This is a genomic window from Deinococcus carri (assembly GCF_039545055.1).
GTDB classification, from domain to species: domain Bacteria; phylum Deinococcota; class Deinococci; order Deinococcales; family Deinococcaceae; genus Deinococcus; species Deinococcus carri.
This window is the reverse complement of record NZ_BAABRP010000002.1, coordinates 1-55,901: the sequence shown is the minus strand read 5'-3', so window position 1 is coordinate 55,901 and position 55,901 is coordinate 1. Positions and strand designations below refer to the sequence as shown.

Genomic DNA, 55,901 nt, shown 5'->3' with positions numbered 1-55,901 from the left:
GCGTCAGCCACGCCAGCACCCGCATCGCGGCGGGGCACTACGCCGAGCGGCTGCCGGAGATGGGCGGGGATGAGCTGGGGGAGCTGACCAGCAGCTTCAACCGCATGGCGGAAGCCCTGGAGGCGACCGAGGTGCGCCGCCGGGAACTGATCGGCACGGTCGCGCACGAGCTGCGCACCCCCCTGACCGGCATGCGCGGCCTGACCGAGGGGCTGCTGGACGGTGTGTTCCGCCTCGAGGAGGCCGGGCCGGACCTCATCCGGGAAATCCGGCGGCTGGAGCGGCTGACGCAGGACCTGTCGCTCGTCACGCAGGCGGAAGCGGGCGTGATTCCGGTGGTGCCGCGTCCCGTCATGCTGGCGGAACTCGCCCGCGCCGCCTGCGCGCAGTTCGAGCGGCCGTTCGCGAACAAGGGACTCTCCCTCACCCTCGACGTGCAGCGCGATGTCCAGGTATTCGTGGACCCGGACCGGTTCACCCAGGTGCTGGTGAACCTGCTGTCGAACGCCCTGCGGCACACGCAGCGGGGCGGCGTGACCGTCCGGGTGGACGGGAACGGAAGGGCCGGATGGGTGGACGTGCAGGACACGGGGGAAGGCATTGCCCCGCACGACCTGCCGCACGTCTTCGAGCGCTTCTACCGCTCCGATCAGTCGCGCGCGCGGGACGCGGAGGAGAGCGTCGGGGCGGGGGTCGGTCTCACCGTGTCGCGTCACCTCGTCGAGGCGATGGGAGGAGGCATCCAGGTGACGAGCACCGAGGGCGAGGGGGCCACCTTCACCGTGGAACTGCCGGCCGCCCTCCCCCGGGCAACCGGAGGTGCCAGAGGGGCATAAGCACGTGCCACCCTGGCGAGATCAGGTGATCTGCGTAGGCTGTGGCCCTTCAGGTCACGTTGCTCAAAGGGCGGGGTGACGCCCTGCGGCACCAGCTATGAATATTCATATGAACAGTCCATGAAGAGATGTGGCATGCTTACTCCTGTCCATGCGTACCCAACTCATGCTCCTGCTGCTGGCCGGTGCCAGTGTCGCTGCGGCCACGGAAGAGTCGCTCCCGCTCCCCGTGGCCGTTCCGCTTGAAATGCCTGCCGCCGTGCCTGGAACACCCCCAGGCACGGCGGTGATCTGGAAGGTGCAGCGGGGCGAGACGCTCTACGGCATCGCGCGCCGGTACGGCATCAGCCTGGCCGACCTGCTGGCGCTGAATCCGGCCATGGATGCCAGGCAGCCCCTCATGGTCGGCCGTGCCCTGGTGGTGCCCGCTTCCGGTGCCGTGCAAGCCGCTCTCCCTGGACCGGTCCCACCGCCGCCTGCGCCGCTGGAAACCGGCGGGCCTTCCCTGGCCCCCGTGGCCGATCCGGACGTGCGCGCAGAGTTGAATGTGCGGTGGGTGCTGCCCGTGTCCGGTGCACGGCTGACCAGCGAGTTCTCGCCGCAGCACCCGGGCCTTGACCTGGCCGCCCCCAGCGGCACGCCGGTCCTGGCCGCCGCAGCGGGGGTGGTCACGGAATCCCGGCTGGACACCCGCACCGGATGGGGCTGGACGGTCGTCGTCGACCACGGGAACGGCTGGCGCACCCGTTACAGCCACAACAGCGAGAACATCGCCCAGGTGGGCGATCAGGTCGAGGCCGGTCAGTGGATTGCCCGGGTGGGCAGCACCGGCAACAGCACTGGACCTCACCTCGACTACCGGGTCCTGGTGGCGGGGACGCCGGTGAATCCACTGGAATTGCCTCACGTTCCACCCGAGCAGTTCGCGGCGCGCTGAGGCCCTGCCCGGCCGCGCCCCTGCCCCAAGCTCCGCTGAAGGAGGCGGATGTCTTCCCGCCGAGAGGGGGCCGGGCCGCTCCGGCGTGGGTTGAACACCCACCCGGTTGCCTGTGGGGAACCGGCTGATCAGGGAAGATAGACGGCTGCGTTACTGGGCGCGAGAGACAGCGCGGGCCACGCCTCTTTTCAAGCCCCTTCAGTACAGGCTGAATGGGTTGATGGGCTGCCCCTGCACGGTCACGCGGTAATCCAGGTGGGGGCCGGTGCTGTTGCCGGTACTCCCGACCCGGCCGATCACCTGTCCGGCTTCCACGCGGCTGCCCACCGGGACAAGATTCGCGGAATTGTGGCTGTAGCGGGTCTGCAGGCCGTTCCCATGGTCCACGACCAGCGTCCAACCCCACCCGCTCTGGGCGTCGAAGCGGGACTCGGTCACCACGCCGGGGGCGGCAGCGCGGATGGGCGTGCCGGTCGGCGCGGCCAGGTCCACCCCCTCGTGCCCGTCACGGAAGGGCGTGGTGACGCGGCCGGTCACGGGCATGACCGGCGTGACGCGAATGGACGCTGGCCGGACGACGGGGGTGGCCGAGGACCGCGGAGCGCCGGCCCACCGGGACGGCAAGGTGAGCTTCTGACCGACCTGCAGGGGGCGCTGCGGGTCCAGGCCGGGATTGGCCGACACCAGGGCGGCCAGGGTGGTCCCCTCACGCCGGGCAATCGCCGAGAGGGTATCGCCGGGCCGGACCGTCCACAGGCGGGTGGGTGTGGGTGGCAGCGTGACGCGCGTTCCCGTCTTCAGGACACCCTGCGGCAGGGCCGGGTTGGCACCCGTCAGGACCTGGGGGGTGGTGCCGTACCGGACGGCCAGACGGTTGAGGGTGTCGCCCGGTTGTGAACTCACCGTCGCTGCGGCAGCGACAGGGAGACTGAACAGGACGAGGGCAAGCAGCAGTTGACGACGCATGAATGGGGGTCAGCTTGCCCCACCTGTGTAAAGATTGCGTAAAGATCGCGGTAGGTTCGGCCGCTCGGACCTGCAAACGTCCGTCGTGGCGCGGCAAAAAGCGCGTGCCCCCGGCAGGAGGCACGCGCGTCAGAGGGACGCTTTACGTCCCGCGCTTCATCAGCCACAGGCGGAAGTCGTACGCCTCCGTCGCCTGATCGCGGACGATATCCCGGGCAAGCTTCAGGACGCGGACATCGCTGCTCTTCTGCAACGCCAGGGTGGCCATATCAATGGCGGAAACGTGATGGGGAATCATGCCCTGCACAAAGGCCACATCCGGATTCTTGGCCTTCTTCACCATGTCGGCCATGCCGCTCATGCTGCTCTTCATCATGTTCGCCATGGCCGCGTCACTGCCGCCATAGCTCCTGAGCAGCGTGTTCATCTGCTTGATTTCGCTCTCCTGCGCCTTGATGATCGCGTTCGCCCAGCGCTTCACAGTGGCGTCCTTGCTGACCGGCAGCACCGCACGGGCCATATCCACGGCCATCTGGTGGTGCGGGACCATCATGCTCAGAAAGGCCCGGTCAAACGCCTTCCCCCCCAGCTTCTCCAGGCCGCTCATGTCCATCTGCATGGTCATGCCGCTTTGCCCCGACATGCCGCTCATGGTGCTGTGATCCATTCCGCCCATGCTGCCCTGCGCGAAGCCCACCCCGCTGACGCTGAGGACGGCCATCAAAAGAAGGTTCCGTTTCATGGCCGGAAGATAGTGGGGCCCTGTAAAATTCGTGTAAAGCCGGGCAGCGAGCCTCTGCCGGGACCTTTACAGCAGCTTTACAGAGGCTCCGTAGTGTGGCGGTGGGCTGGCCCCGCTCAGCCCATACGGAGGCGGAATGGACCCGGTATTCCTGAAGATCGGCAATTTCACGATTGCCTGGTACGGCGTGCTGATCACGCTGGGCATCGTGGCGGGCGTGTGGGTGGGCACGAGGATGGCCCGCGAGCGCGGCCTGAACGTGAACCTCTTCAACGACATGATCCTGTGGATGATCATCTGGGGGCTGGTGGGAGCGCGGCTGGTGTTCGTGCTGACCTCCTGGCACCAGTTCGCGGGTATCCCCTTTCCACGGGTCCTCTTCGACATCGTCAACCTCCGGGCGGGCGGGATCAGCATCCACGGCGGGCTGATCGGCGGGATTCTGGTCCTGATCTACTACACCCGGCGCTACCGGCTCAATTTCTACCGGTACGCCGACCTGTGCGTGCCCGGCGTGGCCTTTGGGATCATCGGCGGACGGATCGGCAACATCATGAACGGGACGGACACGGTCGGGCGCGTGACCGGCTGGCCCATCGGGTTCCGCTGGCCCAATTCCGCCCGCGCCTTCCACGAGGGCATGTGCATTCCCAACCCCAACCCCGACCTCGACCTCTCCAAGTACTGCCAGGAGATCGGTGGGCAGATCGTGATGACGGCGCCCGTCCACTTCACCCAGCTCTACGGCGTGATCATCGGCATCATCCTGTCGGTCGCCGCCTTCTTCTGGCTGCGGTCGCGCCGAGCGGGCTGGGCCTTCTGGCAGTTCTGGCTGTGGTACTCCATCCTGCGCGCCGGGTGGGAGGAAACCTTCCGCCTCAACCCCCTGCCGCTCAAGACCTATCTCAACCAGGGCCTCACCGCGCCGGGCATCGGCCTCTTCACCGAGACGCACCTGATCAGCATCCCGCTCATTCTGGTGAGCCTGTGGATGCTGTGGCGGATACGCCATCAACCGAACCCAGGTGACAGAGCGGGCACCACCTCCAAGGTCGGACCTTCTTCCCCTTCGGAGCACCCATGACCGACCTGCCTGTTCCTCAGGATTGCCGAAAATGCCCTGCTCATGGGTCAACCCGAGGAGTGAACCCACGGGCTGGCCTCTCCTCGCAAGCCTCCGTCGTCGCCGGTGATGCTGACCGCCTGGAATACCCATGCGGTGGGCGACCTGGCGGACCCCGGCGTACCGCAGTTCATCGACCGGGACAAGCCGGGACTGGGAACGCCGGAGCGGGGCGCGACGTGTTCCGGTGGGGACGGGGGCACCGGATGAACGTCCGGGGCTGGGGGGAGGGCGGATGGCTGTTGTTCTGATCGTGGACGACGACCCGGCCATCCTGGAGATTCTCACCGCGTACCTGGCGGCAGAGGGACACTCGGTGATGATCGAGGACGACGGCCTGGCGGCCCTGCCGCTGCTGGCCCGGGCCGACGTGGCGATCATCGACTGGATGCTGCCGGGCATGAGCGGGGTGGAACTCACCGCCCACGCCCGCCGCGAACACCCGCAGTTGCCGGTGCTGCTGCTCACCGCCCGGGGTGAGGTGGAAGACCGTCTGGCGGGCCTGAACGCCGGTGCCGACGATTACGTGGTCAAGCCGTTCAGCCCACGGGAGGTGGTGGCCCGGGTGCGGGCGCTGCTGCGCCGGGTGGGCGTGCGGGAGCGTATCGAGGCGGGACCGCTCACCCTGGACCTGGCTGGCCGGTCCGCCACCCTGCACGGCCAGCCGCTCTCGCTCTCGCGCACCGAGTTCGACCTGCTGACGACGCTGGCGCAGCACCCCGGGCTGGTCTGGTCACGGGAGCGGCTGGTGGAGCGCGTGTGGGGGCCGGACTACCCCGGCGTGACGCGGGTCGTGGACATGCACATCACCGCGCTGCGCCGCAAACTCGGGGATGACGCGGACGCGCCGACGTTCATCGAGACGGTGCGGGGGCTGGGGTACCGTTTCCGGGAGGACTGAATGCGCCTGTTCCCCCGCCTGCTGCTGAACCACCTCGTCGTCGTGACCGTCACGGCGTCCATGCTGCTTATCGTTGCGGAGCTGTCCGCTCAGCCCTTTATCCAGCATCACGTGGCGCAGATGATGGAACTGATCGGAACGCAAGGCAACCACATGCGCTCGGATCTGACCAACGGCATGCGTCTTACCCTGACACGCGCCCTGCTCGCGGCGCTGCCGCTGGCGCTGCTCGTCGCGGTCCTGACCGCCTGGGTCGCGGCGCGGCGGGTGACCGCCTCGGTGCGTCACCTTCAGGCGGGAAGCCGGGCGATTGCCAGCGGCCAGTACGACCGCCGCCTGCCGGAAGACGGGGAGGACGAACTCACGGAACTCGCGCGCAGTTTCAACACCATGGCGGGCGCCCTCGCGCGGGTCGAGCAGACGCGCGCGGAACTGATCGGCAATGTCGCCCACGAACTGCGCACCCCCGTCGCTGCCGTGCGCGGGTACGCGGAGGCGGCGCAGGACGGCATTCTCCCCGCCGACAAGGCCCTGGCGGCGATTGCCCGGGAGGTCGCGGGCATGGAACGCCTCACGCACGACCTCAGCCTGGTCAGCCGCGTCGAGGGTGGGCGGGTCGAGCTGCACCTGAGGAGCGTCCCGCTGGGGGACCTGCTCCGTCAGGCCCAGGACCGCTTCCACCTGGCCTTCGAGGACCGCGGCGTCACCCTGGAGGTGGAGCGGCCCGCCGCCGATGTCGTGGTGTGGGTGGACGCCCAGCGCGCGCAGCAGGTGCTTGCCAACCTGCTGAGCAACGCGCTGAAGCACACGCCGGCAGGCGGAACGGTGCGGGTCTGGGCGGGCGTGCACGGTGCCGAGGTCACCGTCGCGGTCGCAGACACCGGCAGCGGCATCGCGCCCGAACACCTGGACCGCGTGTTCGAACGGTTTTACCGGGTGGACGCCGCCCGCACCCCGGGGGAAGGCAGCGGCGTGGGCCTGACCATCGCCCGCGGCCTCGCGCGGGCGATGCAGGGCGACCTGACCGCGACCTCCGTGCCCGGGCAGGGGAGCACCTTCCGCTGGACCGTCCCGCTGAGTCCCGCAGCGGCCTGACGGCCGCACGGGAGGGGGGACATCCGCCTTGTGCCCGGCCTCCTCACGGTTGCTGCTCAACATCGCTTCCCTGCAGGCGGCCTCTGGGCGACAATGTGCTTCACGACTGGAGGCTCCCCGTCATGACGTCACCCCCACCCACGCTCAGCACGCATCCCGCCCTGTTTTTGCACGGTTTGACCCTGGAGGGGGGCTGGCGTGTCACCGGACGGGCGACCACAGTCAAAGGGCAGCCCGCCGGGGGGCACCAATCCGTGGGGTACTTCGTCGAGCGCGAAGACGGGCACCTGGGGTTTCTGAAAGCCATCGACCTATCGGGCATCATTCAGGCCAGAAACGTGATGCGCGCGCTTCAGGAGGTCACCGAGCAGTTCAACTTCGAGGTGAGCCTGCTCGAGCACTGCAGCGACATGCGCCTGAGCCGGGTCGTCCACGCGATTGCTCACGGTGAACACCGCATCCCGGGCGCCCTCATCCCGGTGCCGTACATCGTGTTCGACCGGGCTGACGGGGACGTCCGCGACCATCTGGAAGCGACGGCCGTCGACGACGTCTGGCTGCTGAGGTGCATCCACCATGTGGCGGTGGGCCTGCACCAGCTCCACACCGCCAGGTTCGCGCACAACGACGTCAAGCCGGCCAACGTGCTGGTGTTCGAGGCGCTGGGGTCAAAGATCGGGGACCTGGGGACCGCGGTGGACGCCTCCGGGACTTCCCCGCATGGCAGCAAAGCGTTCGCGGGCAGCTGGGACTGCGCGCCTCCGGAAGTGCCGTACCTCGCCGAGCAGGCGGACGCCTGGCAGCATGGCCGGCGCTGCGACCTGTACATGCTGGGCGGCCTGATCACGTTTCTCTTCACGCATCAGCACTTCAACACCTTCCTGAAGCGGGAGTTGCCGGAGGAACTGCTGCCGCTCTTCTGGGGCGGGGACTTCACCGGGCCTTTCGAGGAAGCCCTGCCGCACCTGCTGGCGGCCTTCGACCGCGCCGCCCGTGAGGTGGAGGGGGCGCTCCGGCCACGCCTGCATCCCAGTGTCGCTGGCGAGGTGACGCGCAGCATCCGGGAACTCTGCCACCCGGACCCCGCGCGCCGGGGGCATCCCCGCAACCTGTCCGGCCTCAACCCACTCGGGCTGGAGCGGTACATCAGCCTGTACGACCGACTGGCGATGAAAGCCAGCCTCGCGCGGAAACGGGGGAGCAGGCCGTGAGTTTGCCCGCGAGGCCCAGGAACCGCCGGGTGCTTCCCCGTTGGCGGGACACGCGCGCCGCCGTCGAAACCGGGGAAATGCGGAGCTTGCAGCGTGCCGGCGCGGACGAGAAAGCCCGCGCGCAGCAGGCGGGCGTGCAGCGGCTGGTGACCCTGCAACGGGAGTTCGGGGCGAAGCCCAGCGTGGGCCGGGCGGCGGAACTAACGGGCACCGCCGTCCTGATGAACCGGCCCGACGTGGCGGAAGAAGCCGCCGTCTACCTGCTGCTGAATGCCGAGCAGACGACGCCCGCCGCCCTGGCGTCGGCACGGACACTGCTGGCGCTGCCCGCGCCCGGTGAGGCGGGCATCCAGGCACCGCAGAGTACCGGTCTGCTGACCGTCCAGGCGGAGGTCCGGCGGCTGCGCCCCCTCCTGCGCGAATTCCCGCACAACCCCCTGATGCACCTGGACCTGGCGCGCGCCTACGCGGCCCTGGGGCAGGCGCAGCGGGCCGAGCGGCATCTTCAGGTGGCGCTCGCGTTGGCGCCGCAGCACCGCTTTGCCCTGCGCACCGCCGTGCGGTTTCACGTGCACACGCACGACCCCCGCGCGGCCGTGACGCTCCTGCGCCGCTCGGTCCGCACGCCGCACGATCCCTGGCTGATCGCCGCGGAAATCAGCGCGTCCATGGTGGCGGGGGTCGCGCCCAGGTTTGTTCGCCGGGCGCGTGACTTGGTGGAGAACTGGGATCTCGACCCCCTCCACATCAGTGAGCTGGCCGCCGCGCTGGGGACGCTGGAACTCAAGGATGGGGGGAAAAGCAAGCGCGTGCGGAAGATGTTCCGGCAGGCCCTCGAGCAGCCCACCGAGAACGCGGTCGCGCAGGTGCAGTGGGTGGCGCCGCAGGTGCAGGTTCCCCTGGACGAGCAACTGCTGAAGAGTGTTCCGCGGAACTTCGAGATGCGCGCCTGGGAGCGGTACAGCCTGTCCCGTTTTGAGGCCGCGCGGGACGCCTTCGAGTGCTGGCTGCAGGACGAGCCGTTCGCCTCTACCCCGGTGATTATGGCGGCATACCTGGCCGGTGCCCTGGATCCCACACCGGCCCGGGCGATTGAACTGACCCGGCTCGGTCTCACGGCCCATCCGGCCGACGAGGTCATGTTGAACAACATGGCCTTCTACCTGGCGATTGCCGATCAACTGGACGACGCGGAAGCGTACCTGCGGCGCGCCCAGGCGGCCACGGCACCCGGGAACGTCTGGAACGGGGCGAACCTGGTGGCCACGCAGGGCCTGCTGCTGTTCCGGCGGGGCCAGCCGGACGCAGGCGTCCAGCTTTACGAGGCGGCGGCGGCCCTGGCCAAGCGCAGCGCGTTCCCGCAGCGCGCCGTGATTGCCCAGCTCAATCTTGCCCGGGAGCTGCTCCGCTGCGGCGATGAGCGGGCACCGGCGGTGCTCCTCCGGGCGCTGGAGGAAGCGCGCGCCTTCACCTCGCCAGACGTGGACCTGGCCGTGGCGCATCTCCGGACCCAGATGCAGCGCCTCGGGGTTCCCCCGGAGGTTCTGCCCCCCACGCTCTTCGGGTGAAGGCGGCAGGGGGCATCCCTGGCGTTCAGGAAGCTTTCTGTCTCAGCTGCTCCACCGCGAACTCGAATTCCTCTTCGGTCACCTGGCGCACCAGCCCGGTGTCGTCACGGCGAATCATGCTGTAGTAGCGGGAGTTGGATTCGAAGCGGCCCAGGTGCACGTTGAAGGCCAGAATGACGGTCTGGCCCTCTTCCTGGCGGACCACCTTCACCGGGACTGCGCCGACCATGTAGTACTTCGTCATTCCTCCACCTGCCCTTCCGTCACCAGGCTGTGCCAGACCCGGGAGAACATCAGTGTACTCGCATCGTCAAGGGTTTCCAGGACAACCGTCTGGACTTTGGACAGTTGCGGCAGCGTTTCCAGCGTTCGCCGCACCTCGTACAGGCGGTGCTCGTAGATGTCCAGCTCATCGAAGGCGGCCAGGACCAACTTCACCTCCGCGTAGTGGCCGTCCAGGTCCACGATGAACTGCATGTCGCGGTACCCGCTGGCGCGCGGCTGCAGGAAGCGGTCACGGAAGCCCGCGACCACAAAGGGTCCGCTGACCAGCGCGGCCGAGGCGTACAGGTCCGCCAGGGAGGTGAACACGATCTTCCCCGCCAGGATATCCAGCGGTGGAAACCCGAACAGGTTCGTTTTTTCCTCCAGCCGCGCCCAGGACTTGATGCCGTCCGGGCGGGGGAACGCCGGGCACTTCATCGCGGTGCCCAGCGCCAGCAGCCGTTCGGCGAACCAGCCCTGCCGTTGGACCGCCTCGTCGTAGGCCGTTCGGGCATCCGCCGCGCGCTGTCTCAGTTGTGAAGGATCCTGAGGGTAGCGGCGCTTCAAGGCGCGGCTCAGCTCAGCGTAGGGTTCTGGCAAGGGGGGAGCGGGGTCGGTCTGGGACATGGCAGGTTCTGCCCGGCAGTGTAGAACCGGGACGCGGGACGGGTCACCTGCCTGCTTGCCTGCGCTCTGAAGGGGCGCAGCCGAACACCGGGCGGCTCGAACGTGAGCCGGAGGGCAGCAGGGGGCCACAGGCGAAGGGACGACTGTCAGAGCGACTTTCCCAGGGGTGCCTTGACCTCGGGGGACCCTTCGTGCCGTTCAATAGCCAAGTGGACGACCCTGGAGAGCCGCCCACCTGTACGGGCCTGGGGTCTCTGGGGGTCAGGTTCCGCCGACGGCGCGGATGCGCTGCCCCACGGTTGGCGTGACCGTGCCCCGCTGCTGGATGTACTCGAGGACCACCTGGGCGTCCAGTTCACGGGTGGTGCCCTGGCCATCGGCGAACATGGTGTACTCGTCCCCACCGCTGTTGGTGAAGTCGCTCAGCGCGAGGGTGTACGTCGTGGCATCTTTCAGGATCGGCGTGCCACCGTCGAGCGTCACGCTGACAATGCGGGAGCCCACCGGTTTGCTGGGGTCATAGGTGAACGAGAAGCCCGAGATCTGCAGGAAGCGTCCGCTGGCGGCGGGCAGCATGGAGACGCTGTTCTCCAGCGCCGCGTACAGCTGCGCCCCCGTGACGGTGCGGGTCACGACGGTGTTGCCAAAGGGCAGGACGCTGTACACGTCCCCCGCCACGATGTCGTAGGGGGGGCCGGGCTGGTAGCCGGGTGCAGGGCGGCGCAGGCTCTTGTCCTGAGGCGCGTAACTGGAGGGGAGCGAACTGCGAATGCTCCCGCCGTTCTGAATGGCCAACTGGGTGCCGTACCGCGCCCGGAAGGCGTCGGCAATCAGGTCCCCCAGCGCGACTTCCCCGAGGCGCTCGATGTTGTTGCCGCGCGGGAACAGGTCGGTGGCCACCCCGATCTTGCGGTCGAGCTGCTGCGCGAGCTGCGTGCGGTAGGGCGCCAGCGCCTGCACAACCGCCGGGTCGGGCGTGACCGCGTCCGCGCGCGGCACCACGAAGGTGTTGGTGCGGTCAGTCACTCGGCGACTCGCCGGATCGTACGTGACGTTCACCTTCGCGTACGTCGCGCCTTTGCTGAGGTTCTCGACGACCAGCGCTTCACCGATCACGCCGCTGAACTGCTCGTTGGTATGGTCGCCGAAGATCACGTCGAAGCCGCGGACGCTCTTCGCGAAGTCGATCAGCGGACCCGAAGGGGCCTGCGTGGCAGGGTCCTTGCTGGTCACGCCCAGATGCGTGATTGCGACGAAGACCTGGGCCCCTTGCGCTTGGGCGGAGGCGCGGGCCTGGGTGGCGGCGGCGACTGGGTCGGTGATCTGCAGCGTGCCGAGCGCGCCCGGTGCGACCAGCGTGGGGGCCTCGGGGTTCACCAACCCGATGACGGCCACCTTGACCCCACCAACAGTGAAGATCTTGTATGGCGCGACATTCTTGAGGTTCGCGTCAAGGTTCTTCAGGTTTGCCGCGACGTACGAGAACTTGGCTTTGTCGATCAGACCCTGGAGGGCCGCCGTGCCCCGATCAAAGTTGTGGTTGCCGAAGGTATCGGCGTCAAAACCCATCGCGTTCATCGCCTCGATGGCGGGCATCTCACCGAAGAAGCTCGACAGGGGCGGGGACGCGCCGTAGGCGTCCCCTGCGGTGACGGTCAGGGTATTCGGATTGTTCGCGCGGTCCTGCTTGAAGTACGCACTCAGGACCGCCGCGCCACCGACCTGGAAGGCGCTCGTGCCGCTGCCGACAGTGAGTGGGTCGAGCTGGGCGTGCCAGTCGGAGATGTCAAGCAACTGGATCGTGGTGGGCGGTCCCGGCGGGGTCAGGCTGGAGGAGCATGCGGCGAGCGCGAGGGTCAGGGCGGCGAGGGGGAGAAGCTTCCTTGGCATAGGTCCTCCTGATCCCAGGGCGGCGGTTCAACCCCGGTGCGAAGGTCAGGCGCCCCTCCTGGGCGTCAGGATGAGCCTCTTCGCGGGTGGACGTGGGTTCAGTGTAGGCCTCAGCGTGCTGGTCTTGGTGAAGCGTGAGAACGGCAGGGCCGCTGCGCCCGATCATTTACGCGCGGGGGAGCGGGGTGCCGTCTGTCACGGCATTTCCTTGGCCTGCCGGAGCAGGGCTTGCAGTTGGGCGCTGCTGAGCGGGCCGAGGTGACGGGCGACGATGCGCCCCTGGGCATTCACGGCGAAGGTGGTGGGGAAGCCGCTGACCCGCAGCCTCCCGGTGACGGCTTCCCCACCCAGCCAGGTGGTATTCGGGGCCGGGTAGGAGCGGAGGAACGCCTGAACCCGGTCGGCCGGTTCACCGACGTTCAGCAGCACCACCGGTTCACCCGCCTGGACGGCCCGCATCAGGAGCGGCATTTCCGCCCGGCAGGGCGGGCACCAGGTGGCCCAGACGTTCACCACGCCCGGGCGGGGCAGCGGGACGGGGCGGGAGATGGTGTTGCCCATGAGGCGCGGGAAGAGCACCGCCGGGAAGGTCTGCACTGCGGGGGTCGGCCTGAGCAGCAGGGGCAGCAAGCCTGCCAGGACCGTGACGAGCAGCGGGAAGGGCAAGCGGGCGGGGAACTGGCGGCGGGGCCACCACAGTGCGACCAGGCCTGCGGCGAGTCCGGGTCCCCACGCCCAGCTTCCTCGCCGCACGTCCAGCAGTTCGAGCACCTGCGCGCCCAGCGGCTGGCTCAGGTCCCCAAAGACGCCAGGGAGGGACGCCCAGAGGCGGGCGGTGACCAGCGCCACGAGCGCCGCCTTGGCCGCTCCCCGGAACCGCGCCAGGGAGGACCAGGCCAGCAGGCCGAGCAGCAGCGTCAACTGCGACCAGCCGATCACCAGCGGGCCGATCGTCAGGGCGTCCGGTGCGATGTTCACCCGGGCTCCCAGGGCTGGCGGTGAGGGACAGGGGGGTCCTCGGCCTCAGGCGTGTTCCCCAGGCTGCCGCTGGTGGGACCGGGCCACCGGCTGTTACCGGTCCTGGCGTGCCCTGCGCCGCTCATGCTCCGGTGGATAGGCCACATGAGCGCCGGCATGCCAGGGGGCTGAGTCTGGTCGGGCGATGCTGTGCCGTCAAGGTGTTCCTCCTGAAAGAGTGGGGCCTTCCGTACGCCCTGGCACCGCTGCACCCTCCGGAGCGGTAAGCCAGCGTCCTGGCGGTGACACGTGGAGCGCAAGGGGTAGGTGTGCCCACCAGAAGCGGGGTCTCTTCCGAAAGAGATTGTCCAGCAGGGGTGTAAAAATCCTGTCAAGGGACGAGCCGTGGAATTCAGGCTGGTGTACAGGAGACGTGACCGCCAGCTCACTCTCCTGCAGGCAGCAACGCAAACGTCACATCGCTGTCCCCATTGGGATGGCGCTCATGGCTGAGAACAAGAATCGGATAGATGGTTCCCTGGAAGGTAACGCTGGTCTCGGAGATGCCTTCGAAGTCTGCGAGGCGCAATCCCACGGCTGAGCCGACAGGGAGGCGTGCGTCGTCGCTACGGGCGATGGTGCCCGCGATCTGCTGCGCTGGAATGTGAGCGGTACACGGCACTCTTCCACCTTAACCTATAATTCTGTATATTCGGAAAGACAAATATAAGTGTTAAAGTGGACAGATGCACGAGCATGCGGTTCCCCCCCAACCCCATCCGGACGACCTGGCCCGCGTGACAGAGGTCTTCAAGGCCCTCTCCGAACCCATCCGCGTGCAGCTCGTGTTGCTGCTGATCGCGGGTGAGCGCAGCGTGACCCAACTCGTCGAGGCCCTCGACCAGCCGCAGAGCACGGTCAGCCGTCACCTGGCCCTGCTGAGAAGTGCCGACCTCGTGAAAACCCGCCGGGAAGGCACCAGCGTCCACTACCGCCTGGCGGACACCCACGTCGCCCGCCTCGTCCGGGAGGCCTTCAGCCATGCTCAGCACGAACGCCTCGGCCTCCCGGACCATCCGGCTGCTGATCCCGTGCCTGGAGGCGTCCATTGAACGCCCCCCCTCTCTTCGGTGCCCTACGCAACTCCCGCTTCGCTCGACTCTACGCCGCGCAGACAGTCAGCCAGGTCGGGGATGCCCTCACCTGGGTCGGCCTGGCCCTCCTGGCCTATCAGCTCACCGGCGGGCAGGACGCGGCCCCGGTGCTGGGCCTCGCGCTCACTCTGCGGGTGGCCGCCTTCGTGCTGTTCTCTCCACTGGCAGGTGTTGTCGCCGACCGCGTGAACCGCAAGTGGCTGCTGGTGGGATGTGACTTCGGACGGATGGCCGTCATTGGCCTGATGCCCTTCGTGCACGCCACCTGGCAGGTGTACGTGCTGATGTTCCTCCTCAACGCCCTCACCGCCTTCTTCACCCCCACCAACCAGGCCACGGTCCCCCTGGTGGTTGGACGCGAGGACAGCGGCCAGGCCTTCGCGCTCTCCAGCGCGACCACGGAACTCATCGGGATCGCCGGTCCCGGCCTTGCCGGTCTGGTCGCCGCCTGGGTCGGCGGCCGGGAGCTGTTCTTCATCGACGCCGCGAGTTTCCTGCTCTCGGGCCTGCTGATTCTGACCCTGCCTGCCCTGCGGGCGCAGCGGGGCAAGGTGCAGGGCGAGACCTGGGCGGACGTGCGGGACGGCACCGCCCGGCTGTGGCGGGACCCACCCATCCGCTTCGCCCTCTTGATGGAACTGGTCGCGGCTATTGCCGGGGCGCTGATCCTAGTGGAGACGGTGACGCGGGTGCGGAGCGGCCTCCAACTCGGGGAAGCGCCCTACGGCTGGGTGATGGCCACCTACGGGCTGGGCGCGACCCTCGCCTCCCTCGTCGTCGGGTTGGTCGGAAAGCGCTGGCCGCGCACTCGCTTCATCCTGCTGGGCGCTCTCGTCACGGCTCTGGCGATCCTGCCAGGCGACCTCGTGACGCTCGCGCCGCTGATGGGCTTCTGGCTGCTCGCCGGTGTGGGCCAGAACTGGGTGAACCTGCCCACCGAGACCCTCCTCGCCGAACGCACCGAGGAGGCCGCGCAGGGCCGGGTGTACGGGGCGCACTTCGCCTGGAGTCACCTCTGGTGGGCCTTCGCGTATCCGCTGGCCGGGTTCCTAGGGTCGCGCTTCACCTCGCACGCCTTCCTGATCGGCGGCCTGATCGCCCTCGCCGTGCTCGCCGCCGTGCAGTTCACCCACATCGCCCAGACCACTCCCCTGCAAAGGCACCGGGAATGACCCACGCCCATCATGGCCACTCACACGGCCCCGCCAACTACGGCCGCGCCTTCGCTGTCGGCATTACGCTGAACGTCGCCTTCGTCCTGCTGGAACTCACCTCCGGGTTCCTGTCCCGTTCCCTGGCCCTGGTCGCGGACGCGGGACACAACGCCTCGGACGTGCTGGGCCTGCTGATCTCCTGGGGTGCCTACGTCCTGGCCAGGCGCAAACCCTCGGCACGCTACACCTACGGTCTGCGGCGCAGCAGTATCCTTGCCTCCCTGGCCAACGCGGTCCTGCTGTTCATGGCGGTTGGCGCCCTCCTGGTGGAAGCCGTCCGCCGCTTCGGCCACCCTGAACCCGTCGCGGCGGGCACCGTCATGTGGGTCGCGGCGGTCGGCATCGTGATCAACGCCGTCACCGCGTACCTGTTCGCTTCCGGCAGCAAGCACGACCTCAATCTCCGCAGCGCCTTTCAGCATATGGCCGCCGATGCCCTGGTGTCGCTGGGCGTGGTGATCGCCGGGGCACTGATCGCCTTCACGGGTTGGCTGTGGCTCGATCCCACGATCAGCCTGCTGGTGGCCGCCGTGATCCTGCTGGGCACCTGGGGCCTGCTGCGCGAGAGCGTCAACCTCTCGCTGGACGCCGTACCGGAAGGAGTGGACCCGGGGGCGATCAAGGCGTACCTCGCCGCTCTCCCCGGCGTGGTCGAGGTCCATGACCTGCACGTCTGGGGCATGAGTACCACCGAGACGGCTCTGACCGTGCATTTGGTCATGCCCCGGGGCATCCCAAACGACACCTTCTACACCCAGGTGCAACACGAACTGCACGATGAGTTCGGCATCGAGCACGCCACGTTGCAGGTGGAGTACGGGGGGGCGGACGCCTGCCGGTACGCGCCGGATCACGTGGTATGAGCGGAACTGCTTCCCCACCCCTGGACGTGCCCCGGGCGCTGGTGATCGCCGCCCACCCAGACGATCTGGAAAGCTGGTGCGGGGGGACCGTGGCCCTGCTGGCCGACGCGGGGGTACACGTCCATCTGCTGCTCGCCACCAGCGGGGAGGCGGGCAGCCGTGACCCGCAAGACACCCGGCAGAGCCTGCGGGAGCGCCGCGAGGCGGAGGCACGGCGGGGCGCCTCCCTGCTCGGCATCGAGAACGTCACCTTCCTGCGGCTCCCCGACGGGGAGGTGGAGAACAACCGTGCCCTCAAAATCATGCTCATCCAGGCCATCCGGGAGCACTGCCCCGACGTGGTGTTCACCTTCGATCCCGAGCATCCCTACCCGCCTTACCTGAGCCACCCGGACCACCGGGCGGTGGGCCGCGCCGCCCTGGATGCCGTCGCGCCGCTGGCCCGCTCCCGCCTCGCCTTCGAGGGTGAGCCGCTCCTGGCTGGCCTCGCGCCCCACCGGGTCCGGGAGGTCTGGCTGTTCGCCAGTTCGGTCGCCGACCGCGCGGTGGACATTCAGACCACGCTGGAACGCAAGGTCGAGGCCCGGCTCGCCCACGCGAGTCAGACCCGGGACGCGCAGGCGCTGCGCAAGAGCTGGACCGCGCGGTCGGCGCGCTGCGGGGCCGGGTATGGGCTGACCGCCGTCGAAGTCTTCAAGGTACTGGAACTGGACCGGCGTGCTTAGCCCCTGGGCGTGTGGTGGTGTGCTGTTCCGGGAAAGGTGGATGCGGCCACTCAAGACCAAATGGTGCCCTCTTCCCTGGAATCCACTGAGCGGAGTGAGTGGCAAACAATACGGGGTGGCGGCGATGGAAGAACATTTGGGAAAGCGCCAGATGTTCTTCCATCAGACGCGACCTGGGCGTCGGTGGTGAATGCGCCGTTCCCGTGTTGTTTCCCGGCCCGGCATGCCCTTCCCCATCCGGGTGTGTTGAAAGGAATCCTATGCCGAACGTCCTGCCGATTCTGGAGTTCACCCTGATCCCGGTGGCCGCCACTCTTCTCGGGGGCGTGTGGGCCACGTTCCGTGTCCCGAGCGCACTGACCCGCAGCGCCTTCCAGCACCTCGCGGCGGGTGTGGTGATGGCCGCCGTCGCCGGGGAACTCCTGCCGGAGATCACGGCCCAGCACCGCCCGAGCGGGTTGATCCTGGGCTTCGCCCTCGGTGTCGTGGTCATGCTGGTGCTGCGGCAGTTCACCGAACGCCTGGAAGAACGTGCCGGGTCAGGGAACCTCGGGCTCATCGCCGCGGTTGGACTGGATACCTTCATCGACGGCCTGTTGATCGGTGTGGGTTTCGCCGCCGGTCCCACGGTCGGCGTGCTGCTGGTGGTGGCCCTCACGCTGGAACTGCTGTTCCTGGGCCTGAGTGTCGCGGCGGAACTCGCCCAGTCCGGCGCCTCCCGGGGACGAACCATCGGGACCGTCGCGGGCCTGACCCTCGCGCTGCTGGTGGGGGCCACCCTCGGCGGGAGCCTGCTGAGCGGCGTGCAAGACTTCACCCTGGAGGTGGTCATGGCCTTTGGGGCCGCGGCGCTGCTGTACCTCGTCACCGAGGAACTCCTGGTCGAGGCGCACGAGGTCAGGGAGACGGCGCTGATCACCGCCATGTTCCCGCTGGGCTTCCTGACCCTGCTCGTTATCGAGCAATTGGTGTGACCGAACCTCGACTGCTCTCCCGCTTCGCTCGCTTTCTCTGAGGTCTTCCTGTGAACCGCACCCTTCGTCTCGCCCTGGGCAGCATCCTGATCGGCCTGCTGGTCCTCGGCCTGAAGTTCGTCGCCTACCTGCTCACCGGCAGCGTGGCCCTGTTTTCGGACGCGCTGGAGAGCATCATCAACGTCGCGGCGGCCGTCGCGGCCTTCATCGCGCTGCAAGTCAGTGCCCGGCCCGCCGACGCCAACCACCCCTACGGCCACACCAAGGCCGAGTATTTCAGCGCCGTCATCGAGGGTGTGCTGATCCTGGGGGCGGCGTTCGCCATCCTGAACGAGGCGTACCACGCCTTCCTGCATCCCAAGCCACTCGACGCGCCGGTGCTGGGCCTGGCCATCAACGGTGCGGCGTCCGTGGTGAACGGCCTCTGGGCCGCCGTGCTGATCCGGAGTGGCCGCGCCTGGCGCTCCCCGGCCCTGCAAGCCGACGGGAAGTACCTGCTGACGGACGTGGTGACGTCCATCGGCGTTCTGGTCGGCGTGGCCTTGGTGGCCCTGACCGGGTACGAGCAACTGGATGCGATTCTGGCGGCCCTGGTCGCGTTGAACGTCCTGTGGTCCGGCTGGGGGCTGGTGCGGGACAGCGTGGGGGGACTGATGGACGCGGGGGCACCCGACGAGGCCGTGCAGCGCGTCCGCGAGATTATTGGCAGTCACGCGCAGGGCGCGTTGGAAGCACATGATCTGCGTACCCGGCAGGCGGGGCACACGACCTTCGTCGAGTTCCATTTGGTCGTGCCTGGGGACATGGGGGTCGCCCAGGCGCACGACATCTGCGACCATATCGAGGAAGCCATCCGGGCCGAGGTTAAGGGTGCAGTGGTCACCATCCACGTCGAACCTGAAGGGAAGGCCAAACATACGGGCGTGCCAGTGCTGTAATGCTCAGAATGCTCTGGAACGAGCTGTGAACCGGTTCTCCGACCCGCGACCTGCTCGCGCTTGCCTGGCCCACCATCGCCGAGAACCTGCTGCAAAGTGCCGTGAGCTTCGCCGACAGCTTCTTCGTTGCCCACCTCGGCATTGCCGCTGTCGCCGCCGTCGGGGTCAGCCACGCCCTCCTGCAAGTGTTCTTTGCGGTGTTCCTCGCGGCCCCGACCAGGCCCGGGTGGGCGCGCAGGCGTTGTGGCTCGCCGCGCTCGCCCTCGGGCTGGTATCGCTCGTGCTGGCGGAACCTCTGCTCACCGTGCTGGGGGCCACGCCTGCGGCGCGCGGTGGGCAGCATCCTGCGCGGTGCCGGGGACACCTGGGCGGTGCTCTCGGCGGGCGTGTGGATGAACGCCGTGCACTTGGTCCTCACGGCGCTGCTCTGGGAGCGGATGGTGAAGCTCGCGGACCCAGCGCTGCCGAACGCCTCGCGGTGCGCCTGGGGCAAATCATGTACTTCGGGTTGATCCTGCGCCTGGGCAGGAGGTGTACGCCGCTCACACCCTCACGGGCAACTTCACCCTGTTCGCGTCCGTGGCGGGCACGCGACCACTTCCGCGCGGGTCGGGTAGCGCCTCGGGGCGGACGACGAGGGGGCAGCGCGAGCGTATGTGGCGGCCTCGCTGCGGCCGTCCTCACTGCTGATGACCGCGCTGGCGCTCCTGGCATAGCTGGTTTCCTTCTGGGGGGCCCAGCTCTTCACAGGCGACCCGCGGGTGGTGGGCCTGATGGTGCTTGTCCTGGGCATCGATGTGCTGACGCAACCCGCGACGGGGGTGGTGACCACCCTCACAGCCGCGTTTCAGGCTGGGGGGCCACCCGCACGCGGATGCTAGTGACACTGGTGGGCATCTGGGGCGTACAGACGGTGAGCGTATACGTGCTGGGTCTGAGGCTTAGGCTGGGATTGCCGGGCGTGTGGCTCGCCATCCTGCTCGACAACGACCTGTGCGCCCTGATGCTGGGGTGGCGCTACTGCGCGGGCCGTCGGGTGAAAGCCGTGTTGGAGGCTCCATCACGGTGAACGTGCTGGTGTTCTTGGGACAGGAAGACTCGGCGCGGCAGCCCCGACCTGCACATCCTGCCCTCAGGTGGGGGTACGCGGTCGTTCAGCGGCGGATATCGCTCCATCTTCACGTTGCGGGCACGCTGGGCCTGCACGATCAGCCTCACGGAAGTCTTGAGGTGAGGACGCCACCAGATGCTGGGCGAGCGCTTTCGCCCGCGGAAGGGCGTCCCGTTCCTGCCCGACCCCGGCCAGCAGCGTGGTGCCCTCCAGAACGAGGTGCAACTCGGCGGCGAGTCCGTCAGGGTCGGGCTGGCTGGCCTGCCGCGCCAGAACGGCCAGGTACGCGCGCACGCGCCGCTGGTGATCCTGAAGCAACTGGACCGCCGGATGGTCAGGTGCGGCCAGTTCGGTGACGATGTTGGTCAGCAGGCAGCCCCGGAACGTGGGGCGCGCGAACCACCCGGCGAGCGCGTCGAACACGGCCAGCAGTTGCCGTTCGGGGCGGGGTTCCAGGCGCGTGACGTTGTCCTCAAGCTCCTGGAGGAAGTCCTGCGCCTCCCGCCGCAGGACGGCGAGGAGCAGGTCGTCCTTGCTGCGGTAGTGCCGGTAGAGGGTGACCTTGGTGCTCCCGCTCTGCCGGACGATGTCGTCCATGGAGACCTTGTGGACGCCGCGGGTGGAGAACAGGGTGCGGGCGGCCTCCAGCAGGCGCTCTCGGGCAGAGGTAGGGGTCATGGGATCTCCTGCGTCCACTGGAGCCTGTTCCAGACGGTTGGCGTCAGGGCGTGCCGATGGGCTGAAGGTCCCGCAGCGCGACCTGCGCACGTGTCACGTCCGCCTGAACGACATTGGCGGGACCTTTCGTCTCCACTGCGCTCATCAGGGCCGCCAGCGCGTTCTGCGCTTCGCGGAACCCACCGGGGTTCACCTGGCTCAACAGTGTTGCCGCCTGGAGTTCTGTCTGTGCCTGCCGGGCGGCGCTGAGGGCCGCGTCATAACTGTCCGCGTTGCCCTGCTGTGCGCGCGTGTACTCCAGAGGAACGATTTCCAGCGCGCCCGAAGCCTTGCGGGCGTGTTCCACACCGGGCGCGACGAGGCTTGCCAGGGTTGGCGCGGGGGCGGTCGCACGCCCGGCGAGGAAGCCCAGCGCCAGCCCCACGAGGACGGCGACGATCACGAGCAGGGGGGACAGGTTACGTTGACGGCGGTACAGCATTCGGTTGGGTCTCCTTTTTGGGGGCATGGCCGTCCCGGGCGCCGCGCTTATCCCTCGACGATGAGGGCGATCTCGCCCTCCAGGCGCAGGTTCTCGGTGAGCTGCCGCAGCAGCAGCGCCGGGTCGTGCAAATGCGCATAATCGCGTAGACGGGATGCGGTCAGGGCTGCGACGTGGGGCGCAACCGCTCGTCCGGCCAGCAGGGCGCGCAATTGCTCCAGGGCCTCGTGCGGGCGACCGGTCAGCACCTTCGCGTCCTCAAAGCGCAGCAGCCGCACGCCCCGCCCGTCCAGAACCAGGGCCGCGTGCTGCTCGACGCGGCGCAACAAGACGCGGCGCACCCGCGGAGCGACGAACAGCGTGTGGTGTTGCCCGCCGAACACCCGCTGTGCCTGATCGCCGAGGACCTGCCGGGCCTGCTGCTGCAACTCGTCTGCATCGAGCGGGCGGGTGCGGGCGCTCAGCGGGTGGGCGCCGGTCGCGACGGCCCGCAGGCGGCCCTCGCGGGCACTGTACTCCGTCTCGACCCGCAGCGAGGCGGGATCCGCGCCGAGCCGCACCGCCTCGTCGCCCACCTCGCGTTCGAGCAGGTCTGCCACCGTCGGATCCTGCCGGGTGACGCTGCGCTCGCGTTCCACACGAATCACGGCGAGGGCCGCCCCGATGGACGAGATCACGTCGCTGTGCGGAATCGGAACGAAGGGCACCTTCAGGCGACGGGCCACCACCGGGCCAAGTACACTCGCGGCGCCTCCTCCGCCGTACAGGGGCGTGCCGCGCAGGCCGTATTCCCGCACCAAGCCCTGCACGGTTTGCGTGAGCTTCTCCGCGCTGGCCTCCAGGACTGCCTGCGCCGCCGCTTCCATGCTCGCCCCCAGGTGTTGCCCCAGCAGAGTGAGCGCGAGCCGGGCACTCTCCGGCTGGGCGTGCGCATATCCGCCCTCGGGAATCGCGCCGAGGGCGTTCGCGGCGCACGTCGGGGTGATCGCGAAGCGCGTGCCGTCCGGCGTTGCAAGCACGGCGTAATCGGCCGGGTCGCCGGGGCTGGGGGCGATCAGCTCGACCCGCGCACCCGCCAGCCGGTCCACCGGCGTGAAGCTGGAATACGCCAGCCCGGCGATGTGAGCACTTCTTGGCCCCACGTCCTCGATCCGGCGCCCACGCAGACGGACCAGACTGCCACCCGCCACACCAGCAATGCGAATGTCCGCCGCTCGCAGCCCGGTAGGCACGTCCATCACCGTCATGTACTTCAGCGCGGGCTGGCCGTCCTTGATGACACCGATGTTCGTGCTGGTGCCGCCCACCTCGAAGAACACGCCGTCCATCACGCCATGCGCGAGAATCGCCCCACCGAGGCTTGCCGCGGGACCGCTCACGACGGTGTGCAGGGGCGTTTCCTCGAAAGCGCGCAAGTCGGCGGCCCCCCCGTCCCCGCGCACGATCAGGAGCGGCACGTCCGGCAGGAGTTCGCGCACCGCCTCCCGCACGTGCCCGGCGGTGCGGACCATCGTGGGGAGGATGCTGGCATTCACCGTGGCGGACAGCGTGCGCATCTCCAGCCCGTAGGCGCCCGACAGGTCGCTCCCAAGGCTCACCGGAAAACCCGCCGCCCGTGCCAGTTCCCCGGCCTGCCGCTCGAACCCCGCATCGTCCACCCCGAAGGCCTGCGACACGGCCACCGCACCGACCTGCTGGTCGCACCAGCCCTCCAGCACCCTCTGTACCCGCGCGTCGAAGTCCGGGGTGTCAGTCGCCACAAACGCCTGGAGGGCGCGCAGGCCCGCCGGAGGACGCGTGACGTTCTGGATACGGCGTTCGTCGCGCGCCTCGCCCAACGCGAGGATGCCGACCAGGGCCGTGTCGCCCTCCAGCAGGGCATTGGTGGCCTGCGTGGTGGAGTGCGCGACCAGAGCGGGTGACGCTTCCTCCGGCAGGTCGCGCAGGAGGGCGCGCAGGGCGAGCAGGACACCGCCAGCCACGCCGTGCTCGTGCCGGTGGGTGGTGGGCACGTGGGACACCGCGAGGAGGCGTCCCGCTGGGTCGAGGGCGACCCCCTTGGTAAAGGTGCCGCCCACATCGATGCCGATACGCACAGGCAGGCTGGACGCTGCGGCCTCAAGCGTCAAGAGGGTGCCTCCGATGCGCACCGCTCACGTGTGTGCCTCCCGCTCCGGGCGGCGCTGCCCCCGCAAGCGGAACAAAACGAACCCCACGACGTACACCAGGACCAGCAGCAGTTGCGCCGCCAGCGTCTCGACGGTGGGGTGCAAGCCGGTGAGTGCCGCGACGTTGGGGTCGAGCGCCGGGACCTTCCCGTACAGGTTGGTGACGGGCAGCCAGCCCGCCTCCTGGAAGGCACGCACCCCGTTCCCCACGAAGGCGATCGCAAAGAGCGCTGTCACCGTCACCAGGACCGGGAAGAGGCGCTGGGTGGGCAAGCGCCTCCCCAGGCGGAAGATCACCGCGAACACGGCTACGAGGGCCAGGGCCGCGAGGGCGATGCCGAGGTACATGTACCCCAGGACCGGGCCGCTGGCGACCGCGAGCGCCTGGTAGAACAGGACCGTCTCGAAGCCTTCCCGGTAGATGGTGGTGAAGGTCACGAGGGCGACGGCCCCCAGGCTGCCGCTCTGCACGGCCTGCGACACGCGCGCCCGCATGAACTCCGCGCTGCGCTTGCGGTCCCCCTGCTGAAGCATCCAGAACGACAGCGAGAACAGGATCACCACCGCGATGACGCTGGTGATCGCGCTGATCAGTTCGCGCGACACGGGCGCGATGGACAGCAGGAACGTCGCAGCGAACCACGTGACGGCGGTGGCGACGAGCGCCGCGCCCGCGCCCCACCACACGCCCCCCCTCAGGCGGTCATTGCGGGTGCTGGCGAGGTAGGCGAGGATCGCCCCCATCAGCAGCGCCGCCTCCAGGCCCTCGCGGAACAGGATGGTGAAGCCGCCCGTGGCCGCGAGGGTGGGTGCCAGGACGCCGGTGCCGTTCACGATGCTCTCGGCCTTGCGCAGGCTGTCGTCGATGTCCCCCGCGACGGCGCGCAGCTCACTCAGGCTCGCATCGCTCTTCATCCCGTTGCGCAGGTCGGCGAAGCGGTACTCCATCTCCAGGATCAGGTCGGGGTTCAGGACGCGCAGGGGCGGCTCGGCATACTCGAAGTGATCGAGGTAGGCCGCGCGGGCCGTCCTGAAGGCGTCCCCACTCTTGCCCGCCGCGTACTCGCGCAGGCTGCGGGCCACGAGGTCGTGCGCCGTGCGGAGTTCTGCGGTCACGTCCACCTGACCGGGCGCAGCCAAGGCCACGCCCAGCAGGGCCAGCAGCAGGACGAGGAAGCGCCTCATACCTTACTCTCCCAGCAACGCGCGGGCCTTCTTCAGGTCCGCCACGGCAGCGTCCACCGCCGCGTTGAACGTTTGCGCGCTGGGCTTGCTCTTCAAGAGAGCGCGCAGATCCTCGCGCAGGGTCTTCTCGAGCTTCGTTTCCAGGGCTTTGTCCTTCTTCGCCAGAGGGCTTTCCAGATACTCGAAGTTCTCGAGGTACGCGTCGATCAGGGCTTCCTCGGCATCGTCACTCATGCCGCCTGCGTAGTGCGCTTTCGCAGCGTTGAGCAGACGGTCGATGTTGGCGAAGTACGCCGCGTTGCTGCTTTTGGGAGCCTGCTGCACGCCGCTGATTTCCGCGAGTTCCTCCTTGGCCTGGTCAATAGCCTTTTCCAGAGCCTTGATGTCACCCTTGCGGGCAATGACGGTGGCGGCGTCATGCAGCGCCGTGGCCGTTCCGTCCCGCTGGTGCTGGGGGAAGTTCTTCGCGTTCTTGTCGAACCATCCCCGCGCACGGGCCACGTAGTAGATGGCGTCCTGGTACTCGGCGAGGTTCGTGACCTTACCGCTCTGCACACCTTCCTCGTACTCTTGCTCGGCGTTTTCCAGAATCTGGGCGATCACCTGCGCCGCAAACTTCGGGTCGTTGCGCGTGGCGCCGAGGGTGGCGAGCGCCGCGTCCACGTCAGCGTAGAAGCCATTCATCACCTTCTGGTACTCCGCGTAGGGTTTCTTCGCGGCCAGGGTCTGGTCGATGCGGGCGTAATCCGCCAGGAACTTATGCCGCAGGGCAGGCGTGAGGTCGTTCTGGACGGCAGCATACAGCTCGTTCGCGGGATGCTTGGCATGCTTGGCCGCCATCATGAGGTCACCGTTGCGATAGTTCAGGAGGCTGGCGTCGTAGTGGCCACGCATCTGCTCCAGGGTCACCGCGAACTTGACGGGATCTTTCGGGACGGCGAGCGCGCCGGTCGTGAGGGTGAGGCCGAGGAGCGCAACAGAGGCACGGCGGATCATGGCCCGCACTCTATGAAGCGATCCCTCCTAAAGTCAACCAATCCACTCGGAATTGTAGGAGTTGGAACCTCAGCAGCACCCCAGCGCAGCGCCCCCGGGGACGTTTCCTGCCTGAGGACACCCGGGTTGGGAGGCAATCGGACGTGCACTGAAAGCTGTCAGCCGGTCACTTGGTTGATGCCTGTCCAGCACGCGGGGCTGGCTGCTCTTTAAGGCAGGTCAAGCGCGTCCCCCTCGACTGCCACTCTCTCCGGCCTTTCTCCACGCCGAGGCAGGCCTGTCAGCACCATCGGCACTGGCAGGCGTTGTTCTGCTGGAGCTCCAACCCGGGAGGTGTGCGTTGTCGCTGCTCCCACCGGTCACGTTGTGCCCCCTGCAGTTTGTCCTTCCCATCTGCACCGTGGCATTAGGCCAGCATGCTGCTTGTGGCGCGCCGTTCACACTCGGCTGTTCAGCCGGACATTTCCCATGCTGGCTTTGTCTTGCTGGAAGCTCACGTCAACCCGAGATAGGCCATCAACTCGCTGGTCGCGGCCGCGCTGGCACGATTTGCCCCAGTGGTGGACGCCGAGGGGCTGGAGCCGACCAGATGTACCCTGGGATCCTTCGTCACCTGTGTGACCAGTCGGCCGGTCATGGTGATCCTGCCACCGGGTCCACGCAGCATCAGTGGTGCCAGATGATCGAGGGAACTGCGAAAGCCGGTGCACCAGAGGCTGACTCCGGCCTGTAGCGCGCTGCAGGCCAGCCAGCGAACGCCATCCTCAGTGATTTCACTAAACATAGGCCGCCGGTTCAGCACGCCCGGGCCTGCATGGCCTCCACCGCCGGTGTGATGGGCAATCCAGTGACGGAAACGACCGACTGAGGTGGCAAGCCGCGGCGCACCCGGTCTTCGACCAGCGCCACCGCCGCCCGGCCCGCGTCCTCTATCAAGGAACCCACGCGGAACTCGGGTTCTCCGCGTGACCCAGGTCGTCGTGATGACGCGCGAAGTCTCGTCGAGCAGCTGGAGCGCGGACATCCCGCCACCCACGATGATCACGTGCTGCCCAGCAAACTCCTGGGCCGTCGGTCATCCCTGGTGTGCAGTTGCCTGCCCTGAAATCGGTCCGCGCCGGGAACGGCCACGGGCTTTCCCATGTTCCTGTGGCGTTGATGCTTCTGCGGGCCGACAGGTCGCCCCGGTCCGTTTCGATCTCAGGTGTTCGCCGCGACCAGACACGACCGTCATCCGGACGGGCCGGTAGACCGGGAGGCCAAAGGCCTTCTCGTAGGCCGCGAAATACTGCGGCACCGCGACCCTGGCCTGCACCTGCGCGGCACCCATATCGACCGCTTCGGAAAAGCGCATCCCAGACAGGTCATGGCCGCAGTTGACGGTACTCAGGGTGAGCGTGGGCCAGCGGAACTGCCAGGCACCACCGGGCTCCGGCGACTGATCGAGCATCACGAAGCCCCGGCCAGGTGCGATCCCGCGCTTCTTGAGGTGGTAGGCCGAAGAGAGGCCCGCCTGCCCGGCCCCGATGACGACGATGTCACTCTTGACGGCGACCCCTGATGCGGGTGCGCCCGCGGGTCGGGGCAAGCCGGGAGCGAAGGTGTTGCACGGTCCCCACCCGTCCGCGAGGTTTGAGGCTCCGTTTCTCACGTCTGTGCTGCCTCCAGGCATCAGTACCGGTCCTCCGCATGGTCGGCTCGCCCCAGGGCATGATCCTCCCCGCCGATCAGCCACGGCCCTGGCACCTCCAGCTTCTTCATTCCCCGAAAGCGTCCGTGGAGGAGGGCCAGCAAAAAGACGACGCTCCCTGCCAGGGTCCAGTCGCCGTACCGCACAAAGGGCGTGAGGGTGGACGCCACGCCGAAGGGGGCGCGGTACGCGGCGCGTTCTCCCCGGGGCGCCCGGAACACGACGCGGCCCCAGGGGTCCACGACGGCGCTCACCCCGTCGTTCCCGGCGCGCAGCAGGTAGCGGCCCGTCTCGATGGCGCGCAGGCGGCCCAGCCGGAAGTGCTGCTCTGCACCCGGCCCGCGCCCGAACCAGGCGTCGTTGGACATCACGACCAGCAGATTCGCGCCTGCCCGAACCGTCTGGCGGCTGAGTGCCGGGAAGACCGACTCGTAACAGATGCTGACGCCTGCCCGCAGGTCCCGCAGAGGCAGCACGTTCAGCGCCCTCCCGGGGGTGGCGCTGATGTACCCGGGCATCCCCAGGCGGCTGAGCAGGGGCGTGTAGAGGAAGCCGAGGGCCTTCGCGAAGGGGAGGCTCTCCCCGAACGGCACCAGGACGCGCTTGTCCTGGCGGCCGGTCACTCGCCCGTCAACGCCGTACGCGCTGTTGCGCGCCTGGCCAGGCACGTCTCCCGGCGCGCCGAGCAGGACCGGGACGCCGAGGTTCCGCAGCGGACCGAGCACCCGTGGGTCAGAAGCCGGAAGGGGGCTGGCCGTTTCCGGCCACACCACCAGGTCCGCCGGACCACGGCCCAGGGCGCGCCGGGTGAGGCCCAGGTAGACGTTCAGTTCCTCCAGAGTGCGGCCCTGGGCCTTCACCCTCGGATCAATGGCGCCCTGCACCAGCACCGCCGTCCGGGTGGGTGGGGGTACGGCGGGTGCGCCGCGCCAGCCCCAGAGAAGGGCGACGCTCCAGACAGCGAGCAGCGCCAGGACGACGCCGGGATGTCTCCGGCTGCCCAGAGCGGCCAGGGCACTCGCCGTGACCGTCACGAGCAGCGTCAGGAGGGACACGCCCCCGAGGGAGGCGAGTGGCGCGAGCGGCGTATCCGTGAGCGCGTACCCGGGCGCGCCCCAGGGAAACGCGAGCGGCCCTTTGGCCCGCAGCGCTTCGAGGATCACCCACATGAACGGCAGGGCCAGCAGCGTGCGGGCACCGAACACCCAGCGGGTGAGGGCCAGTGGGGCCGCCCAGGTGAGGGCCGCCGCCGGCAGGACCAGCACGGTAAGGGCACCCCCGAGGGGACCCAGAATGCCCGCCATGCTGAGGGGCAGCCAGGCGAGGTGCAAGGCGAAGAACGCCAGGGCGAACGTGAACGCGTGTCGGAACGCCATCCGGCTGTTGGGGCTCCGCGCGAGTCGGCGGTGCAGTGCGGCGAGGGGCAGCGGGGCCAGAATGCCCGCGGCGGCGGGCAGAAACAGCAGCAGGGCGAGCGCCGCGCCGCTCAGCACGTCCCCCAGCCACCCGGGCCGCAGCAGGTTGCGAAAGCGGGCCGGCCAGGCCGGGAAGGGCAGGCGGTAAAGCACGCTCTTCACCCTAAGGAAGAGGTGTTCAGGTCCGGTCAAGGCCCTTGACACAACGTAAACAGAGCCTTCTTAAGCTTCACCGGGAGGTTCCCCGAGATGCTGACTCGTTCTCTTTTCCCGCTGCCGCTCCCACGCTCGAGGAGGACATGACCCCCCCTCCACGCCCACGTCGATCGAGGTCCACCTTCTGGCTCGGCGCCCTGCTGGTGCTGGCCGTCATTCTGGGCAGCGCCTGGCTGGCCCGTTCCTTGTCTGACCGTGGCCTCACCGGGAATCCAGCAATGAACCCCGGGATGCCTCCCATGCCGGGAATGACGCAACAGGACATGCCGGGCAGGCAGAACAGCACGCCCCCCTCGTCGCCCTGAATTCAGCGGCGCGCATCTGCCCCTGAGAGAAAGATATCCCCCGCTGTGCGACATCCATTTTTCCGTGCCAGTGATTATCAGCTGGCCCGCCGGGCGAGCATCATCGCGTTTCTTGCCCTGATGGCCTTCGCGTCCCTCGCGGTGGCGCTGGCCAAACTGACCACGCCTCCCCTCCCTGCCCCGTCACGGGCGACCCCCGCCGTTCGGGGGCGGCTCCTGAGCGCCGACGGCCAGATCCTGGCCAGTGGTCCCCTGCAACAGCGCCAGTACCCCCATGGGCCGCTCGCGGCGCAGGTGGTGGGGTTCGTGGGTGCGTCGGGCGGTCTGGAAGGCATCGAGCGCGGCTTCAATGACCGGCTGGAGCGCGGCGAGCGGCTGACCCTCACGCTGGACACCCGCGTGCAGGCGACCGTGGAACAGGTGCTGATGGACGCCATCGTGCGCACCGAGGCCCAGTTTGCGTCGGCCATCGTGATGGAGACCCGGACGGGGAACCTGAAGGCTGTGGCGTCGGTGCCGGGCTTCGACCCCACTACCTGGCAGAAGGCGGCACCGGACCGCTGGCGCAACCGGGCCATGTTGGACGAGTACGAGCCGGGCAGTGTGGTCAAGGCCCTGACCGTCGCGGCGCTGCTGAACGAGGGCCGCACCACGCCGGACACGACGTACGACACGCCGATGTGGCGCCGCTACGCGGGCGCCACCATCAACGACATCGTGCCCCACCCAGGACGGTTAAAGACGCGTCAGATCCTGCGGTACTCCAGCAACGTCGGCATGACGCGGCTGGTGGAGCGGGTGCCGCCGACGGTCCTGCACCGCTACTTCACCGCGTACGGCTTCGGGCAGCCCGTGCGCCTGGGACTACCGGCCGGGGACGGCCTGCTGCGGGACCCGGAAGACTGGGATCCGCTCGCCCAGGCCACCATGTCGTTCGGTCAGGGCCTCACGGTCACGACCCTGCAACTCGTGGCGGCGTTCAACGTCATCGCGAACAGTGGGCGGTACCTGGCGCCCCGCCTGATTGTGGGTGCGCCCGTGGTCAGTCGGACCGTGCTGAGCGAGGCGACCGCCGCCAGCCTGCGGGAGATGCTGCACGGCGTGATCGATGACGGCATCAAGACCAAAGCCGAGTTGCCCGGGTACCACGTGGGCGGGAAAACCGGGACGGCGCAGGTGGCGGTGAACGGGCGGTACAGCAGTGAGGTGTTCTCCAGCACCTTCGGCGGCTTCGTTCCGGCAGACCGGCCCCTGTTCACCGTGGCGGTGATGGTGCGCGGCGCGAAACGCGAGTATCAGGGGTCACAGCTGGCCGCGCCCATCTTCCGGGACGTGACATCCGCCCTGCTGTCGCTCTACGCCATCCGGCCAGAGGTTGAGCCGCGCACCACCCCTTGATGGCGACGGACGTGCAGTGACTGGGCATCAGGCCAGGTCTGCCCCTGCGCTGGCCGTAAACCTGGATTTAAGATTCGGTTCACGGATGCGGCGTTTTTACAGGTTCTTTACAGGGTTCCAGCAGGATGACGCATGGCCATTCGACCGTTTGTGGTGGGCTCGCTGGTTTCCTTGACCCTGGGTGGGGTGGCGGCCGCTGTGCCCGCCAGCGTCACTCTGAAGAATATCCGCCACGAGTACCAGGGCCCGGACAACTGCGCGCCAGTGACGGCCCTGACCATTCTCGGCTATTACGGCACCCGCATCACGCAGGCGCAAGCGGCTGGCACCATGAAGGACTTTCCGGGCGACCCCCAGGTGACCAGCCTCGAACTGGCCGCCTACCTGGGCCGCTTCGGGCTGCGCAGCGTTATCCGGTACGCGGGGGACCCCGAGCTGCTTCGTGAACTGGTCTCAGGCGGCTTTCCCGTGGTCGTGCAGCAGCGCCTGCGCGCCGGAAGCAATGTGGCCCACTTCCGCACCGTGTATGGGTACAGCGCGGGGCGCTTCCTGGTCAGTGATCCGATCCGGGGCCCTTCCCTCAACCTCACCACGGCGGAGTTGCAGGACCTGTGGCGGTACTACAACGGCGAGTACCTGGTGGCGTATCCACCCGGAAAGGAGGGGCAGGTGCGGGAGGCCCTCGGGGAGGACTTCAACGTGACGGCCAACTGGCAGCACGCGAAACGCCACGGCGAGCAGGACGTGAAGGCGCGCCCGAACGATCCCTACGCCTGCTGGGGCCTGGCCAAGGCGAACCTGCGGCTGGGGAACGTCAAGGTGGCGGCGGAGCAGTTTGACCGGGCGGTTCAGCTCGGCGTGCCGACCATCTACTACCTGTACCGTCAGGAGGCCTTTGAAGCGTGGACGCAAGCTGGCGATCACGAGCAGACCCTGGAACTGACGAACCTCGCGCTGAAGGCGTACCCGCAAAGCAAGGAACTCCAGCGGTTCCGGAATCTGGCGCGCCGCGCCTTGGAGGGGTAGCTGCCCTGGAGGGAGGATCGGGCCGGGTCCGAGAACGGGGGCCTGCCCGGTCCTGTCCCCTGCTGGTCGCACCCCTTCCCGTAACCAAGAGAACCGTCGCTGTGAGTGGCACATCCACGCCGAACCGCTCCGCCCCGGAGATGTCCGCAGAGCTGAAGGCCGCCGCCCGCCATGGCGGGCAGCTCTGAAGAACAGGTGAAGGTGCCCTGCACCTGAGCGCGGCTGGACCGGCCCGGTCAAGGCACTCTTGACTCCAGGCCGACGTGATATTCACCTCCAGCACACTCGCTGCGATCCCGAGCGGCGATACTGAGGAGCCAACCTCCTGCACCCACCCCTAGGCTGGTCCGGCAAGTTCTGGCTCCCAGGAGGAACCTATGCTGGTTACCGGATTCCGGCACCCTGTTCTCACGAAGGTGCGTGCGCGCCTGCCCCTGCCCATCGCGGCCCTCAGCCTGCTGGCGCTGCTGGCCCTCACCCAGCCGGCCCTGGTACCGCTCGTCATGCTGGTCCTGTTCGCGATCAGCGTTCCGGTGACCACCGAAGTCCAGGGCGTCGTCGCCGTCTTCGCACTCGGCCTGCTGGCCCTGTTCAGCGGCGCGGCTGTGTCCATGGTGACCGGTCGCCTCTGCGCGGTCACGACCGTCAGCACTCTGGCGTTCCTGGGTGCGGCGGGGCTGGTGATGTGGCGCACGTGCAAGCACTGAAGCCAGCCTCGCATGGCCATTTCGGCATGCCGTAACCACTTCACACCTACAGTCGGGGCCATGCTGCATGGTTCCCTGATCGGCCGGGTGACGTCAGCCCCCCGAGTGCCGCCATCGCCTGGCGGCCTTGTTTTTTCCGTCTCCGTCGGCAATTCCATCCTCGACGTGCTCGTGACCCGTGAGCTGGCGAACAAGGCCAGGCGGCAGATCACCCCACAGTGCGACGTGTTCGTACAGATCGGCCACATGCACCCGGGATTCCTGGTGGCCATCGCCTTCGATCTGGTGACGCCGGGCAGTCTGCCGCTCAACATGTTCAACCTCGCGGGGCGAGTTTCGAGTTGGCCCGAGGAGCGCCAGGGGGAACTGCGCGTCAGGCTGTGCGTCAACGCGGCGGACGCACCCGCCACGATCGCCCTGACGGCACCGCAGCATCTTCACTGGCTCGGCTCCCTTCAGATCGGACACAGCGTACAGGTGATCGGCGAACTCCTCCGCATTGATGAAAGCCTCGTGATGACCGCGACGCGCGTCGAACGCCTCTTCAGGGCCTGAACGGGAATGGAGGCCTGTGGCTCACGGTCGAAGGTGGGACTGACAGAGCGAGGCAGAAACCCGTATACTTCTGGCAACACTGAGACGAGGGAAACACACTCAACCCCAGTGTTTTCTGAACCAGCCCGTCTGGTCTGCTGACTCGCGAGAGTCATTCGGCACCTTCAATCCAAAGCGTCTCACACGCCGTCAGCGTCGTGAGACGCCGAGGCAGAAAGGTGTTGTTCTGTGTTTGGTCGAGCTGGATGTGGAGACGGACCTGTCCAGGAACCGGATTCGGGTCCAGGCAAAGCATCTCCACGTGGTCAGCGATGACGAGCAGGACCGTCATCGCGTCTTGATGGAGGGACTGGATTCGAGGTTGTCGCCCTGCGACCCGTGCTCCGGCCCTTGCGCCCGTGGATGCTGCAGAGCAGTGGCTTCCCCCCGGGAAGACTCGAAGAAGAGCCTGAGCCGGGCATTCAGTTGCCCGCGCCTGACGCTCTTCGGCTCTGTCTGTCCGGGCCCCGTTCCCACGAGTTCCTGAACCGCGCACCATCACTCTAAGTGTGAACGGTGCGGTCAACCGGCGGAGGGTTCAAACGAGGGCGAGGAGTGTCTGGAAAGGCTTTCTGAAGCCCAGACAGCGCGCTACCCCGCCGAGTTTGACGAGTACGGTTTTGACTGACTGTTCCTCAGGCGACTTGTAAACGCAGCCTCTCCGCACGTTGATGTGCCCTCACCGCTCGCGCGGTTGGGGTCACCTCAACTGCGCGGAAAGGACCCACCCATGCCCAGTACCATCACGCTGCTCAGCCCGCTGCTCGTCCTCAAGGCCTTCCATGACTTTCTGGTCGCAGAGCTGAGCATCTCCCTGAGACCTCTGGCCCTGCTGGTCTGGGACCTCGGGGTGAAGGAGCATCATCCCGACCGCGTGTTCACCTGTGCCGTCACCGAGACGGCTCTGGAGAACGCGGGGGTCAAACAGTGGATGGAGGGCCTGATCAGGCGCCAGATGGGAGCGCCGAACACGCGAGGCGCACTGCGTGGCGCTGTCCCCTTCGCGGAGGGCAACCCTTACCTCGAAAAGGTAAGGAACGCCGTGTTTCAGGCCGTTCGCATTCTCGTGGCGGAACGGACCGAGGCGCTGGGGCCGATCGGCACGCCGACCCTGACGGTGTCTTTTAAGACCCGGCAGGTTCGACTGACCGCAGACGACCGCCTCTCTCCGAGAGTGCGCGAACTGCATGTCGAGGACCTCCGGGTCGATCCTCGTTCGGAACGCGCGCTGGAATGGCTGGACTCTCTGGGTTCAGTGCAGTTCGTGGACCACCACGTGGAAGGGGAGCTGGTGACCGGACACGACGAGGCATCGCTCGTGCCCATGAGTCTCTTCACCAGCGCCGTTCGCGAGGTTAAGGCTTTCGGCTTCGCGGACACGTATGACCCCGCCGATCCGGGCGACATCATGGAGCTGGCAGAGAACCTGGAACGTTCCTACAACCGCACGCTCGCCTTCCAGTTACGGGCGGCGTTGCAGGTTCAGGGTGCGGTCCTCCAGGCTCGCGTGTACTTCCTGCCTGACAGTGACCTTCCTGTCGCCCAGGAGATGGCCTGGCATCGCCCCGCGGTGCCCGGCGAGGACGTCGGAACCAGGCATTTGCCGTGGCGTTCCGCGAAGCACTGACGGTGTCAGTGCGTGAAAGCAACGCTGCTGCTTTCACGACCCTTCGAGTTTGAACCAAGAGGTTCGACTTGAAGGGTTTTCTTTTGCCGTGAGCAGAAGTACCCGCGCCGTACCGTACGTCCATGCCCCTTTCGCATGCTGAATTTGGAAGTGTCGTGGACCTGATCGGATGTGTAGCACGGTCGCCCGAACCGCGAGGCGACTGTCTGGCGTTCGTCGTGGCGGGTGAGGAACTGGTGCGCTTCTCCGACGGCAACGTCCGGGAGATGGCGTTCTACCAGCGCTGCCTGATCGACCGGAACTCGCCCGATGTGGGTAGCGTCCTCAAGGGAGCGGCGGTCGCCGCGACGGGGCGGCTGTGGCAGACCAGGAACTCGATGACTCAGAAGTGCAGGGTGGAGGTCAAGGTCTCCCGCGTGCTTCAGATCGAGCGGCCGGCCTCGGACCTCATTCGGGATGGGGGGGGTGGCTATCGGCTGCGCAACGGGTATCAGCAGGTCCTGGTGTCCGGGCGGGCGGGGGGAGCGGCCCAGCATGGCCTGATCGAGAACAACACCGAACTGATGAACGTGAGTCTTGCCGTCCCCGACCCTATCCGCGATGAGGTCCACTGGGTGGACGTGTGCTCCTATGGTTCGCTGGCCTTGACTAATGTCGTCAAGGGGCAGCGCGTAGTCGTACAGGGGCGCCTGTGGAACCGTGTAAAGACGCTGCCTGCTGGTCATCGCCATACCTTCACGGTGGTGGAGGCGAGCCAGGTATACCCCAGCCAAGTCCACCGCCAGACTGCCTAGATTCGTTGGACATCTTACCTGAAGGCAGAGCCAGTCGAGGAGCTGCTCCGGTTTCGAGTTCCCTCACCCCAACGCGCGGCATAGAGGGCACGCCCCGCTGCCCTGCAGTTCTACTCTCAGACTCGGACCTTTTCAAAAAACCCATTCAGATCTCTAAGAATGACCCATACTGACGCCCATGCACGCGAATATTCTTGGTGTCGGCACAGCCGTTCCAGCCCATACCATCGCTCAAACCAGTGTCCGTGACCGCGCCCGTACGCACTTCACGGGGTTGTCCGATGCTTCCCGCGAGCGCCTCCTGCGAATCTACGAGAACACCGGCATCGAACGGCGCTTTTGGGTGAATGACGTGGAGTGGTACACCACCCAGCGTCCCTTCGATGAGCGAAATGCTCAGTGGCACGAGCAGGCCTTGGACATGGCGGAAGAGGCTTCGCGCGCTGCGCTCGCAGCGGCGGGCGTCGAGGCCAGCCAGGTTCAGGCTGTCGTTATGGTGACGACCAGTGGGATCGCTACGCCTAGTCCCGAGGCTTACCTGATTCAGCGCCTCGGCATCCCGCTGTCGGCCACCCGTTTGCCGATCTGGGGACTAGGCTGCGCGGGCGGTGCAGCGGGCCTGGCGCGCGGCGCGGAACTCGCCACCCTGCGACCTAAGGGATGTGTGCTTGTTGTCGCGGTGGAACTGTGCAGCCTCACCTTCAATGCCCTCGATCACAGCACCAGTAACGTGGTGGCTTCCAGCCTGTTTGCCGATGGAGCCGCTGCAGTGGTGCTGGGACACGAGGGTGGCCCCGAGATCGTGGGCAGTTTCACCCGGATGCTCCCGGAGAGCTATGACGTGATGGGCTGGGACGTGGTACCAGAGGGCCTGCGCGTGCGCTTTGCGAGCAGTATTCCCAACCTGCTCCGCGGCGAACTGGGGAATCTGATTCGGGACGGGCTGGCTGAATACGGCCTCAGCCAAGACGATGTGGGACTGTGGGTGCTTCATCCTGGGGGAGCCAAAGTTCTCACCGCCTATGAGGAGGCTCTGGAGGCCGCTGGACCGAGCCTGGAGGCGTCCGCCCACGTCCTGCGCCACTATGGCAATATGTCGAGTCCTACGGTGCTGTTCGTCCTCCAGCATCTGCTCCAGCAGGGGCAGGTGCAGCCGGGCACCAACTCAGTCCTGTTGGCCCTGGGGCCGGGGTTCGCGGCTGAAGGCGTCATCATCCGGTGGTGAGGAGAGGAGTGCTAACCTTCGCTATGCACATCATCCTCGCCTATCAAGGCCCAGAGAGCGACCCGTCCGCGCTGGACGACGCCCATGCCAAGGCCGTTGAAGCAGGGCTACAGCCGTTCCCTATCCAAGAGCAGGCCGGGCGCCGTCAGTTCACGGTCTACTCTGAAGGGGCGTTCCCGGCGGCCTTCAAGCGTTGGCTGACGGACTATTGCCTGGCCGACTGGGTGCATCTGGTCGTTGAGGAGGGTGAGGGCCCAAGGTTTTACGACGACAGCGCGGCCATCACACGGCTGTAAAGCTGCCGGGCCACCGCTAGATAATCTTGTCCAGGGCGCCGTTCGCCTCCACGAGCGGCGCCAGTGGCTTATCAAGGCGCCTCGCCAGCTCGGCAACTTCCGGGTTCTCGGGCACGAGGCTAATCATCCGCCGCACCCAGCGGGCCACGCTGGCGAGCGCCTCCGCATCCTGCGCTGCGTTCGCAGCCGCCAGCAGGGCTTGGTACACCGCGCCCTCAAGTTTGTCGTTGACCTCGCGGGCGAAGGCGGAATCACTTCGAGCGGCGAAAGGCCCCTGATACAGCTCGAACATGCCCTCCAGATCGCCCCGCGCCAGCGCCTCGTAAGCAGCGTCCACATCCAGTTTCAGGTTGAGGTTGTCGGACAGACGGTAGCGGGCCGGGGCGTTTTTACGCTCCTGCGAAGCCAAAAGCTGATCCTTGCCGAACTGCTGGCGCAGCAGCATGATGACCTGCCGCACGTAGACCTTTGCCGCCTCCGTGGACTCCAACCACTTTTCCGACAGGGCCGACTCGGCGATCTGTTCGATGGTTTCGTTTGGCCGCAAGGTGAGATAGGCCAGGATGAGGAGCACCTCCCGCTCATCCAGGCGCCATTTCGTGGCCTGTCCCTTCCCCTTGATTTCCATGCGGCCAAGGGTGCGGAGGTATAGGGCCTGGTCCTGGGGCGGCGCAGGGGCCTTGCCCCGAATCACCCGAATCAGTTCGGCCGTCTCCGGCTGAGACTGCCCGTACAGCAGGACGCTTTTCATACCTTCCAGGTCGTCGTAAACGATGAAGTTCCCTCCCCACCGGATCAGGGCAGAAAGCCCTTCGGCCAAGTGGGGGACAGCGAGTGCGGGGGCACCCGCCTTGTAGAAGGCGTCGGCAAGGTACAGATGACAACGGATGATCTCTAGGCGCTGCCCACCCTCCCGGGCGGCCTCCAGCGTTTGTTCCAGCTTGTTGATCGCGGCGATATAGCCGCCCTTACGCAGCCAAATCACCGCCTCAATGATTCGCACGCTGGTCGGGCGCAGGCTCGGGTCAGGCAACATCCTGTCAATCAGCTTGTGAGCTATGCCGTGCTGCCCCATTTTGCTGATCGAATCGAGGAGCAAGGGGCCGACCCATACTAGGCCCTCAACATGCCGCTGTGACTTGTCGCTCAAGATCATTTGCAGCTTGACGAGGTTCGTCGCAAAGGTCAGACGGTTTCCTGTCAGGCGGCTCATGACGGTCTCGCACAGCTTGAGTGTGAGGCCAAAGTAGGAGCTTGCCCGGTTGCTCACATTGGCGACGTACCGGCGCATCTCATGCAGCGTGCGTCCTGCCTCGGCAACCCGGTCAGTGTAGGCGTACACCATGAAAAGCTTGAGGCTGGTGTCTACCCAAAGAGCCTGTTCTTTACTGGGATCGGACAGGTCAAAACTGTGCTTGATATAATACTCTGCTTTTTGATAGTCACCAGAGAGAAGCAAGGTCGCGCCGAGCATGTTCGCGGCGATTTGCATTCCCCGCTTATTCCCCACGGCCTGAAACTCCCGGTAGGCCCGTGTGAGCAAACCAACGCCGTAAGTGGCATTGCCCATGAAACACTCTAAAATTGCAGTCCACCTCAAGACCATGCCGTGTAAGAAACCGTGGCAACTGGAGCGCAGCAAGTGTAGCGTCTCAAGGGCTTCAGTAAACTCAAAAAGGGCGAATCGGCAACCACACAGCTCGATAGCACACTCTATGTTTCCGTGGTCGGCTGCATATCCTAACGATTGCTTGGCTTCCTGAAAGAGGCCCAGTCGAAATTGGCTGATACCCATAAGTCCCACTTCCTCTACGGTAAGTGGCCCCTTCAATTCCTTTGCCCTAAGCTGGCGAATGACTTTATCATAGTCAAAGTCTAGAAGCTCTAGTTGACGTTCTAAGCTCTGTTCAAAGCGCATACGCTTACCTCTTCGAGGAGCGAGGACAGAGAGACGAAAGCAGAGCGGGATGTCGATAAGCCTAGCAGGAGGCGCACGCGCCGTGTTCGGGGAAAATGCACAATTCCTCAGTTGGTGGACGTGGTCAGAGGCGATACTGCGGTAGATTCTGGCAATCCGGCTGCCCCTGTAGGTTTGGCTAGACGGAAGCCCCAGGCCGCCACAGGGCCGAGCTTAGAAACGTGTCCTGGCGTATGGTAACAGCGGTAACAGCACACTCCCTAAACTCTCGGACATGGCTCTATACACGCTCACGTCAGCGCTGCAGCCGCTGTTTCGCCCCTGGGGCGGCTGGCGTGAGCTGTTAGCTAGTTGGAACACTGCCTCTCGCGCCGCTCGCCTCCCGCTACTCTTAACGATCTTGACGCTTGTCGCTCTGGACTTTACCCGGTACGTCCTGGCGACGCTGCTCGCCCTGTTCGCCGCCGGGCTCGCCGCCCTGATCGGCGTTGGATATGTGGGAATCATGCTCTTCGCTGTGCTGTTCTCCGGGCTGGTCGGTGGCGCGTTCGCCGCACGCGATGTGCCTGCCGGTTGCGCCTGGAATGACTGCGGGCAATCAAGAAACTGGCCATGAAACTCATCCCACGCGAGCGTCTCCTGGGCGCGCTCTGGCAACGAGATCCACCGCGGGTGGTCTTGCTGCTCGGTCCGTCGGGCTACGGCAAGACCATCCTGATGGCCCAAGCTGCGGAGGCTGCTGAATTCTGCCTCTGTCTGGATCTCCGTGAGATCGAGGGGGACGCCCACAGTCTGGTCGAGGAGATTGCCGAAGCGCTTTTGGACGCGCATCCTGACGTCGCACGGGAACTCCGCCAGGGCAACGGCGAGCGGACGCTGCCTGCAAAACGGGCCGCCAAGACGCTCGGCAGGCTGCCCCCCGCCCTGTTCCTGGTCGACCACGCCGAACGGTTGCGTGCTGACAGCGAGGCGTGGCTGGTGGAGTTGATTCGGACCCTCCCATCACAACACCGCATGATCATTGCCGGACGCACACTCGACTCCTTTGAGGTGCCGTACCTGGTGGCCACCCAGGACGTCAGGGTGATTGGCCCGGAGCAACTGGCCTTCGACGACGACGAACTGCGCCTGCTAACGGCGGGCACGCCTCGTGCGCCCGATCCGGCCACACTTCAGCAACTGCACGGCTGGCCGCTTGGCGTCGCGCTGGCCGTCACCGGCGCGTACGGGCAGTCGGCCGCCGAGCTGCTCAGAGGTCTGCTGCGGGCCCTGCCGCATGACCTCCAGCGGACCCTGCCGCACCTGGCCCCATACGACACCTGGACCGACTCCCTCCCACAGTCCCTGGGATTGGACGTGCCGGACAACTGGCTGGGCACCCTGCTCATGGCGCGGTGGCCACTGCTGCAAAACGGTCAGGGTGGGTTCAATCCCCACACGGTAGTGCTGGGTGTACTCGAAGAGCAACTGCGACGGGACGCGAAAGAATGGCAACTGGCCTACCGGCAGGCGGCCGAGCGCGCGCTCGCGCAAGGCCGCCCCCTGCATGCCTTTCAGCTGCTGCTGAACGTCAACCTGACCGATGAGGCGACCCAGCTGGCGGAGAGGGCTGCGCCGACCCTCATGGGTCGGGGCCAGTTCCTGGTGATGCGTCAGGCGCTCGGTCAACTTCCGAAAGAGGTCATCACCCGCTCACCTGTCCTGGCGATGCATTACGGCGTCGCCCTCATCGAGACCGAACAGCTTCAGGCGGGGATGGCGTACCTCCAGATGCTTGCAGAACGTCCGGAAACACGTGTCCAGGTGCTGCCGGCTCTCGCCCACGGCCTGTTTCTCCAGGCTCGCATGCTCGATGCGAAGGGGTTGATCGACGAGGCCAAAGAGCACCTGGAGCACTACAGCGTCGAACAGCGACTGGAGCTGATGTCGGCCGAGGGCAACCTTCTGCGCGAGATGGGGCACTCCGAACAAGGACTCGAGCGCCTGCTCGAAGCGGCACGGCTCGCCGAGAGGAACAATGCAGAAAAAGCGCTGGGCATTGCCATGGTCGGGCTCAACGTCGGGTACCTGCGCCTCTCCAAGGTAGACGAGGCCATGAACGCCGCAAAAAAGGCGCACCTGATCTTCGAGCGTCTGGGCATGGTGGGCCGCCTGCCCATCCCGCTGCTGAACACCGCGATCCTCCATGCCGCCAGGGATGAACTGACGCCGGCCAAAGAGCTGCTGTACCGGGCGCTGAAGATCGCTGAGGAGCAGCAGGCGCGGTCCCTCACGTCCGTGTACTTCGCTCTGGGTGGGGTGTATCTGAAGGAAGGCCAGACCGAGGAGGCCGTGAGTTACTTCATGAAGTCCGTGGAGCGCGCGCGGGTCAGTGGCCGCCCCGACCGGCAGTACCTGGCTGAGATCCTCCTCTCGGAGGCCCTGCGTGCGCAATTCCATCAGGTGGACGCCGACCGCCACCTCGGACTCGCCGAGAGCCTGCTGGAACTGCACCCACAGTTGAAGGAGAATACCACCCTGGGCGGGCTGATCCGGTTTCAACAAGGCCAGCGCGCCTACGCACAAGGTTTCAAGGAGGAGGCCACCTCGCACTTCCGGGCCGTACCCACCCATGCCGGTGAGATTGGCGAGTGGGCCGCCCGAGCCAGCCTGTACTGCGCCCTGATTGCCTATGAGCAGGGCATGCTCACCGAGGAGCACATCCGCACGTTCATGGAACGGCACCGCCAGCAGCAAAGCCGCCGTTACCTCTCCCCCGACCTGGCCGTCACCCGCCCGGTGTTGCGCGAGGCCGTGCGCCGAGGCTGGTTCGTGCCGGAACTCCAGGAGTTCGCGTTCGGCCAGGTGCAGGATCAGCGGCACCGGCTCTCCATCAAGACGCTGGGGACCTTGACGGTCACGCTTGACGACGAGCCGCTGCCACTAATCGGCAGCAACGTGACCCGTGCCCAGGAACTGATGGCCCTGATGGCCCTGGTTCCGCCAGCGACGGCCAGCGAGTTGCAACGCATCCTGATCGGCGAGAAAAAGGGGGACCACCGCAACGCCCTGTCCACCGTGCGTCAGTCGCTGGCCAGGGCCACCTGTCTACGGGACCCGGTCGTACAGGACGCCGCCCGCCGGTACAAGTACAACGACGAACTTGACGTCCGCACCGACATCGACGAGTTGCGGCGGGCCACCCGCATGAGGAATATCCTCGCGCTCCGCAAGCTCCTCGGACAGGGCACGGACTTCCTGCCGGGGATCGACAGTGCCTGGGCGGCCGACCTGCGCGAGACGGAGATTCCGGATGTTCTGTGCGCCGCGTACGAGGTGCTGGGTGCCGAGGCGCTCGAGCGCCACGCCTTTACCGAGGCGCTGCGGTACTACGAGGCCGTGCAGCACCTGAGTCCCACAGAGAAGATCCTGCGGACGATCATCGAGATTCACCGCGCGCTAGGCGACAGCGTCAAGGTGCAGCACACCGAACGCGAACTCCAGATCCTGTTCCCCCACTGACGGCCGGTTAGGGATCACCTCAGGGCTGCCGGGACAGGCACCGCGCGGATCATCAACAGGCGGGCGGCTGGCGCGAACGGCGAGACCTCCAGCATCCGGCCTTCGAGGCCGTGCGCGGCGAGGATATCGAGCAGCGGCGCCGCGTCAGCGTGAGCGGCATACGTCTGACAGACCAGCCAGAACTGCCCGGCAGCGTCACGACAGAACGTCGGCCGGTCGAAGAACGCCAGTCGCTGCGTGAGGCTCAGCACGGCACGGACGCGGCGAAGCGTCCCCAGGACCACGCGCCGGTCAGTGGTGTCCACCGCACGGTCGGGCTCGAACCCCAGGGTTGCGAGCGCCGTGCCTTCCGCCTGCGCCAGTCGGCTGTCCGCCGACAGCACGTCGAGCATGATGAGCAGGGCGTCACGCCAATGCACCGTGGAATGCAGGACCCCCAACGCCTGGCCGAGACGGGCCTGCACCGTCGTCAGCATGCCGGCCTGATGCAGGCCGCGCTCCAGGTCCTCCCAACGCTCCCCCGCCGCAAAGTTGGGACAGTGCGCGGTATAGGTGCCGTCCGGCAGCCTCCACAGCCGCTCCCGGCCCGAACCGACGGACAGGTAACCCGCCACCACGGCCGCCAGGCGTTGGTTCAGGTCAGGAAACATGGTGGCCACGCCTGAAGCATAAGCAATTGAAATCACACGCCTGTCACGTGGCTCCACAAGGTTTCCACAAGAGTTAGCCAAGATTCCACAGGGCGTTTCCTACGGTACGCGGCATGGGAGCCGCCCGAGAGCACCACCGCACCGCACACCGCCAGACGGTCCTGACGGTGCTGAACGACCCCGACCACCCATCCCTCTCCCTCGCCGAGCTGCGGGAGCAGGTCAACAGGGTCAGCCGCGCGGGATACGACACGCTGGCGGCCGTCACCAAGGAGCTGTGTGAGGAAGGGCTGATCCAACGCCACGGCGGCAACGGCGGGCGCTTCATGCTGCCCGGACGTGAAGCGGAAGCGATGCGCGCCCTGGAGGATCGGGTGCGCGCGTACCTGGCCAGCTGCACGGAGCCCGTGGCGTACAACCGGCTGTACGCGGACCTGCTGCTGGACAAGACCACCCTCACGACCATCCTCGGCCGGTTGGTGGAACAGGGCACGCTCACGGTAGTGGAAAGCCCCAGCCTGGGTAAGAAGCTCTACCGCCTGGCTGAAACGTCCACGGGTGAGCCCGAGGACTTCGACGTGGACCTCGCCGGCGCGCTGCTGACGGTGCTCAGGCGCTGGGGCCGCGTGCTCGTCAGCCACCCCGACCTCCAGCGGTTGGGCAGCAGGGCCAGCATCAAGCGCGCCCTGGCACACCTCGCCCGGTATGGCCTGGTGCAGGAAAACGAAGGCGGACGTGACGCGAAGTACAGCGTGTACGTCCACGTGGCCCACAGCGCTCACGTGGTCGCCCAGGTCCTGGGGATCATGGCTCGGGAACTCGGCAGGCCCGCGGCACCCCTCGCACCCGCTCCTCAGCCCGTCGTGGCCGCCGCCGCGACGCCTCTCCACACCCAGGAGAACGCCGTCCATGACGAACTCAGCACCAACCACCGTGCCAACCCCACAGGCTCCTCGTCCGGCGCAGCACCTGTGGCTGCTGGTCCGCAATCTGCCGGGCACACCCGGGGTGGAAGTGACGGAAGTGATCGCGCAGGGCGGCGCGGGACGCTCCTTCCAGTACCAGTTGCCTTCGAATCCGGACCGGCAGGCGCTGCTCGGCGGCGTGCTGCTGCAGGCGGTCAAGCGGTGCACGAACAACGGCGTCATCGCCCTGCACAGTCCACACGCCGAATACGTGCGGATCGCCGACCGCCAGGGAAAGCGCCCGCCGGAACTGGCCAGCGCCCTGAAGCGCCACAACCTGACGCTCACCCTGGCCCGGCGCATCAACGGCGTGGGTCTGTTCGCGGACTACGCCGAGGCGCTGCACGAACACCGCATTCCGGAGCTGCCCCCCATGATCGACTTCCAGCTTCACACCGGGTGCATCACCGACGGTCAGGAGGCCTATGTCGGTGCCGTCCTGGCAGGGCATGGCCGGCTGCACACCTGGCGCAACACCAGCAAGGGCCACGACCTGACGCTCTCGGAGCTGCACGCCGTGCGCTGGGCCTTCACCACCCTGCCCGCCGGGAGCACCGTCGAGATCCACAACCAGACGCCGGATGCCCGCCGGCTGTGGACCGAGCCCGAGGCCGTGCTCGAGGAACACGCGGCTGGCCTCAAGCCGTACATGATCAAACTCGCCCAGATCATCTCCAGTAAGCAGCTCCGGTTCCAGGCACCCAAGAGCGCAGCACACCCAGGGCTGTTCCGGCAGCACGCCCGGCTGATGGCCGGCATGCAGTTCGCGGACGCGGCCAGGGAGCGGCACGCGTGAACTTCGACCTCCAGACGCTCCACGCCCTCGGCTTCCTGCCAGAAGCGCCGCACGCGGCGGCCAGAAGCCTTCTGGAGCGCGATGGTGGAACGCCCCTGGGTGCCGTCGCAGCCGTTCTGGGAGAGCAGGCCGCGCACCTCTGGGGCCAGATGGCGCGGGAACTGGGCTGGCCGTTCTACCCCGACCACAAGGCCCTGAAGAGCCTCGAAGGCCACCTCCTCGATCACAGGGCGGCGCTCAGACTCGGCGTCCTCCCCCATCGCTGGCAGTACACGCACCTGCACGTGCTCACCCACGACCCGGGAGTGCGGGCGGAAGAGTTGCATGAACTGGGCAGCCACGTCGCCCTGGAGCTTGTCCCGCCCGACGTGTACCGCCGCGTCTCCGCGCTGCTGTACCCCCGGCTGCCGTTCGAGCGCTTCGACGAGGCGGAGGCACTGGCCATCGCTACTGGGCGGGGCGCGCGTCTTTTCGCGGGCGGCAGTATCGCCCAGTGGCGCGCCCGCTGGCTGATTACCGAGGCCCAGGCGGCCGAAGCGCAGGCCATCCTGAACGGCTTCGAGTACGTCAACCCTGAAGTCAGCGCCCCTGATCCCAGCACGCTCAGCCTGCTGCCTTTGGACACGATGGTGATGCTGCGTGCCTACCCATATCGCCTGGTAGGCGGCCGCCTCCAAGTGCTGATGAGCGAACCCAATGACCGGGCGGTCCGCACGCTCGAGCTGACAACGCAGCGCAGGGTGGAACCGGTCATGACAGCCCGGGCCTCCCTGGACCTGCTGCTGAACGCAACCCCTGAGACTCAGGCGACCATCACGGCCCTCGCGGAGATGATCGGTGCGTTGGGGCCGGTGCCGACCGAGCTGGAGCCGACCATTGTCGGCGAATAGGCTGCTGGACGACGCGCTCGCCGCCCACGCCGCGGGCTTGGTGGTCATGCCCGTGAACGCGGGCGGGGCGTACGACAAGAGGCCGCACCTCGTGCTGATGGAGACCGGGCACCGGGCACCCAGCCGCAAGTCCCCCGGCCGGTGGGCGCCTTCCTGGCGCCCGCTGATGGTTGAGCCGCCCAGCGAGGACATGGTGGTGGCGTGGTTTCGGCACCCGGCGGGCAAGGGGCTGGCCTTTGTCACCGGGCAGCGGTCCGGGCGGGTCGTGATCGACCTCGACGGCGCGTCCGGGGACGAACTCCGGCAGCGGTGGGGCGTGCGGCCCCATGTCCGCACCGGCAGCGGGGGGTGGCACGTCCACGTCGCCGCGCCCCCCTGGCGCGTCCCCACCCTGAACAGCAAGAGCATGACGGCGCTCGGCGCGGCCTACCCCGGGCTGGACAGCCGGGCGGACGGCGGATACGCGATCCTCCCGCCCACGGTTAGCCGCGCCGGGCCGTACACCTGGCGGCGCCCCCTGGCCGATCTGGAAGGGACAGACTTCCTGCCCGTGCCCGCCCAAGTGCTGCTGGGCCTGCTCAGTCCCCCCGTGCCGCCCTCGGCACCACCGCCAGCCGCCCGGCCTGACCCTCCGCGTGCCCTTGCTGGAACCGGAGGGTCTCCCCCACTGGCCACCACCCAGGACGCCGTGGACGAGGCACTGCGCCTGGTGAACGCCCTGTACGGGCGCGACAACGCGGGGTTCTGGCTCGCGCGGGTCTTGCGTGACCGTGGGCAGGGCCGCGAGGAAGTGAAGGCGTTGGCGTTCCACATGATGGTTCCCGGGCACAACACCAAGGGGGAGATCGAGCCGTACACGAGGGAACAGTGGGAAGCGTCGGTGGACTCGGCGTTTACCCGTGCCGCCCGGGTCAAAGCCAGAAAACCGGAGCCAGTCGCCACGCCTGACCGCCTGGTCGGCGTATGGCCGCACTTGGACGAGGAGGAGCAGCGGCAGGCGTTGCGGTGCGTTGCCGCGAGCTGGACGGCCCAGGGGGAGGCGGCCCGCGTCGAGGCGTTCTTCGCGGCGCTGGCGGTGCCCCAGGAGGTGATTGCCGCGGAACTGAGGGTTGTGCGGCAGCAACGGGCGCAGGGTGTCCTGCTGCCCGGCCTGACGGCGCTCGCTACCCGGTACCTGCCGAGTTGGGAACGCCGGGCTGTGGGTTGACGGCGGAACCTGATCCGCCGCACACTGGCCCTCACCAGAGGGTTTCCCCCACCGGAGCACTTTGGTAAACGCACCCCTCCCGCTCACGCAGGAGGGGAAACTTGTTCTCTGTTACGCTGCCTCTGCGTTTACCAAAAAACTCAGGAGGGAAAGATGTTGGACCTGGTGCGTCGGCCCTTTGGTTTCGCTTCCGCTCTCGCAGCGGAGGCCCACACGTTCACCACCCCCGGGAACGTTTCGCCCACTTCAGATGCGGTCCTGCGGGACCAGCTTCAGCTGATGCGGGAAGAGATTCGGCGGCAGTACGTTCGTCTCTCCAACACCGACCTGGTGTGGCATGCCAACGTGATCAGCACGTACAAGGACCTGCGCACGCTCTGGCTGGACGTCTGGGGAAGCACGCCGCCCTATCTTCTCACCCTGGCGTGTTTCGACTGGTTCAGGCATGTCCAGGGGTGGAGCACCGAGGCGCAGGCCGCAGTGGAGAATCTCTGGCGGTTTGCCGCTCCCATCGCGCTCAAGGTGAGCGTGGAAGCCGCGCCGCAGTTCTCCAGTTGGAGCGAGGCCTTCAGTTTCGTGGCGAGTGGTGCCCTGGAGGTCATTCACCGCTGGAGACCCCGGGCAGGGATCACGTTCCTGAAGTACTTCGAGGAGGCCAGCCGAGCTGAACTTCCGAAGGGGGTCGCGTTCCTGCGAGGTCGCGGTCAGCAGCTTGACCAACGCCTCCGCACGGTCTGGGCCGCTCGCGCCGCGCTCCTGGCGTACGGTGTCGATCCGGCCATGATCACACCCGCCCTGGTGCTGCGCGAGATCGCGAGTCAGTACACCGTGAAGCAGGAACAGCTGCCTCGGCACTGGAACCTGAAGCTGGTTACCGAGCTGCTGGAATCCCAGCAGTACGCGCCGATGTGGTCCCTGGACCACAGCAGCGAAGACGATGACCGGCTGTACGGTGACACCCTGGCGAGCGAGCTGGACGTCGAGAGCCGTTTCGAGACAACCCTGCTGCACCGCGAAGCCAGCATTGCCGCCCGTGCCCTGGCACGCGCCGGACTCTGGGAAACTGCGATGTCCATTTCCCTCAAGGAGCTGCTCGAAGCTGCGGAAAGTGGAACTCCGCCACTGGACGCGTTCTGCCACGAGCACCACTTGAACCGGGACAACGCATTGGAGATCGTCAGCCTGATCGGTCACTTGACCCTCTGGGCCGACTGATCCTGAAGAGGCAACGACGTTGCCTGACCTGGACCAGGTCACCTCAAAGGCCTCAACACGACGTGTTGACTTTTGAGGTTCTTTTTCTGGCGTGAACCTGCCTCCACCTACGGTGAAGGCATGCAAAAGGCGCTGCTCGTGCTGTCCCTCCTATCTGCCACTTCGCTGTCGCTCGCTGCTCCACCCGCCGCGACGCTGGGCGGCAACATAACCACCAGGTTCAACGCCCTGGACCTGCAGGACCACCCGATGGTGCTGAAGATGCACCAGGGAGAAACCTGGCAACTGGAACTTCCGGACAGCGTGGCCAAGATCACGGCTGGCCGTGATGACCAGGTTGACGTTCAGGTGGACTCAAACGTGGTCTTCCTGAAGGCCGTCCAGAACTCCGGCTGGGGCAACCTGACGATCCGCCTCAAAAACGGCGACTCGATCCAGGTGGTCTATAGCCTGGCGAGCACCAACGGCCGGTACATCCGCCGCGTGGTGGTCGAGTACCCAACGGACCCTGACCTCATCGCGCCGCCCGTGGAGGCCGCGCGCCCCGCCGCCAGCCCCCCGGCGGCGACCATGCCCGCCGCAGCCTTGCCCACAGTGCGCCGAATTCCGGCGACGCCAGCAGTGACCGGACCGCAGGCCGCGCCCGCAACGCGGCAGTCCCCCGCGGCAACGGTGGCGGCGAGGCCGCAGGCCGCACCTGCAACGCCCCCGACCTCCATGGCAGCGGCCGGGCCGCAGGTCGCGCCCGAGTGGCTGCGGTTCGGCTTTACCGGTGGCACACGCAACGGGACCAGCCTCACCCTGGGGTACCGCATCACCAATATCGGAACCGAAGCGGTCGTGTTTAGTCCCCTGACCGTGCGGATGCAGGCCGGAAGGCAGCCGCTCAAGGTGGCGGTTCTCGGTGACCAGAACGGTACGGTTCGCGTGAACGCCGGACAGACCGTGTACGGCAACCTGGTGATAGACCAGGCAGGCAGCATCACGGACGTGCCCGTGACCTGGAGCTGGATCGGCTCGACCCTGAACAGCGGACGCCAATATGACGTGGGCGGCCCCTTACACCTCGTGCTGGCGGGAGCGGGTAATGCGCGGCGGTAGGTGGTTCGGCCGCGCACCGCTGTTGCTGGCAGCCCTGAATCTGGGCAGCGTGGCGGCGCAGACGGGCATCGTGTCGCTGATCGACACGAACGTCGCCCCAAACGCGCACTTCTATCGCAACCGCGCCTTGATTGAGGTGATCGACCTGCAACGGCTGGGCACCTGGCGGAGGAACGGGTGCAAGACCGGTACCAAACCCAGCGGAACCTGCCCGACCTTCGAGTTCAGCGTGCCGTTCCTGCTTGATCCCACCCAGCCGCTGAAGAGCAGCCTGGACGTGAGCCGTGACATCGGCGGCGTGATGAGGTACGAGTGGCAACGGTTTCAGGACCGGACGCGCTGGGCGGTCAGTATGGACCTGAACAGGAGCATCAGTGCCGCAACCGTGCTGCCTGCCCTGCCCTATGCCACCCGGCCGCTCGGGTGCACGCCTGGGCTGAACGTCACTGGTGAAGCGGCGATCACGGCGGCCAAGCTGCTGGCCGGGAATCCACTCGACATCACCAACTCCCCGGCCACCTACGCCCTGAGCGTGCCGGCTGGGAGCACGAACCCCAATTTCAGGCTCCCCAGCAGCCTGAGCTACGGCATGAAAGACGACCGGGTGCTGCTGGCGAACTACCCGTACCCGCGCGTCGCGCGCACGCAGTACTGCCCCGGGCGCGAGTTTCCCGCGATCCTGCCCGACTCGGCCTATCCCCTTCCCGGCAGCGTGTACATGCCCAACACCTCGGTGTACGGGATCGCGGGACCGAAGTACCCGCTTCCTTTGGCCTTCAACTGGGGGGAGGTCCGCAGCCGCATCAAGAACTCCTGCGACCGAACGGTAAAGCAGTACTACAAGGAGTACGTGGACAACGTGCTGAAGGCTGTTGCTGCCAAGATGCCAGGCAGCATGCACTGGAACGGCTACACGAAGTGGCAGGGGAGCCGCAGCGGCGTGATCTTCGCACCAGTGGCGGGTGCGCTGCCCAACACCGTCAAGGTGACGAACCTGGCCGCAAAGGCGGGGCTGCCGCAGTTCGCCGACTATCTCACCGTCCGCACCCCAGCCTCCCAGCTCATCAGCAACCCGTCCCGCGCGCACGGCAAGCTGGTACAGCTCGAGGACCTGAAGCGCTGGCTGGAAGTCGGCACCCTCACGGACGCTTCCACCCAGGGCAGCGTCAACCTGTTCCAGACGTGGCAGCAGGTCCTCAGGGTGGTCGACCAGCGCCCGCTCACCTTCTACGCGCACGCTCGCTCCTGCACCTTTGGTGGCTGCGTGAACGTGCCGGTGCCGATCCTGATGCCCGACACGGTCGTGAGTCCTGCGGGCTGCACGGTTGCCTCGGCGGCAGGCGGCCTGGGGACCATGACCTTCGCCCTTCCCGCCGCCCGGTTTGCCTGGGTGTCGGTCCCCGAGGGCTTCCCCATCCCGGGCCTCAGCGGCCATCCCGAACGGAGGGTCCAGTGAAGCGACTTCACGCCTGTCTGCTGGCGGTTGCGGCGCTGGCGGGCCTGTCTGCCGCCAGCGCCGCAAGCAGTCCCAAGGCACCGCCCAACCTCTCGCCCAGAGAACGCGGGCAGGCCACGCAGATGATGTGGGAGATGACGGCGCGGCCCCAGGCGCTGCCTCTGAACCCCAGATCGCTGTACCGCAGCCTGGGGGCTGCCCGCGGCGAGGTTCTGGTCGTGACCTACCAGATGCCGCAGGATCTCGCGGACGCCCTGGTCAAGGCTGCCCGCGCGGGCGCGCGCGTCACGGTGCTGGCCGACGCCCGGACCGCGCGCAGCATGCTGGCCCTCAAAAGTGTCGGGATCGCGCTCTATCGGTCCAGTGTCCCCGTGAATCAGGGCATCTTGGTGTACGGTCCAGTTGTCCTGACCGGGCATCTGGTCAACCAGGTCGAGCAGAGCAGCAGCGCCTTCAGCTCCGTGACCACCGCAGAGGCCATTCGGACCACCTGGCCCACCCTGATGAAACTGAGCCTACGATTATGACCATGCGGCTCCTCCTGTTGATCGTCCCCGCTCTGGTCTGCGGCTGCAAGACGCAGGTGCAGAGTGAGGACCGTCGGGCGGTCACCGTCAACGTCCAGGAGCAGACAGCCGCGAAGCCGTTGGCGCGCGAGGCGGAACAGGCCGTGGGCGAGTTGATCGCTGGCGTCAAGGCGTCCACCCTGGCCGGGTTACAGGCGGAGTACCCCTCGCAGGACCCGGGAAGGCACGCGCTGATGCTGGCGACCATTCAGGACCGGAACTACCAGCTCAAGCCGGAACTGCATAGCGAGGGCGGCGAGACCAGCACCTGGGGCGTGCGGGTCCACCGCGCTTCCGCCCAGCCGTTCCTGAATGCCCAGGCCATCCAGGCGGCGGCCACCCGGATCGGTTCAGCCACCATGGGCACGCCGCAGGTCACCGCTGAGAAGAACCGCCACGCCGCCACGCAGATCCGGGCGGGCGCGGCACCGTATGTGGACCTGTTCGTTCCTGTCACCTTTACCCACCAAGGAGGAAAGTGGGCCGTTCTGCGCACGCCACAGCTCATCGGGAACCTGACGCAGCCGTAATTCCCTTCACACAGCGCGTCGGTGACCTTGGACGCCCACCCCAGCGCCGAGTGGGCGAAACCCATGCGGCGTTCTTTCGTGAGGTGGACCGCTGGTCCGCCGTCGGCACGCGCGACGTGGTCCAAGCGCTCGGTGTCGAGGAGACGAGATGCCTGGTGCAGGAGAGGTACCTGCTGCACTTTCCCAGCCTGATCGGCGGCGTGATGATGCTGGGACCGGCAGCCTACCAGGTGATTGACCCGCAAGAGCGGCGCTGGATTCGCAGCTCGACCGAGGCGACCAACCAGGCCTACGTCCGGGAGGGCATCAAGCGGCTGCTCGCCGAGGGCTACGCGTACGACCTGCCGGAGGCGTACGGACGGCACTGGATGGACGCGCCGGATGGCACCCGCTGCCTGGTGCTGGGCAAGTGCATCGGTAACGGGTACAGCCCCCGCGCCATTCGCGGTCTGCTCTCCCAGAAGCGCTCGCACCTGCTCGCGCAGCACGCACGGTTGCTGGTCGTCACACCGACCCTGGTCAGGCTCTCCAGGCTGTCGGGTACCCATCCCCACCTCGTCAGGCTGTACCGCCTGCCGCTGTCAGACGTCCAGATCGGCCCCCACGCCACCCCACCAGTTCACGTGCAGGACCTGCACCCCGGAGGGGCCGAGGGCTTCCGCCAGGCGACGTGACCTCACCCGGCTAGTCACGCCCCACACCAGCCCAGCGTATGTCCCGGCAAAGTGTTCGCATTTCTGCCGAACGACGCGGCCATGGTAGGAACCCGTGTCAAACTCGATGGCCACGCGGTGCGGCCCGAGGGTGAGGACCGCGTCGGGCTTGCTCAGCTTTCCAAGAGCGGCGGCATCGGAGCGCCACTGTTCCGGTGAAGCGCCGAGCCGCAGACGGATTTCCGCGGTCCCGCACAGGTGGCCGATCTGCTCAGGACTCAGGCGCTGCGGCAGGCGGGGCGCGAGCGTGACAAACCAGATGATCTGCCGGGACGTTCGCGTCCGGAAGATCGGCTGCACGACCGCGCTGAAACAGGTGAACTCGCGCAGACCCTGCATCTGCCCCAGGGCCAGATCGAAGTCACGCCTGAGTTGGGCGGCGCTCAAGACCCGGTCGGTCCTGAGCGCCGCCCTGAGCCGCGCCAGCTTGCTCAGCAGCGGATTACCGCGTGGTGCCATCACCCGCCGCACTTCCGCTCCCACCAAAGAGGATGTTGATGGGCGTTCCACGTTCAATGCGGGCCAAGGTGACGACCGACGCCGTGGTGGCGGGGAGCTTGAAACTGTTCACGGCCCCGCCGGCCAGCGACAGCCAGAAGTTGGGCGGTGCCTGGGTGACGACCGTGACCCCGTTCCCGACCACTGCGGTGCCCGCCTGCAACTGGGCATTGGCTGCTTCCTGGATGCCGGAAAGCGTGCCGCGCACCGCGTCGATGGCCGCCGCAGGGGCGGACGGGCGGAAGCTGGGCTTCACGCCGAGCGTCCCGTCTTGGGCGACGCCGCTCGCGCGCACCGGGATGACCTGGCCGTCGGGCAGGGCCAGCTCCGTGAAGTTCATCTGGACCCGCTTGGAGCTGTCGAGGGTCGCCGTGCCCTTCCAGACATAGGCCCCCCGATCAGCAGGGGTCACCGTGAAGAACTCCATGCTGGCCCCCTCGATCAGTTCGAGGGCAACGGCCATCTGGGTGGGGATCAGTTGACCCATCTGGAAGGGCGAGTCAGAGGCCGGGGCAGTGGGCCAGGCCCGTCCGTTCTGCCCGTTCCCCTGTGTGGTGGGTGCCCTACCAGCCGGTTCAGCAGCGCTGTAAAGCACCTTTGAAGGGGCGTCCTGGGTCGGGGAGGTGGTGACCGTGGGAGCCGTCTGCCCGTTCTGCGGCACCTGCGTCCGGGCATCCGCCTGCCCCGAATTCTGGTTCTGGCCGGGGCCTGAGGACGTGGGCCGGTTGGTGGCCTGGCCGTCGTAGATGACGCTCAGGTTCAGCGACCGGGTGTTCCTGCTCTCCCTAGCCGGATTCCCTGTCCCTTCTGGCCCCTGGGCACTTCCGGCACGGGGGAACGCGGCATCGCTCCCCGTGTCCGCGCCGTTCCCGGAGATGACGGTCATGCGCCCTGTCCGCGGCGCCTCTCCCGGCTGACCGCTGGCCGCCGTATAGATGACACTGAGGCGCGAGTTCGCCCCTCCCCGTGCTGTTCCGGAAGGGGAGGTGGCCCCGGCCACCGTTGCGGGTGAAGCCGGTGCGGAATTCGGTTGGCTTTCAGCGAAGTTCTCGGTCACCTGCCCGGGCGGGGCATCGGCGGGCGTCACGATCGTGGGAGGGGGAGGCGTCACCGTCGCGGGGGGAGGAGACGCGCTGCTCCAGTCCGGTGCGGTGGGGACCGCCGACGCGCTGGCAGCGGGTGGGGAAGCGACCGCCCCAGGGGCAGCGGTAGTGTCGGGTTCCGTGCTGCTCACCGCCGGGGACGGTGTGGACACGCCAGAATTGTCCAAGGCGGGGGGCGGCGTGTACACGGCGGCACTGCTGGAGGGGGTGCCGCCAGAGGACGCGTCGTTGGCGTAGGCGGGTGGGGTGTAGGACGGCGTGGAAAGCTGTGATTCCGTGGGGGCCACCGTCTGCCCCTCACCGACCCCCGAGGTCGAACCTGAAGATGAGACGGGGGCCTGGGGCAGGGGCGCAGTCGCCGCAGACTCGGTCGGTGGCGGAGAGGGCGCCCTGGTGGTGTCAGTGGTGCTGCCAGCTTCCGTGTCCCCAGGAGGGGTGGTGGCCGTGGTCGTCGCAGAAGTGGCGGCCACCGCTCTGGGGGGACGCGGCCAGAACAGGAAGGCGCCCAGCAAGGCAATCAGGACGCCACCGCCGACGATGCCCAGCCGCCGCAAGTCGGGCACAGGCGTGCCGTTGGGGGTTTTGCGCGTGACCCGGGCGGTGAGGCGCTCCATGAATGATTCCCGGCCATCGATGGCCCGGGCCTGTTCCTGCAAGAGGCGCGACGCATGCAATTCCGCCTCGGGAATGCGCGCGAGGCTGAGACGGGTGGCCAGCCGGGGGTCTTTCGCCCGCAACTGCTCGATCAAACTCTCATAGTCCGGACTGTTTGGATCACGAGGAATCTCCAGCCCCAGGGCTTCGACCTCGCCCGCAAGCGTATCCCGCACTTCGGGGTCGTAGATGTACCTCTGCGCTTCAGGCTGCGTCATGGCCTCACCCTAGGTGCGGGCTGGTTTCATCCGGGCGCACCTGGAGGGATGCGCGTCTGGCAGGAACCTGAATCCGGTTAGAAAACGGGGGTGTTCGCACGCCCCATGAACGGCGCGGACTTGGGAGGTATGCATGATTCAGAGGCTCAACATCAGCCAGCGCTCCGCCGCGCTCTGTGCCCGCCTGGGCGTCAGCCCGCTGACCGCCCTCACCTGGCTGGTCATTCTCGCGGCAGCCGCGCTCCTGAGTGTGGCGTTCGCCCAACAGACCGGGAGCAACCCCTTCGACACGACCTTCCAGCAACAGGGCAAGACGGCGTGCGGCTGGATTGCCTTTTTCTCCACCAGCCTCCTCGTGCGTATCTTCTTCTTCGGCATGGCCATTGTCGGCTTCATCATGGGGCTGGCGCGCCTGCGCGGGGGCTGGGTGATCTGCGCCGTGGGCGTTGTCGGCGGCATTCTCGCTCTGCAGGCCGTCCCTCTCGCCAAGAACCTCGGCATCGTCCCGCCCCAGTGCGGCCTGTGAGGGCGCGCCGGTGCCTTGCTGACCCAAGCAGGTGAGAACATGGAATACGATCCGATCTACCGCTTCAATCAGGAGCCGGAATGGCGCTTCGGAATCACTTGGCCGAAACTCGGGAAGGCGGGCGCCGTGACCTTTCTCGCGTTCCTCCTGCTCTCCAGCTCCCTCGAAGGCATCCCCCTGCTGACCGCCCTGCTCGGTCTCCTGATCGCCACGTATCTCGCCCTGGCCACCTACCAGCGCCTGGTGCCGCGCCACTACATCAAGAATCTCCTCTACTACGTCTCGACCCCGATGGTTTTTGAGGTCACCAACGATAGCCAACCGCTGCCCCTCGCCGTCCCCAGATACGCCCAGGTCAAGCCGGGCAGGAACACACTACGCGAGGCCTCCCCCGCCGTGCCCGTTCCGCAAAACGCCGAGGCCTGAGCCTCCTCTCCTCTCCCGCGACCCGCCTGTGCCAGGGCGGGTCCATTGCTCTTGGGGCCAACCAGAAAGCA

57 protein-coding genes (1 of these 57 running past the window's edge) are annotated in these 55,901 nt (G+C 67.2%); 37 read left to right on the top strand and 20 right to left on the bottom strand.

From position 1 onward, the window contains the following. Together ABEA67_RS05220 and ABEA67_RS05215 are read left to right on the top strand one after the other, a co-directional pair. Positions 1–836, top strand: partial view of a sensor histidine kinase gene (locus ABEA67_RS05220; RefSeq protein WP_345461996.1) — the 3' portion only. It extends 328 nt beyond the left edge of the window; only the last 836 of its 1,164 coding nucleotides appear in the window; its start codon lies beyond the left edge, outside the window; the stop codon is at positions 834–836. Between the two features lie 151 nt (positions 837–987). Continuing rightward, entirely contained in the window at positions 988–1,773 is a 786-nt protein-coding gene (locus tag ABEA67_RS05215; RefSeq protein WP_345461993.1) for a M23 family metallopeptidase, read from the top strand. Between the two features lie 198 nt (positions 1,774–1,971). Here the strand turns inward: ABEA67_RS05215 and ABEA67_RS05210 are convergent, their stop codons facing one another. Then, complete coding sequence (locus tag ABEA67_RS05210; RefSeq protein ID WP_345461990.1) at positions 1,972–2,739, bottom strand: peptidoglycan DD-metalloendopeptidase family protein; 768 nt, start codon at positions 2,737–2,739, stop codon at positions 1,972–1,974. A gap of 142 nt (positions 2,740–2,881) precedes the next feature. Next, positions 2,882–3,481 carry a DUF305 domain-containing protein gene (locus tag ABEA67_RS05205; RefSeq protein ID WP_345461987.1) on the bottom strand — a complete coding sequence of 200 codons (600 nt, stop codon included), beginning with the start codon at positions 3,479–3,481 and terminating at the stop codon, positions 2,882–2,884. 136 nt (positions 3,482–3,617) lie between these two features. Between ABEA67_RS05205 and ABEA67_RS05200 the strand changes: the two genes are divergently transcribed. The 6 genes from ABEA67_RS05200 (at position 3,618) to ABEA67_RS05175 (ending at position 9,379) form a co-directional block, all read left to right on the top strand. Then, positions 3,618–4,565 (top strand): prolipoprotein diacylglyceryl transferase, encoded by a 948-nt coding sequence (locus ABEA67_RS05200; RefSeq protein ID WP_345461984.1) that lies wholly within the window; start codon positions 3,618–3,620, stop codon positions 4,563–4,565. 105 nt (positions 4,566–4,670) lie between these two features. Continuing rightward, positions 4,671–4,814, top strand: a complete 144-nt coding sequence (locus ABEA67_RS05195; RefSeq protein ID WP_345461981.1) for a thioredoxin-like domain-containing protein — start codon at positions 4,671–4,673, stop codon at positions 4,812–4,814. Positions 4,815–4,839: 25 nt separating this feature from the next. Next, a complete protein-coding gene (locus ABEA67_RS05190; protein ID WP_345461978.1) occupies positions 4,840–5,505 on the top strand; it encodes a response regulator transcription factor in 666 nt (221 codons plus the stop codon). Further along, entirely contained in the window at positions 5,506–6,600 is a 1,095-nt protein-coding gene (locus ABEA67_RS05185; protein WP_345461975.1) for a sensor histidine kinase, read from the top strand. It begins immediately after the preceding gene. A 122-nt stretch (positions 6,601–6,722) separates the two neighbouring features. Next, on the top strand, positions 6,723–7,811 hold the full coding sequence (locus ABEA67_RS05180) for a protein kinase domain-containing protein (RefSeq protein WP_345461972.1): 1,089 nt from the start codon (positions 6,723–6,725) through the stop codon (positions 7,809–7,811). A gap of 29 nt (positions 7,812–7,840) precedes the next feature. Beyond that, positions 7,841–9,379 carry a tetratricopeptide repeat protein gene (locus ABEA67_RS05175; protein WP_345461969.1) on the top strand — a complete coding sequence of 513 codons (1,539 nt, stop codon included), beginning with the start codon at positions 7,841–7,843 and terminating at the stop codon, positions 9,377–9,379. A gap of 25 nt (positions 9,380–9,404) precedes the next feature. Here the strand turns inward: ABEA67_RS05175 and ABEA67_RS05170 are convergent, their stop codons facing one another. The 4 genes from ABEA67_RS05170 to ABEA67_RS05155 form a co-directional block, all read right to left on the bottom strand. Continuing rightward, a complete protein-coding gene (locus ABEA67_RS05170) occupies positions 9,405–9,623 on the bottom strand; it encodes a hypothetical protein (RefSeq protein ID WP_345461966.1) in 219 nt (72 codons plus the stop codon). Next, positions 9,620–10,270, bottom strand: a complete 651-nt coding sequence (locus tag ABEA67_RS05165; RefSeq protein ID WP_345461963.1) for a nucleotidyltransferase family protein — start codon at positions 10,268–10,270, stop codon at positions 9,620–9,622. Before ABEA67_RS05165 ends, ABEA67_RS05170 begins: the two co-directional genes overlap by 4 nt. 261 nt (positions 10,271–10,531) lie before the next feature. After that, positions 10,532–12,160 carry a bifunctional metallophosphatase/5'-nucleotidase gene (locus ABEA67_RS05160; RefSeq protein WP_345461961.1) on the bottom strand — a complete coding sequence of 543 codons (1,629 nt, stop codon included), beginning with the start codon at positions 12,158–12,160 and terminating at the stop codon, positions 10,532–10,534. 195 nt (positions 12,161–12,355) lie between these two features. Then, the gene (locus tag ABEA67_RS05155; protein ID WP_345461958.1) at positions 12,356–13,138 is read right to left on the bottom strand and encodes a TlpA family protein disulfide reductase; all 783 of its coding nucleotides are present in this window, start codon (positions 13,136–13,138) and stop codon (positions 12,356–12,358) included. 725 nt (positions 13,139–13,863) lie between these two features. Here ABEA67_RS05155 and ABEA67_RS05150 point away from each other — a divergent pair. The 8 genes from ABEA67_RS05150 to ABEA67_RS05115 all read left to right on the top strand — a co-directional run bounded on the left by ABEA67_RS05150 (position 13,864) and on the right by ABEA67_RS05115 (position 20,054). Further along, a complete protein-coding gene (locus ABEA67_RS05150; protein WP_345461954.1) occupies positions 13,864–14,229 on the top strand; it encodes an ArsR/SmtB family transcription factor in 366 nt (121 codons plus the stop codon). Continuing rightward, a complete protein-coding gene (locus ABEA67_RS05145; protein WP_345461951.1) occupies positions 14,226–15,443 on the top strand; it encodes an MFS transporter in 1,218 nt (405 codons plus the stop codon). The genes ABEA67_RS05150 and ABEA67_RS05145 overlap by 4 nt, the downstream gene beginning before the upstream one ends. Then, the gene (locus tag ABEA67_RS05140; protein ID WP_345461948.1) at positions 15,440–16,348 is read left to right on the top strand and encodes a cation diffusion facilitator family transporter; all 909 of its coding nucleotides are present in this window, start codon (positions 15,440–15,442) and stop codon (positions 16,346–16,348) included. The genes ABEA67_RS05145 and ABEA67_RS05140 overlap by 4 nt, the downstream gene beginning before the upstream one ends. After that, entirely contained in the window at positions 16,345–17,073 is a 729-nt protein-coding gene (locus ABEA67_RS05135; RefSeq protein ID WP_345461945.1) for a PIG-L deacetylase family protein, read from the top strand. Before ABEA67_RS05140 ends, ABEA67_RS05135 begins: the two co-directional genes overlap by 4 nt. 260 nt (positions 17,074–17,333) lie before the next feature. Beyond that, entirely contained in the window at positions 17,334–18,047 is a 714-nt protein-coding gene (locus ABEA67_RS05130; protein WP_345461942.1) for a ZIP family metal transporter, read from the top strand. A 50-nt stretch (positions 18,048–18,097) separates the two neighbouring features. Further along, positions 18,098–18,985 (top strand): cation diffusion facilitator family transporter, encoded by an 888-nt coding sequence (locus ABEA67_RS05125; RefSeq protein WP_345461939.1) that lies wholly within the window; start codon positions 18,098–18,100, stop codon positions 18,983–18,985. Positions 18,986–19,086: 101 nt separating this feature from the next. Next, positions 19,087–19,497 carry a hypothetical protein gene (locus ABEA67_RS05120; protein ID WP_345461936.1) on the top strand — a complete coding sequence of 137 codons (411 nt, stop codon included), beginning with the start codon at positions 19,087–19,089 and terminating at the stop codon, positions 19,495–19,497. A 362-nt stretch (positions 19,498–19,859) separates the two neighbouring features. Beyond that, positions 19,860–20,054, top strand: a complete 195-nt coding sequence (locus ABEA67_RS05115) for a hypothetical protein (protein ID WP_345461933.1) — start codon at positions 19,860–19,862, stop codon at positions 20,052–20,054. A 63-nt stretch (positions 20,055–20,117) separates the two neighbouring features. On the opposite strand, the gene ABEA67_RS05110 is transcribed toward ABEA67_RS05115, so the two are convergent. The 8 genes from ABEA67_RS05110 to lnt form a co-directional block, all read right to left on the bottom strand. Further along, the gene (locus ABEA67_RS05110) at positions 20,118–20,774 is read right to left on the bottom strand and encodes a TetR/AcrR family transcriptional regulator (RefSeq protein ID WP_345461930.1); all 657 of its coding nucleotides are present in this window, start codon (positions 20,772–20,774) and stop codon (positions 20,118–20,120) included. 43 nt (positions 20,775–20,817) lie between these two features. After that, positions 20,818–21,255 carry a hypothetical protein gene (locus ABEA67_RS05105; RefSeq protein ID WP_345461927.1) on the bottom strand — a complete coding sequence of 146 codons (438 nt, stop codon included), beginning with the start codon at positions 21,253–21,255 and terminating at the stop codon, positions 20,818–20,820. Positions 21,256–21,302: 47 nt separating this feature from the next. Further along, entirely contained in the window at positions 21,303–23,384 is a 2,082-nt protein-coding gene (locus tag ABEA67_RS05100; protein WP_345461924.1) for a hydantoinase/oxoprolinase family protein, read from the bottom strand. 24 nt (positions 23,385–23,408) lie between these two features. Further along, positions 23,409–24,608 (bottom strand): FTR1 family iron permease, encoded by a 1,200-nt coding sequence (locus ABEA67_RS05095; RefSeq protein ID WP_345461921.1) that lies wholly within the window; start codon positions 24,606–24,608, stop codon positions 23,409–23,411. A gap of 3 nt (positions 24,609–24,611) precedes the next feature. Then, positions 24,612–25,604, bottom strand: coding sequence for a hypothetical protein (locus tag ABEA67_RS05090; protein ID WP_345461918.1), 993 nt, complete (start codon positions 25,602–25,604; stop codon positions 24,612–24,614). 795 nt (positions 25,605–26,399) lie between these two features. Beyond that, positions 26,400–26,549 (bottom strand): hypothetical protein, encoded by a 150-nt coding sequence (locus ABEA67_RS05085; protein ID WP_345461915.1) that lies wholly within the window; start codon positions 26,547–26,549, stop codon positions 26,400–26,402. A gap of 130 nt (positions 26,550–26,679) precedes the next feature. Beyond that, positions 26,680–27,192, bottom strand: coding sequence for an NAD(P)-binding protein (locus ABEA67_RS05080; protein WP_345461912.1), 513 nt, complete (start codon positions 27,190–27,192; stop codon positions 26,680–26,682). A gap of 83 nt (positions 27,193–27,275) precedes the next feature. After that, positions 27,276–28,862 carry an apolipoprotein N-acyltransferase gene (gene lnt / locus ABEA67_RS05075; protein ID WP_345461909.1) on the bottom strand — a complete coding sequence of 529 codons (1,587 nt, stop codon included), beginning with the start codon at positions 28,860–28,862 and terminating at the stop codon, positions 27,276–27,278. A 413-nt stretch (positions 28,863–29,275) separates the two neighbouring features. On the opposite strand from lnt, the gene ABEA67_RS05070 reads away from it, so the two are divergent. From ABEA67_RS05070 to ABEA67_RS05055, 4 genes are all read left to right on the top strand, one after another. Beyond that, positions 29,276–30,628: a peptidoglycan D,D-transpeptidase FtsI family protein gene (locus ABEA67_RS05070; protein ID WP_345461906.1), complete on the top strand. Its 1,353-nt coding sequence runs from the start codon at positions 29,276–29,278 to the stop codon at positions 30,626–30,628. Positions 30,629–30,760: 132 nt separating this feature from the next. After that, positions 30,761–31,654: a C39 family peptidase gene (locus tag ABEA67_RS05065; RefSeq protein ID WP_345461904.1), complete on the top strand. Its 894-nt coding sequence runs from the start codon at positions 30,761–30,763 to the stop codon at positions 31,652–31,654. Between the two features lie 377 nt (positions 31,655–32,031). After that, a complete protein-coding gene (locus ABEA67_RS05060; RefSeq protein ID WP_345461902.1) occupies positions 32,032–32,361 on the top strand; it encodes a hypothetical protein in 330 nt (109 codons plus the stop codon). A gap of 60 nt (positions 32,362–32,421) precedes the next feature. Further along, positions 32,422–32,916 carry a hypothetical protein gene (locus ABEA67_RS05055; RefSeq protein ID WP_345461899.1) on the top strand — a complete coding sequence of 165 codons (495 nt, stop codon included), beginning with the start codon at positions 32,422–32,424 and terminating at the stop codon, positions 32,914–32,916. A gap of 151 nt (positions 32,917–33,067) precedes the next feature. Here the strand turns inward: ABEA67_RS05055 and ABEA67_RS05050 are convergent, their stop codons facing one another. Further along, positions 33,068–33,247 carry a hypothetical protein gene (locus ABEA67_RS05050; protein ID WP_345461897.1) on the bottom strand — a complete coding sequence of 60 codons (180 nt, stop codon included), beginning with the start codon at positions 33,245–33,247 and terminating at the stop codon, positions 33,068–33,070. A 438-nt stretch (positions 33,248–33,685) separates the two neighbouring features. Here ABEA67_RS05050 and ABEA67_RS05045 point away from each other — a divergent pair, with 438 nt between their 5' ends. The 4 genes from ABEA67_RS05045 (at position 33,686) to ABEA67_RS05030 (ending at position 36,897) form a co-directional block, all read left to right on the top strand. Then, positions 33,686–34,582 (top strand): hypothetical protein, encoded by an 897-nt coding sequence (locus tag ABEA67_RS05045; RefSeq protein ID WP_345461895.1) that lies wholly within the window; start codon positions 33,686–33,688, stop codon positions 34,580–34,582. A gap of 155 nt (positions 34,583–34,737) precedes the next feature. Next, complete coding sequence (locus ABEA67_RS05040) at positions 34,738–35,376, top strand: single-stranded DNA-binding protein (RefSeq protein WP_345461892.1); 639 nt, start codon at positions 34,738–34,740, stop codon at positions 35,374–35,376. A gap of 178 nt (positions 35,377–35,554) precedes the next feature. Continuing rightward, positions 35,555–36,601, top strand: coding sequence for a type III polyketide synthase (locus tag ABEA67_RS05035; RefSeq protein WP_345456784.1), 1,047 nt, complete (start codon positions 35,555–35,557; stop codon positions 36,599–36,601). A 23-nt stretch (positions 36,602–36,624) separates the two neighbouring features. Then, complete coding sequence (locus ABEA67_RS05030; RefSeq protein ID WP_198297319.1) at positions 36,625–36,897, top strand: hypothetical protein; 273 nt, start codon at positions 36,625–36,627, stop codon at positions 36,895–36,897. A 16-nt stretch (positions 36,898–36,913) separates the two neighbouring features. Here the strand turns inward: ABEA67_RS05030 and ABEA67_RS05025 are convergent, their stop codons facing one another. Further along, positions 36,914–38,815, bottom strand: a complete 1,902-nt coding sequence (locus tag ABEA67_RS05025) for a hypothetical protein (RefSeq protein WP_345461886.1) — start codon at positions 38,813–38,815, stop codon at positions 36,914–36,916. 400 nt (positions 38,816–39,215) lie between these two features. Between ABEA67_RS05025 and ABEA67_RS05020 the strand changes: the two genes are divergently transcribed. Both ABEA67_RS05020 and ABEA67_RS05015 read left to right on the top strand, forming a co-directional pair. After that, the gene (locus ABEA67_RS05020; protein WP_345456793.1) at positions 39,216–39,431 is read left to right on the top strand and encodes a hypothetical protein; all 216 of its coding nucleotides are present in this window, start codon (positions 39,216–39,218) and stop codon (positions 39,429–39,431) included. Beyond that, entirely contained in the window at positions 39,428–42,316 is a 2,889-nt protein-coding gene (locus tag ABEA67_RS05015) for a hypothetical protein (RefSeq protein ID WP_345461883.1), read from the top strand. The genes ABEA67_RS05020 and ABEA67_RS05015 overlap by 4 nt, the downstream gene beginning before the upstream one ends. A 14-nt stretch (positions 42,317–42,330) precedes the next feature. Here the strand turns inward: ABEA67_RS05015 and ABEA67_RS05010 are convergent, their stop codons facing one another. Both ABEA67_RS05010 and ABEA67_RS05005 read right to left on the bottom strand, forming a co-directional pair. After that, a complete protein-coding gene (locus ABEA67_RS05010; protein WP_345461876.1) occupies positions 42,331–42,975 on the bottom strand; it encodes a hypothetical protein in 645 nt (214 codons plus the stop codon). 23 nt (positions 42,976–42,998) lie between these two features. Then, on the bottom strand, positions 42,999–43,607 hold the full coding sequence (locus ABEA67_RS05005) for a hypothetical protein (RefSeq protein WP_345461873.1): 609 nt from the start codon (positions 43,605–43,607) through the stop codon (positions 42,999–43,001). Positions 43,608–43,875: 268 nt separating this feature from the next. On the opposite strand from ABEA67_RS05005, the gene ABEA67_RS05000 reads away from it, so the two are divergent. The 9 genes from ABEA67_RS05000 to ABEA67_RS04960 all read left to right on the top strand — a co-directional run bounded on the left by ABEA67_RS05000 (position 43,876) and on the right by ABEA67_RS04960 (position 52,366). After that, on the top strand, positions 43,876–44,727 hold the full coding sequence (locus ABEA67_RS05000) for a hypothetical protein (protein ID WP_345461870.1): 852 nt from the start codon (positions 43,876–43,878) through the stop codon (positions 44,725–44,727). Further along, a complete protein-coding gene (locus ABEA67_RS04995) occupies positions 44,724–45,617 on the top strand; it encodes a GspE/PulE/PilB domain-containing protein (RefSeq protein ID WP_345461868.1) in 894 nt (297 codons plus the stop codon). Before ABEA67_RS05000 ends, ABEA67_RS04995 begins: the two co-directional genes overlap by 4 nt. Beyond that, positions 45,604–46,824: a bifunctional DNA primase/polymerase gene (locus tag ABEA67_RS04990; RefSeq protein WP_345461865.1), complete on the top strand. Its 1,221-nt coding sequence runs from the start codon at positions 45,604–45,606 to the stop codon at positions 46,822–46,824. The genes ABEA67_RS04995 and ABEA67_RS04990 overlap by 14 nt, the downstream gene beginning before the upstream one ends. Before the next feature lie 153 nt (positions 46,825–46,977). Beyond that, positions 46,978–48,039, top strand: a complete 1,062-nt coding sequence (locus tag ABEA67_RS04985; RefSeq protein WP_345461862.1) for a hypothetical protein — start codon at positions 46,978–46,980, stop codon at positions 48,037–48,039. A 138-nt stretch (positions 48,040–48,177) separates the two neighbouring features. Beyond that, entirely contained in the window at positions 48,178–49,140 is a 963-nt protein-coding gene (locus tag ABEA67_RS04980; RefSeq protein WP_345461859.1) for a hypothetical protein, read from the top strand. Further along, positions 49,127–50,596, top strand: a complete 1,470-nt coding sequence (locus ABEA67_RS04975; RefSeq protein WP_345461857.1) for a hypothetical protein — start codon at positions 49,127–49,129, stop codon at positions 50,594–50,596. Before ABEA67_RS04980 ends, ABEA67_RS04975 begins: the two co-directional genes overlap by 14 nt. Then, the gene (locus ABEA67_RS04970) at positions 50,593–51,123 is read left to right on the top strand and encodes a phospholipase D-like domain-containing protein (protein ID WP_345461854.1); all 531 of its coding nucleotides are present in this window, start codon (positions 50,593–50,595) and stop codon (positions 51,121–51,123) included. The genes ABEA67_RS04975 and ABEA67_RS04970 overlap by 4 nt, the downstream gene beginning before the upstream one ends. A 2-nt stretch (positions 51,124–51,125) precedes the next feature. Then, positions 51,126–51,692: a hypothetical protein gene (locus tag ABEA67_RS04965; protein WP_345461851.1), complete on the top strand. Its 567-nt coding sequence runs from the start codon at positions 51,126–51,128 to the stop codon at positions 51,690–51,692. A gap of 50 nt (positions 51,693–51,742) precedes the next feature. Further along, complete coding sequence (locus ABEA67_RS04960) at positions 51,743–52,366, top strand: hypothetical protein (RefSeq protein WP_345461848.1); 624 nt, start codon at positions 51,743–51,745, stop codon at positions 52,364–52,366. Here ABEA67_RS04960 and ABEA67_RS04955 read toward each other — a convergent pair. After that, positions 52,274–52,864: a replication-relaxation family protein gene (locus ABEA67_RS04955; RefSeq protein WP_345461845.1), complete on the bottom strand. Its 591-nt coding sequence runs from the start codon at positions 52,862–52,864 to the stop codon at positions 52,274–52,276. The genes ABEA67_RS04960 and ABEA67_RS04955 overlap by 93 nt on opposite strands. Then, entirely contained in the window at positions 52,848–54,878 is a 2,031-nt protein-coding gene (locus tag ABEA67_RS04950; RefSeq protein WP_345461842.1) for a hypothetical protein, read from the bottom strand. Before ABEA67_RS04950 ends, ABEA67_RS04955 begins: the two co-directional genes overlap by 17 nt. Positions 54,879–55,011: 133 nt before the next feature. Between ABEA67_RS04950 and ABEA67_RS04945 the strand changes: the two genes are divergently transcribed. Continuing rightward, complete coding sequence (locus ABEA67_RS04945; protein ID WP_345461839.1) at positions 55,012–55,404, top strand: hypothetical protein; 393 nt, start codon at positions 55,012–55,014, stop codon at positions 55,402–55,404. A 39-nt stretch (positions 55,405–55,443) separates the two neighbouring features. Then, positions 55,444–55,830 carry a hypothetical protein gene (locus tag ABEA67_RS04940; protein ID WP_345461837.1) on the top strand — a complete coding sequence of 129 codons (387 nt, stop codon included), beginning with the start codon at positions 55,444–55,446 and terminating at the stop codon, positions 55,828–55,830. The last annotated feature ends 71 nt before the right edge of the window (positions 55,831–55,901 follow it).

What these genes read in the sequence shown, in the direction of transcription:
- ABEA67_RS05215 (WP_345461993.1), top strand. Translation starts at nt 988, where the DNA reads ATGCGTACCCAACTCATGCTCCTGCTGCTGGCCGGTGCCAGTGTCGCT.
- ABEA67_RS05210 (WP_345461990.1), bottom strand. Translation starts at nt 2,739, where the DNA reads ATGCGTCGTCAACTGCTGCTTGCCCTCGTCCTGTTCAGTCTCCCTGTC.
- ABEA67_RS05205 (WP_345461987.1), bottom strand. Translation starts at nt 3,481, where the DNA reads ATGAAACGGAACCTTCTTTTGATGGCCGTCCTCAGCGTCAGCGGGGTG.
- ABEA67_RS05200 (WP_345461984.1), top strand. Translation starts at nt 3,618, where the DNA reads ATGGACCCGGTATTCCTGAAGATCGGCAATTTCACGATTGCCTGGTAC.
- ABEA67_RS05190 (WP_345461978.1), top strand. Translation starts at nt 4,840, where the DNA reads ATGGCTGTTGTTCTGATCGTGGACGACGACCCGGCCATCCTGGAGATT.
- ABEA67_RS05185 (WP_345461975.1), top strand. Translation starts at nt 5,506, where the DNA reads ATGCGCCTGTTCCCCCGCCTGCTGCTGAACCACCTCGTCGTCGTGACC.
- ABEA67_RS05180 (WP_345461972.1), top strand. Translation starts at nt 6,723, where the DNA reads ATGACGTCACCCCCACCCACGCTCAGCACGCATCCCGCCCTGTTTTTG.
- ABEA67_RS05170 (WP_345461966.1), bottom strand. Translation starts at nt 9,623, where the DNA reads ATGACGAAGTACTACATGGTCGGCGCAGTCCCGGTGAAGGTGGTCCGC.
- ABEA67_RS05165 (WP_345461963.1), bottom strand. Translation starts at nt 10,270, where the DNA reads ATGTCCCAGACCGACCCCGCTCCCCCCTTGCCAGAACCCTACGCTGAG.
- ABEA67_RS05160 (WP_345461961.1), bottom strand. Translation starts at nt 12,160, where the DNA reads ATGCCAAGGAAGCTTCTCCCCCTCGCCGCCCTGACCCTCGCGCTCGCC.
- ABEA67_RS05150 (WP_345461954.1), top strand. Translation starts at nt 13,864, where the DNA reads ATGCACGAGCATGCGGTTCCCCCCCAACCCCATCCGGACGACCTGGCC.
- ABEA67_RS05140 (WP_345461948.1), top strand. Translation starts at nt 15,440, where the DNA reads ATGACCCACGCCCATCATGGCCACTCACACGGCCCCGCCAACTACGGC.
- ABEA67_RS05135 (WP_345461945.1), top strand. Translation starts at nt 16,345, where the DNA reads ATGAGCGGAACTGCTTCCCCACCCCTGGACGTGCCCCGGGCGCTGGTG.
- ABEA67_RS05130 (WP_345461942.1), top strand. Translation starts at nt 17,334, where the DNA reads ATGCCGAACGTCCTGCCGATTCTGGAGTTCACCCTGATCCCGGTGGCC.
- ABEA67_RS05115 (WP_345461933.1), top strand. Translation starts at nt 19,860, where the DNA reads ATGCTAGTGACACTGGTGGGCATCTGGGGCGTACAGACGGTGAGCGTA.
- ABEA67_RS05110 (WP_345461930.1), bottom strand. Translation starts at nt 20,774, where the DNA reads ATGACCCCTACCTCTGCCCGAGAGCGCCTGCTGGAGGCCGCCCGCACC.
- ABEA67_RS05105 (WP_345461927.1), bottom strand. Translation starts at nt 21,255, where the DNA reads ATGCTGTACCGCCGTCAACGTAACCTGTCCCCCCTGCTCGTGATCGTC.
- ABEA67_RS05095 (WP_345461921.1), bottom strand. Translation starts at nt 24,608, where the DNA reads ATGAGGCGCTTCCTCGTCCTGCTGCTGGCCCTGCTGGGCGTGGCCTTG.
- ABEA67_RS05090 (WP_345461918.1), bottom strand. Translation starts at nt 25,604, where the DNA reads ATGATCCGCCGTGCCTCTGTTGCGCTCCTCGGCCTCACCCTCACGACC.
- ABEA67_RS05065 (WP_345461904.1), top strand. Translation starts at nt 30,761, where the DNA reads ATGGCCATTCGACCGTTTGTGGTGGGCTCGCTGGTTTCCTTGACCCTG.
- ABEA67_RS05060 (WP_345461902.1), top strand. Translation starts at nt 32,032, where the DNA reads ATGCTGGTTACCGGATTCCGGCACCCTGTTCTCACGAAGGTGCGTGCG.
- ABEA67_RS05055 (WP_345461899.1), top strand. Translation starts at nt 32,422, where the DNA reads ATGCTGCATGGTTCCCTGATCGGCCGGGTGACGTCAGCCCCCCGAGTG.
- ABEA67_RS05050 (WP_345461897.1), bottom strand. Translation starts at nt 33,247, where the DNA reads ATGACGGTCCTGCTCGTCATCGCTGACCACGTGGAGATGCTTTGCCTG.
- ABEA67_RS05045 (WP_345461895.1), top strand. Translation starts at nt 33,686, where the DNA reads ATGCCCAGTACCATCACGCTGCTCAGCCCGCTGCTCGTCCTCAAGGCC.
- ABEA67_RS05035 (WP_345456784.1), top strand. Translation starts at nt 35,555, where the DNA reads ATGCACGCGAATATTCTTGGTGTCGGCACAGCCGTTCCAGCCCATACC.
- ABEA67_RS05030 (WP_198297319.1), top strand. Translation starts at nt 36,625, where the DNA reads ATGCACATCATCCTCGCCTATCAAGGCCCAGAGAGCGACCCGTCCGCG.
- ABEA67_RS05025 (WP_345461886.1), bottom strand. Translation starts at nt 38,815, where the DNA reads ATGCGCTTTGAACAGAGCTTAGAACGTCAACTAGAGCTTCTAGACTTT.
- ABEA67_RS05015 (WP_345461883.1), top strand. Translation starts at nt 39,428, where the DNA reads ATGAAACTCATCCCACGCGAGCGTCTCCTGGGCGCGCTCTGGCAACGA.
- ABEA67_RS05000 (WP_345461870.1), top strand. Translation starts at nt 43,876, where the DNA reads ATGACGAACTCAGCACCAACCACCGTGCCAACCCCACAGGCTCCTCGT.
- ABEA67_RS04985 (WP_345461862.1), top strand. Translation starts at nt 46,978, where the DNA reads ATGTTGGACCTGGTGCGTCGGCCCTTTGGTTTCGCTTCCGCTCTCGCA.
- ABEA67_RS04975 (WP_345461857.1), top strand. Translation starts at nt 49,127, where the DNA reads ATGCGCGGCGGTAGGTGGTTCGGCCGCGCACCGCTGTTGCTGGCAGCC.
- ABEA67_RS04965 (WP_345461851.1), top strand. Translation starts at nt 51,126, where the DNA reads ATGCGGCTCCTCCTGTTGATCGTCCCCGCTCTGGTCTGCGGCTGCAAG.
- ABEA67_RS04955 (WP_345461845.1), bottom strand. Translation starts at nt 52,864, where the DNA reads ATGGCACCACGCGGTAATCCGCTGCTGAGCAAGCTGGCGCGGCTCAGG.
- ABEA67_RS04950 (WP_345461842.1), bottom strand. Translation starts at nt 54,878, where the DNA reads ATGACGCAGCCTGAAGCGCAGAGGTACATCTACGACCCCGAAGTGCGG.
- ABEA67_RS04945 (WP_345461839.1), top strand. Translation starts at nt 55,012, where the DNA reads ATGATTCAGAGGCTCAACATCAGCCAGCGCTCCGCCGCGCTCTGTGCC.
- ABEA67_RS04940 (WP_345461837.1), top strand. Translation starts at nt 55,444, where the DNA reads ATGGAATACGATCCGATCTACCGCTTCAATCAGGAGCCGGAATGGCGC.